Genomic DNA, 55876 nt, shown 5'->3' on the forward strand with positions numbered 1-55876 from the left:
TAGACGATTATAGTGAGACTGATTAAAAAGTCGATAGTATCCACATTCTCCTCCTTCGGGAAGGAGGAGTACCCGTAGGGGGAGGTGGTAGGTAAGCATATAACATATTCATTATTATTAATTTATGTATTCGCCTACCACCTCGGTCTTCGACCACTCCTCCTTCCAGAAGGAGGAGAATATGGATACTACCGACTTTTTAATCTGCCCCTAAGCTTCTATTGTTTTAAATCCAAATTTATTTTAGAGTAATAAAGCGGAGTTACGTCAATATGACCAAAACCTCCCGTGCTCCATGCGCTCCCATGACCAATGCCTGTTCGATGTCCGCCGTCTTTGACGGGCCGGAAATAAAGGTACCGAACTGATATTCCTGTCCGTCCAGTTTGCGATAAGCATCGTACATGGTATCCACAATCTTATTCCGGTCGATCAGAATCACCAGTTTCTCCGAAATAAAATAAATCGCTTTATACTTCACGGTTTGCGGTATCCAGACAGCGCCGTTCTCCGCTACTCCGATCTCTCCCCGAATAACGGAGACCTCAGTACCGTCCAGTTCTTTCGGGTCGTTCACCATATCCGGATTGAAAGTTGCGCAAGATATATCCGGCAATACGGAAGCGATGCGCATCGCATCCGGATACGTCCGGCGAATGACGGCATTCACATCTTCGCCTTCACCCAATACCACTGCCGTACCGCCTACCGCACGGCTGATAGCGCAAAATTGCTCCATTTTGTCCGGATACGTCAAACGTTTCATATCTGCTATATCCGGTTTTTCGTAGCGTGTCTGCGTATGCTTGCGGATGCTCGCCAATATTTCTTCTCTGCTGCTCATTTTGATTCCTCCTTTCCCTGTACCTCGTTTTTCTTCCACATTTCGTTGAATGACTCTTTGGCAAATTCCGGCAGTTCGCGTCCTTTGCCCCAATCGTCAAAGTCATTGTATTTCATAAAGCGTGGCAGGCCGTTTACCATCGGAGCCGCCCATAAAGCCGCATTGAACAATGCAGGACGCTCCATCAGGAACTTCATGCCACCGGACATTATCTTCTTTCCGGTATTCGCCTTTCCCAATCCGTCAAGGTCTTGACGCCACTTGTAAATCTGTTCTGCCAAATCCACTTTTACCGGACAGACATCAGAACAGGACATACACAAGGAGCAGGCGGAAAGATTATCATAATACTTCTCCGGATCATGAGCCATCCCCAGATTGATACCGATAGGGCCGGGTATAAAGTAAGTGTAGGAGTATCCCCCACTCCGGCGATAGACCGGACAGGTATTCATACAGGCACCGCAACGGATACAGTTTAATGTCTTGATATGGTCGGGCTTGGAAAGGATCGTACTCCGGCCGTTATCCACAATAATAATATGATATTCGCCACCTTCACGCGGACGGCGGTAATGAGAAGTATAGGTAGTCACCGGCTGTCCGGTTGCCGAACGTGCCAGCAGACGGGTGAACACACCCAGCGCATCCAGATCCGGCACGATCTTCTCCATGCCGAAAGCGGCTATATTCAACTTCGGATAAGAAGTACCCATATCGGCATTCCCTTCATTGGTGCAGACTACAATGTCTCCGGTAGAGGCTACGGCAAAGTTGGCACCCGTCATGGCGGCTTCCGCATTCAAAAAGAGGTGGCGCAGATTCTTGCGTGCGGCATGAGTAAGGTAGGTCGGGTCGAAGTTTCCTTTTTCCGTCCCCATCTCCTTTTCAAACAGTTCTCCCACTTGCTCCCGTTTGATGTGGATAGCAGGAAGAACGATATGGCTCGGTTCGAGATGCATCAATTGCAGAATACGCTCGCCCAAGTCGGACTCTACCACGTCTATTCCGCGTTCCATCAAGAAGGGATTCAACCCGCACTCTTCGGCAAGCATCGACTTGCTCTTGATGAAATGATGTACATTATGCTCATTCAGTATTTCGTACACAATGGCACAATATTCGTCCGCATCTTTTGCCCAGTGCACAATCGCTCCGTTGGCAGTGGCGTTCTTTTCAAACTCCTGCAAGAGTTCTTCGAGGTGGCTGTTGGAATACAGTTTCAGTTCACAGGCCTTGTTGCGAAGCTCTTCCCATTCGGGAACTTCCTTGCTCATCTTGTCCCTTTTGGCTCGGACCATCCAAAGGGTTTCGTTATGCCATGCTGCCATCTTGCTGTCCTGCAAGAACTTTTCGGCAGCCTTTGAATGTTTGGTACTCATGATTGCGACGCTAAAATTTCGACAATGTGGATAATTTGAATCGGCAGATGCTCCCGTTTGATCACACCTTGCATGTGCATCAGGCAGGAACTGTCCGCTCCGACAATGTATTCGGCTCCGGTAGCCATGTGGTCTTTCACCTTGTCACGCCCCATGCAGACGGACACCGCCTGCTCTTCTACGGCAAACATACCGCCAAACCCGCAACATTCGTCTATATGGCTGGGCTCGAAAACTTCGATGCCTTCGACCATATCGAGCAGATCACGCAATTTGTTGTAATAAGGGATATTTAACTCGCTGGGAGCGGAAATCAAGAGTTCACGCACACCGTGGCAACTGTTGTGGATGCTGACTTTATGCGGGAAGCGTGCGGGTATCTTCGTCGGTTTAAGTACATCATGGATAAACTCGCAGATATCATAAATCTTCCCCGCACTCCGACAGACATGCCCTTCTTTTTCAAGGATACCGGGATGATTCTCTTTCACAAATGCCACACAACTGGCGGAAGGGCCGACAATGTAATCGTACTCCCGGAACAGATCGTCAAAACGGAGCGCCAGCTTCATCGATTCATCTTCAAAACCGGCATTCGCCATCGGTTGTCCGCAACAGGTCTGATCCAACGGATAATCGACATCTACTCCTAAACTTTTCAATAGTTTATACGATGCTACCCCCACATTGGGATAGATAGCATTGATATAACAAGGAATAAATAAACCTACTTTCATAATTATATTACGTAAAATTTAGATGCATCCTCTGCTACTACATCCGTTTTATCAGCTTACCGGATGTCAATTAGTTTGTGCGTTTGCAGGCTTAGTCTCCATTTAGGATGTCGCATTACACAGTCCACTGTCAAAGCAGTGTTATTACAAGAACAAGGCTGGAGGAAAAAATGTTCAGCGGGAAGCAGTTCATAAATACTTATATCTTGCCCTTCGTAGACAACTTTCACTTCATTCATCCGGGTAATCCCTAATTTGACACCCTGCTTGGGCGAACAGGTCACCCAGTCGATGGACTCCGGCAGCGGTCGCGTGCCGTTGGTTTCGATACAAACGTATTTGCCCGCTTCGTGCAGACGGTCGATCAGCGCGTCGTCTATCCAGAGCGAAGGTTCTCCCCCTGTGAGGATGACGGTAACGGCGGGATATTTACTGACTTCGGCTATGATTTCGTCGTCAGTCATCAAGGTGCCTGCTTCGTGTTGTGTGTCGCAAAAACTGCATTTCAGGTTGCATCCGGAAAAGCGGATGAAGACTGCCGGAGTACCTGTGTGGTAGCCTTCACCCTGTAGACTATAAAAGATTTCATTAATCTTTCTCATCATTCGAGCTGTTCTAAAATTTCTATTGTCTATTCTGTCTCTCCTGCTGCCGGAGTTTTCTCGTTTGCCGCAGCATCTTTCTCGTAGATGACGATGTTTCCTTCGGACTCCTGCACTTCTACTTTATAGCATTGCGGAATCTGCTTGCAAACCCATCGGGCAATGTTTTCTGCTGTCGGATTGAATGGAAGTACTTCATTCAGATTCTGATGGTCCAGTTTCTCCGTGACCACTTCTTTGATTCGGGTGAAATCCACCACCATTCCTTCGGAGTTGAGCCGTGAGGAACGGCAATAGACAGTGATAATCCAGTTGTGACCGTGTAGACTGGCGCATTTACTGCGATACGGAAGTACCAGCTTGTGAGAAGCTGATATCTCCATGCGTTTGATTACTGTAAACATGGCTGTATATATTTAATATAGTTACAAGCATCTAATGTCACCTCGATGCAAGGACAAAGGTAATATAAAAAGAGCTTTCATCCAGCAAACCCGATTATTTTTTCCTGTTTTTACACTATCTTTGCCGAATGAAAACTCTTTATATTGTTTTAGGAAGCATATCTCTCGGACTCGGCATTCTCGGCATCTTTCTGCCGTTACTGCCCACTACCCCTTTTCTGTTACTGACCGCCGCACTTTATTTCAAAGGGTCGCCACGATTATATAACTGGTTGCTGAATCACCGGCACTTCGGTCCATACATCCGCAATTTCCGGGAAAACAAGGCAATACCGCTCCGCGCCAAGATTATCTCCCTTGTGCTGATGTGGGGAACGATGCTCTATTGCATCTTCTTCCTGATTCCGTTCCTATGGGTGAAAATTCTTCTGGGACTTATAGCGGCAGGAGTCACCTATCATATTCTTTCTTTCAAGACATTGAAATAGTTCGAAAGCCCCTGACGGGCGTCGGCAAGTTTGTCCTCCCAATGTTTCACGGAGTTTTGTCCGATAATGTCGGTCACGTACTTCACGGAGATAAAAGGAATCTCTTTGGAACGGCAGACGAAGGCTTGCGCATACGCTTCCATGTCGACGACATCTCCGCTTACGTGAGTCAGTTCCGTCAGGAAACCATCTCCCGTATTACAGATTCCCTCTTCCGTCCAATGCTTGCAGAAGCCTTTTGTTTCGAGCAAAGCGGAAGAATCTATTTCGCATTCCATACCTAGTCCGGCAAGTTTCTGCATATCGCGGTCTATAAATTTGCGGCAGACAAAGATATCCCCTACCTGATGATTGACTGTTCCGGCACTTCCGAGATTCAAAACGAGATCGGGCTGCACCTGGCGGATCGCTTCTGCCAGATGAAAGGCGGACTTCACTTTTCCAATCCCCGTACGGATGTAATAAGGCTCTACATCGGGCCACTTTATCTCTACAAATTCGCCTTGAACGGCATACGTTACTAATATTTTCAGCATAAGTTTTCTGTATAAATAGACATTATCAGATGCAAAAATAAGCATTTATACTCGAAATGGTCAGAGATTGTTCTAAAATGATCAGTTTTTAATGATGGTTGCTTTCGGCGTTCGCTAACTTTGTCGAATTCAACAGTTATCAACTGTTAGGACATATTTTTAAAGAAAGCGGTAACGAAAACACACTATTCTTTTCGGCTTTTTAGTGGTTTGTCGAAAGATGATCGTCTTATTAATACTACTATATAAGCTGATGCCTCACAAGGCAAAATATATAATGGGATAAAGAAACTAAAAAAGATATACGATGAAAATTAAAGTTGGTCTTATTGGATTCGGTCGAATGGGACGATTTTATTTGAAAGAGATGCAGAAAAGCGGAAGATGGGATGTCGCATACATTTGCGACATCAATCCCGACTGCCGCGAACTGGCAAAGCAATTGTCGCCCGAATCGAAAATACTCGAAAATGAACAGGAAATGTTCGATGATGAAAGTGTGCAGGTGGTCGGACTCTTTGCATTGGCAGACTCAAGGCTTGACCGGATTGAAAAGGCTATCAAATACGGGAAACATATCATCTCTGAGAAACCGGTATCAGACACCATAGACAAAGAATGGAAAGTAGTGGACATCACCGAGAAAGCCAGTTGTTTTTCTACCGTCAATTTGTATCTCCGCAACGCCTGGTATCATCAGACTATCAAACAGTTTATCGATCAGGGCGAGATCGGCGAACTTGCCATTCTGCGAATCTGCCACATGACTCCGGGTCTCGCACCGGGCGAAGGTCACGAATATGAAGGCCCCGCCTTCCATGACTGCGGAATGCATTATGTAGACATTGCACGCTGGTATGCCGGATGCGAATACAAGACATGGCATGCGCAGGGCGTCAATATGTGGAGTTATAAAGATCCTTGGTGGGTACAGTGTCACGGGACATTCCAGAACGGCGTTGTTTTTGATATCACTCAGGGGTTTGTGTACGGACAATTGTCCAAAGATCAGACTCATAACTCATACGTGGACATCATCGGTACCAAAGGTATCGCCCGAATGACACATGACTTCAAGACAGCTGTAGTCGATCTGCGTGGAGTAACGCAGACACATCATATAGAGAAGCCGTTCGGTGGAAAAAACATCGATGTGCTGTGCGACTTATTCGCCGACTCCATAGAGACCGGAATCAGAAATCCCCAACTGCCGCTCATACGCGATTCAGCCATCGCATCGGAATATGCGTGGACCTTTTTGCACGATGCCTATACACATGATTTGCCTGCTATCGGTGAACTGGAGACACTTGAGCAAATATGGGAAAGAAGAAGAAATATGAAAAATGGATACGGATTACTTCAAAAGCCATGATAAATATTCAATAAAATAAGAAACTGAAATCAATTATTAACTCTTAAAAATAAAACCATGTCAGACTTTTCAAGAAGAAAATTTCTTAAAACGGGGGCTGCTGCTTTAGCAGGAATCACCATTGCTCCCAGCTCTATCTTAGGTATGAGCCACGGACACGTTTCCCCAACCGACAAACTGAACCTCGCAGCCGTAGGTATCGGCGGTATGGGACATGCCAACATCAACAACGTGAAGGGCACCGAAAACATTGTAGCCCTTTGTGACGTAGACTGGAAATATGCCAAAGGCGTATTCGATGAATTCCCGAATGCGAAGAAATACTGGGATTACCGCAAGATGTACGATGAAATGGGCAAATCCATTGACGGCGTAATCATTGCTACTGCCGACCATACTCATGCTATTATCACAGCGGATGCCATGACAATGGGCAAGCACGTGTATTGCCAGAAACCGTTAACCCACTCCGTTTACGAATCCCGTTTGCTGACCAAGCTCGCAGCCTCTACCGGAGTAGTTACTCAAATGGGTAACCAGGGAGCATCGGGCGAAGGTACCGACCTGGTTTGCGAATGGATCTGGAATGGAGAAATCGGTGAAGTAACCAAAGTGGAATGCGCCACCGACCGTCCTATCTGGCCGCAAGGACTGAATGCACCCGAAAAGGCGGACCGCATCCCCAACACACTGAACTGGGATCTTTTCACCGGACCTGCCAAACTGAACCCGTACAACAACGTTTATCATCCCTGGAACTGGCGCGGATGGTGGGATTACGGTACAGGTGCACTGGGTGATATGGCCTGTCATATTCTGCACCAGCCGTTCAGAGCTCTGAAGCTGGGTTATCCTACCAAGGTGGAAGGTTCTTCTACTCTATTACTGAGTGCCTGCGCTCCTCAGGCCCAACACGTGAAGATGATTTTCCCCGCCCGCGACAATATGCCGAAAGTTGCCTTGCCGGAAGTTGAGGTACATTGGTATGACGGCGGCATGATGCCGGAACGTCCGAAAGGTTTCCCGGAAGGAAAACAACTGATGGGCCCCGGTGGTGGTCTGACTATTTTCCACGGAACAAAAGATACATTGATTTGCGGTTGCTACGGAGAACAACCTTTCTTGTTGTCAGGCCGTGTGCCCAATGCACCGAAAGTATGCCGCCGTGTTACTTGTTCTCATGAAATGGACTGGGTACGCGCTTGTAAGGAAGACAAATCCAACCGTATAATGCCGAAAGCGGATTTCTCCGAATCGGGACCGATGAATGAAATGGTGGTAATGGGTGTATTGGCTATCCGTCTGCAAGGCTTGAACAAGACACTGGAATGGGACGGCGCTAATATGTGCTTCACCAATATCGGTGATAACGAAACACTCAGAACCTGCATCAAGGACGGATTTACAATTCATGATGGTCACCCGTCATTCAATAAGACATGGACAGATCCGATCAATGCGAAACAATTCGCAGCCGAACTGGTGAAACATAACTATCGCGAAGGATGGAATTTGCCTGATATGCCACGATAAGAGGAAATTAAAGATCAAAAAAATAAATTGATATTATATGAAAAAAGTATTTTACCCATTAGCTTGTTGTCTTGCAGCGGGAGTTTTAGTTTCCTGCAGCGGTCAGAAGAAATCCGGGAGTGCTCAGGAAGAGCAATCGGCAAACGAAGTAGCAGTATCATATTCAAAATCATTAAAAGCGGCAGAGATGGATAGCTTGCAATTACCGGTAGATGCGGATGGTTACATCACTATCTTTGACGGCAAAACATTTAATGGATGGCGTGGTTATGGCAAGGACAGAGTTCCTTCCAAATGGACTATCGAAGACGGTTGCATCAAGTTCAACGGTTCCGGTGGCGGTGAAGCGCAGGATGGTGATGGCGGAGACCTGATCTTTGCTCACAAATTCAAAAACTTCGAACTGGAAATGGAATGGAAAGTTTCCAAAGGCGGTAACTCCGGTATCTTCTATTTAGCTCAGGAAGTGACTTCTAAAGATAAGGACGGCAACGACGTGCTCGAACCTATTTATATTTCCGCACCTGAATATCAGGTATTGGACAATGACAATCATCCGGATGCTAAATTGGGGAAAGATAATAACCGTCAGTCGGCTTCTTTATATGACATGATTCCGGCAGTTCCTCAGAATGCGAAACCTTTCGGTGAATGGAACAAGGCTAAGATCATGGTTTATAAAGGTACGGTTGTTCACGGACAGAATGACGAGAATGTACTCGAATATCACTTGTGGACCAAACAATGGACTGACCTTTTGCAGGCCAGCAAGTTCAGTCAGGACAAATGGCCGTTGGCTTTCGAACTGCTGAATAATTGCGGTGGTGAAAACCACGAAGGATTTATCGGAATGCAGGATCACGGTGATGACGTATGGTTCCGCAATATCCGCGTGAAGGTTCTTGACTAATACATCATATTATGAAAACGAACTATTTATTAGTGCTGTTCGCATTGCTGCTGGCAATTCCGCAGGCAGCAGATGCGAAAAAGAAGAAAGACATTGCCATACAACTCTATTCGGTCAGAGACATCATAAATAATGGAACCGACCTCAACGTAGTTTTGAAGAATCTGGCGCAAATGGGATACACCAGCATCGAAGCCGCCAATTATGATAATGGCAAGTTCTATGGCAAAACTCCGGAAGAGTTTAAGAATGCTGTCGAAAAGGCCGGTATGAAAGTACTGTCTTCACATTGTTCCAGAGGATTGTCGGACAAGGAAGTGGCTTCCGGAGATTTCTCCGAGTCACTGAAATGGTGGGATCAAAGCATTGCCGCCCATAAAGCAGCAGGCATGAAATACATCGTAAATCCGGGAATCGGTGTTCCTAAAACAATGAAAGAGATGAAGATGTATTGCGACTATTTCAATGAAATAGGCAAAAGATGTCAACAGAACGGTATGAAATTCGGATATCATAATCATGCGCATGAATTTCAGAAAGTAGAAAATCAAGCGGTTATGTTGGACTATATGATTGAGAATACCAATCCTGAGTATGTCTTTTTTCAGATGGATGTATATTGGATAGTCAGAGGGCAGCACAGTCCTGTAGACTATTTCAACAAGTATCCGGGACGTTTCACCGTGCTTCATATCAAAGATGACAAAGAAATCGGAGATAGTGGTATGGTCGGATTCGATGCTATCTTCAGAAATGCAAAGGTTGCCGGCGTAAAGCATATTGTTGCTGAAATAGAAGGGTACAGTTGTCCTGTAGAGGAAAGTGTCAAGAAGAGTCTGGACTATTTGCTGGATGCTCCTTTTGTAAAGGCGTCTTATAGTAAATAGAAGTAAATACAGAAAAAGGAAACAGTAGGTTCACGCTTTATTGCTTGAGTCTACTGTTTTTTCTTGGTATTGCCCGGCTATTATTCTGAAAGATATGCGAAGTATTTATATACCAGATCATCGATGGCACTATAAAAGAAAACTCCTTCTAATCATTAAAATACAAGGCAACTAACTCACAACGAACTAGTTGCCCCTTTTCGATTCTTAAAACAGAGTTACTACATAAAATTCCCTATACATCTAGTTGGGATAGATCTTGTTAAACGTTAGGAAAGCCTATCTTTATTCTACCCTCTTGTAAGTTCCATCTTCAGAACCGTTCTTTATCTTTAATATATCTTTTGAAAATAAACACTCCCATACTTTTTTCTGTCCTTTGAGCTTATTTCCATCATCAGAATAGGTAATTTCAATATTTATATTATCACCTGAGATTTCATACGTAAATAAATAGTTAGTTAAAAAGCTAGCTCCGTTAAGAAGCGCATAATACCCGGTTCCATCATTCTCAAATTTTAAGTATTTGTGAGTTCCTTCCGTACCCGTTGACCATGTTCCTACCAAGTGTTTCGAATCTAAGTCCATCCAATCATCATCATCAGAAGAACATCCCCCCAATACTATTGGACACAATAAAATCATAAAAAAAAGAAGCTTTTTCATTACGTATAGATATTTAATTTGTTTGTTCGGCAAAGGTAGGAATAATATTAATGTCATGCCAATTGTCTTTCAAGCAATAACATATGACATATCAAGTATTAACATCTCACTTCTCAAGTATTAACTCTTGATATATCAGGTATTAATACTCGACAACTCAAGTATTAATACCTGATATATAGTTTCACATAGAAAAGAGCACAAGCTATAATATCCATTTAATACATGAAAATTATCAGAGAATCTTTTGGCATTCAATATATTCTACCTACCTTTGCAGCATTAATTAACATTAATGCTTTGCCTGCAAAGCGGCAAAACAAACATAAGGAAATATTAACGGGAAATATACATTGTGGGACAAATAGATAGTGGGAAATGCTATTTGCCTATATAAACTTAATATAAACATGACTAAAGTAAAAAGAAATTCCGCTTAATTTCTAAGCAATGAGATTATTATACACCTACCTCAATGATCGTTATCTCCATACTTATTAGATCAATTAAACATATTCAAAAAATTCAATCAAAGATTTAAAACCAAATCTTTGGTAATAAACCTGCAAAACAAACTTTTAATAAACATATAAAAATGAAGAAAATCATCTTACAAAGCAATCAGCGTAAACTATGATTATAGAGGAAAAAATGAAAAGAAGGTCTTTCAAACTTCTATGCAAGACCAAGGATTGTATGTATATCAAAACTGGTAATCAGAATTAATATTAACTTTTTTCTTAGAATCTAAGAAAAACAAACAACTATTGTATGAAAAGAATTATTTTGAGTGCTCTAATTGGATTAATGGCAATTAGTGCAAGCGCACAACTTATGCGCAGTGAAGAACTGGAAAAGTACGCTAAAGAAAAATTTGGCGACAAATGGGTAGATGCGGCAGCAAACATAGGTTCGCAACTTGCACTGGACAAAAACAACTCTCTGACATATACCCAGGTTATCGAGTGTGGAGAACAAATCAAAGAAAAATTGTATGTTACTCTTAACCATTGGTTTGTAGAATCTTTTAATGACGCAAACTCTGTCATTCAACTTAATGACAAAGAAGAAGGAGTTATTATCGGCAAAGGTTACCTTTCTGATATTGCAGGACACTTAGGCGGAATGAACGCATATAATGTCAGCGTTCACCCTATTATTAAAGTGGACATCAAAGATAAAAAAATTCGTGTGACCTATACCGTACAATGTTTTGAGGTGGAGAAAGCTGTAGGAGGCGGTGTCATGTCTGCTCTTTCCAACACCAGACCTTCCATATCCACAGAAAAATGGCCGCTTGAAACCTGTTACCCTTTCATTGAGAAGGATGAACATAAAGCGAAAAAGACTTCTTCAAAAGCATTAGTAATGACTCATGCATATTCTAATGTAATTATGGATAAGATTGAGGAGGCTGTAAAAAATGGTCTTGCCGGCAATGAATCTGATAATTGGTAATATTCTTAACCTTCTTTAAAATATACACTTAAATATTTTATAATCAATATGTTATAAGAAAGGTGATTTTAATGAAGAAACAAATAAGGAACAAAAATAGGAATTAAAGTGATTTCTCATTTTTCTATTTGCACTCTGTTTCTTTCTTTTCGTTTGTTTGCTTTCAGAGTGCATTCCGAGCAATTTTATCTGCTCTCATCATTCGAAGAATTTGCTCCTAACTTTAACTAACAAATTATTTGCAGCTCATAAAGAGAATACAAATTATTATCTCTTGAAGTTGTATTGCTTGTAGCAAAGATAATCTTTTTTGTACAGGCAGCCAAAAATGCCTGCCTATATTTAGTTTAATTTAGTTTAGCATATATAAGGCTAACAAACTAAACCAAACTGGATTTTCATGTTACTTTTTGTGATTTTCCCATTGTACCCATACAGCCAAAAGAGAAGATAAGCTCTTGCCTCTTTTCTCTTTTCGCTGCGATACTCTTTTACTTCATAGCTACCTTTTACACACATCCGTACCGAGCAAACTCCCACATGCTCGCATATCAACTTTCGGTCTGCCTGATGGGAATTGTGTCGCAAAGGTATTTGCCATGTCTTTATTGTATGCAAGGTTGTAACCTGAAGTTTCACTACAAAATCTCCACGCTCCGCTTCGCAGAGGTAGTATTTTGTAGTGAAACCCTGCATACATAGCCATGCCACCTGTTGAAGCGACATAATTTCAATCAAGCCCGAAAGTAAGTGAAATGCTACAGGAGGGAAAGTAACAAACTTAAAACTTGGTATTTATGGCAAATTATGCAACCAACATTTTCCACGCAAGAACGGAAAATAAAACAGACCTCGACAAAATAGAGGCTTTCTTGGATGACACTTTCAGCGAATTTACCAATCGATATGGTGATAGTGTAGATGCATAATTTTCCTCTCGTTGGGTGTATCCAGAAGAAGAAATCAAAAAATTGGTAGAATCGTTGGAGGACAAAGATAAAGTCTATATCAAGATTCTAACCTATGAATTTGAAGACGAGTACGTGAGCTTTAGAATATTCTCTCAGGGAGAATGGAAGGTCAAATTAGTAACTGAATGAGTAGAAGAAGATAAAGTAAAATTATGGTCTATCCTACACTTTGCTTATTCTATAAGAGACACACGGATGGAACGATTGTCGGTGATTTCGACAACAAAATCACTGTTCGTTTCATCTGTGGCAAAGAGAGAGTATTAAATACTGTGATGAAGTAATTTTTACAATTTTACAACATAGAAACCATGACACAGATAGCAATGAAATTCGTCCAATGGGATGTGCCCGAATTGGAAAAACTGAAAGATAGCAAGGTTTACAAATTACGGGAACGTCTTGATAATGGCGACAAGTTGAGTCGGGAAGAAAAGAACTGGCTCACCCGCAATGTGAAAGAGTGCTGCCATTTCAAAAGAGGTATCGCTTTAATGGGCTACCGTTTTGACTTCTCCGATGTTCTCAAACGGTATTTCGTGAAACAACACGGACATATTGCTGAATATTATGCCATTGACAAAACCGCACTACGTTCTGTCCTATATGGTCGAATTGAAGATATAATCGAAGTACAATAAAAATCAAAAGAAGCATGAAAGTAACAATTGAACACAGCTTTTGCCCCTATTGTGACGAGGTAACTGAACTTTATTTCCGAATCATTAACACGATTCTTTTTTCTGGCAATGAGGCGGAATTGCGTGAAAGCATGAGACAGTTGGAGAAAAAAACTCCACTTGATGAATATTTCACATACGGTTACGGTGCACGACACCTTTGGGTTTGCCAGCGACGTCCCAGCGACAAAACCAAAATATTCGAGCATCGTATTATGATGGTTGAATTTCAATGACACCTTGGACAAATATCATCGACTGGCTGGAATGGAATCACCCATTTCAGCCTTACTTCCATTTTCCTTTTATAACTTTTTCTTTTGGCTGCGCCACTCCCTTTTGTAGAAACCAGCCATTCGCACAAAGCGAATTGGAAACCACTTTGTGAAAAGTCTGGTTCTTCCTGCCGTTTTTCCTTCCAGTTCCATTTTTTTTCGATGCGGATATCACTATCCTCCAAGGATGGGCTACCTACGCTTCTGTCCACTCTTGGCTGACACATTCCTTATGCAGTGGCCTTTTTCTGATTGGATGGTATTCTGTTTGTTACAGTCTCAATTCAAGCCAGGCATGTCTCGCTTTGGCTTTGCTATTCTTCACTGACTTTCGGACGGATGTCTCGCCTTTGTGCCGACATTTGGATTTGCTCTTTTTCCTTATCATTACCGGTTTACTTGTTTCCCATTTTCCATAATCGCTTTTTATCGAAGCAATCATCATTTTTCCTCTGCAAAGATAGTATGCCGACGGGAACGACATGGTTGTCTTGACCAATGGCGTAGCCGCTTCAATCTTCCTTTATCGAGCCTTCGATTTTACCTGTGGCTAAAAATAAAGCGTATTGACGCGCTATCCTTGGTGCATCCCTTAAACGACATCTACTTTTTAGGCAGTGTAAAAATTGATTTAATAACTTCTAAAAGCAATTCAACATGAAAAAGATTGAAAACAATTTCACAGTAACCGGATTCTTAGGTAAAGACGCTGAAATCCGAGAGTTCACCAACAGCAGTGTCGCACGTTTCCCATTGGCCGTAAGCCGTCAGGAAAGGAATGCCGAGGAAACCAACCGCATTTCAGCCTTTATGAATATTGAGGCTTGGCGTAAAAACGAGAATACTGGGTCATTCAACCAACTGACCAAAGGTACGATGCTCACCATTGAAGGCTACTTTAAGCCTGAAGAGTGGACCGACAAGGTCGGTGTGAAGCACAATCGTGTTGTTATGGTGGCTGTCAAGTTTTATCCTCCTATCGAAAAGGAGGATGTTCCTGAAAAGCCGGTAAAGCCCGTGAAAAAAGGCAAAAAATAATTCTTGCCTTATCATGAACAAAGCGATCTTTTGGTCGCTTTTGTTTTGCTCATGACCGGATTAATACGCATCATACTTTTATAAGTGACTGTTGCGATGCCAAGCTCCAAATGAAATCTTCACCCGGTAATACTGTTATACTTAGCTCCACTTGATGAACAGGCAGATTACGATTTTCAATAGAAAAAAGAAGACTCTCTCAATTCCATACCTCTGAGCAGCTTTCCAGTCCCTCTTATAACCATATTTCTTCCCAAAAGTGAGGTTACGTCCGCCGTCCATTAATTTTACAGTGCGAAGTTAAGTCGGACGTGAACCTGCAAGGCGCGTTTCATTTGCAGTCAATGCCGTTCAAATGAAATCCTTCGGATTCCGCTTCCTCCTTGCATTGTTCCCTTCTTCCGCCTTGTGGTTTGCACGTAAAATCAAATCCCACCGGACGAGGTAAAAGCCTCTGAAGGGAAGGGAAAATAAAAAATTAGAATGTATGAAACAAATAATTTGGTCAAGTGATGCTCTATTGGATGAAACAGCAAGAGAGTATTATCAAAATTTCAAGCGAGAAGAACTGGACGATGATGCCTACAAGGTCAGCGATGAAGAGTGGTCGGACGAAGTGTATAATGAATTGGGGGATGAGCGGCAGAACCTAAACAAGGATGTCAATGGAGTCATTATTGCATTTGGAGATTTAGGATTGTGGAACGGACGCAAACAAGGCTATCAAATTTTGGGTGACAACATTGCCGGGATATTACAATCTACACAGTATGATGCAGAGTGGTACGGTGACGGCTACGATATACGAGGCCGTATGTCGCACCATGATGGCACGAATTATGTTTTGTACCGTGTCGCTGAAAATCGTGACGACGCAGAACGGATTGCCGCAAAAATCTACAACTATGAAATTGACGAGAATGGTTTTCGCCAAGTTACACGTTCCCTCCACCCCTATGTGGCCGCAGTGTATGGCTGGAAAACTCTACAGGACAACCTCGTTCAGGTAAAATAGCCTGTAACCTGTACTTAAACAAATGCCGTAACGCTTTCTCAAGAGGCTGTTACGGCACTTGTGTTTTATGCCGTATATATTCTGCATAAAATGTGGTGGGAAACTATTCCTTTTTACACATTTATGAATGTTCCCGCCCAACTGTTGTAGGTGGCCGCTTGCGCCAGTTTCCTTTTTTAGACTCCGGCCCTCCTTTATAGCCCCATCCAGCTACCCCCTATATTTCTATCCCGCAAGCCTGGTTATTTCCCTGCAAAATTCGATTGCCGGCTGTCCGTCCTGTCAAGGACCGCTGACACTTGCTGCTGTAAAATCTTCCTCTCCGAAATATCGAAGAGTGTATTTTCCGCATCCTCCTTGCCCGTTCTGGCCGCCAATCCCGTGGGCAGAAAAATAATCAACCTTTCGGTACAGGAAGTATCGAAGGGAAATAAATAAAATATTAATCTTAAAATTTGAGGCATTATGACATTCAGAGAATTTATGTTAGAGAACGGTTATGAATTGCAAACAACCTTTTGGAATGATTTTTCCATTGCTGACCGATTTGGTCTTTCGGCGATACAGGACACTTTCAACCGTGCTTTTAAGGAGTGGAAAGAGAACTACAAGTATCTCACGGAACTGGTTTTAGTGCTTAACCATAAGATATGGCAGTATTATGAAACAAGGCCGGAAATTGCGACATTGTATAATACCCTTTGGGCACAAGCCAGTCAATATGCAATGGAGTATCTGAAAGATGACGAGCTAAGCTATTATTATGATGTAACGGATTAAATGTCCCAGCTCCTCCCACAGGAACAAAAGAAAGCCGGCTTTTGTCGGCTGCTCTTTGTGGTCATTCCCTTTTTTATCACTCCGTTTTACCCTTGTATAAAACGAAATTATTTCGTTTCAGGCTGCTACCAGTCAGGACTTGTTTTTTCCTGTGCAAAGGTATTGCCACGGAAAAACATTCAAGTACCGCTACGCTATTTGAACACAATTTTTCAGTAGCTTTCCCGATTTTCAATCGCTCAAATGTCGTATACGCTCCATACCGCAACTGTAAAAATTCTGTCCAAATTCCTTGCCTGCTTTTCCTTAAAGGCAATCTTGAATGCACGTAAAAATCAAATCCCGACTGGAGAAGCCTAAAGGCTTCCGAAAAAAGGGAAAAAAAGAACATGATGTTTAATAGCTAAATTTTAAAAGTATGGAAATTCAATTTGTGATTGTTCGTTCAGAAAATGCAGAGTATTTGTGTCACAATGTAAATGGAACGTATGTGGATGTCAGCGACCCATCAACAGAATTTGTTTCTGGAGAGGATGATTTTCGCTTGGTAGAGCCGGACAGCTCCCTAACGCGGAAAGAATACGAGTTTCGTGGAGAACGCTTTTATCTCATGCCTCAATTTTATGGCAATGGCTGGTTAGCACTTACTTTGCAAAGTGTGGAAGATGAAACAGAGTATATCGTGCTATCCGTCAATTTGGAGAGCATGGATGCACTCGATTTGCCAGACCGTACATTTATTGATGTGAATCATTATCCGGATGCAATGGAGTTTCTGGAGACAAATAATTTAGCGACCTATTCAGGTTACAAGCGTAGAAGCGGATTTGTGGAATATCCAATGGCGGTATTGAATCTTCCTTTGCTTTATCAGCACGCCCCGCAGATTTTCCAAGAGGCGAATATCGAATGTTTTTAAATGGTTTTCTGAAAGTATGGTACTGATGACTACCAAAGAGATACCGTATCGGTTAAATCCTATCGGTATGGTATCTTCTTTTGCCCGAAGACAGGTGGCATCCCCCTTTTTTACAGATTGCTCCGTGCCCACTTTTTTAATTTCCTTGTTTCCCTTTTATAGCAGCGTAACTGCCTGCTTCTCTTTTACAGCCCTTATGTAATGAATGTTGATGTTTCCTGTCGTTATCCAGACTTTCGCCCGGTCTTGTTTTCGTGTGCAAAATTACGGCGAACGAACGCTATCCAAGTATCGCTACGCTATCCGAAATGAAATTTGACGTAATCTTCCTAAATCATAGATTTCGGTATTCATAAAATTTCATTTCCGATTCCTTGCACTGCGTTCCTGCTTCGTCGTTTGGGACGCACATGAAAAACAACCCTTCCGGCAAAGTCGAAAGACTTGAAAAAAGGGAAAATAAAAAACTTAATTAAAAACGAAAACGAGTATGACAATAGAAGAAGTATTACAGCACGATTTAAAATTCAGGTATATGTTATTGGGTCGTTTGCAAGCCGACTGTGAATATTATCTTGGCTTTGGAAACAAAAGTTCTCGTCGTTTGTGGGCTGGTTCTGAAAAGACACAAATTGAATACATGACGAAAATTCACGACAGCTTCCGAGAAAACGAAAAACCCGAATGGCTGACAATGGAGCAAATCAAAGAATACAGCAATGCTATGGGAGTAACACAAGAATAATTCAAAAAAAATACCGTAATGACCTTTAACGGAGGTGTTGCGGTATTACAGTATTACAAATAAGGGTCTGAGTTTGAGAACATACCCTCTTATAATTGAGAGGGTAATAATAATCCCTCTTTTATAATTATATCATTCTATTCCTTTTTTATATTTCTGCAAAAGGAATAGCATTCTTCTTTTATATTAATTATTTTTCATTTTATCTCCCATCTATTCTTCATCCTATCACCGGTTTGGTTTTATCAGATGCAAAGGTCGGCTATCGCGCTTGATCCTGCTACTTGAAGTGTATTTCTTACAAAATTCTTCCTTCCTGCGCAAGAGTAATTTGGCAAGAAAAGTTGCCGTATGAAGCTGTATCGACATCCGTTTACCGCATCCATAAATCCCAAAACGGTTCAATCAGTAAAGAACCGACAATATGGGAAATAAAAGTTAATACTAACCAATTCTTTAAACATTAAAATCATGCCTAATTATGTAACAAACCGTTTAGAAATAAACGCAGACAGAGAAACAGTACAAAATGTGATGGATTTCTTAAAAGGAAAAACTGATGAAGACAGTACGCCTTGCTATATTGACTTCAACAACATTATCCCTATGCCAAAGGACTTACTGATAGAAGCGTCCACTTCTGGGGAATTTGGTATGCAGTATATCATAGCACAGCAACGTAAACCGTTCAATTCACAGGACGACCTGAAAGTCATTCAATGGATGGAAATTCAGAAGGAAAAAGTCAGGGAAGAAGCATTACAACTTGGAATGACATATCTGAGAAACTGGGGAAAATACGGTTATCCTACTTGGTATGAATGGTCTATTGCCAACTGGGGTACAAAATGGAATGCCTTTAATCAGAATTTTGAAGAACCGAACGTGCTTTGGTTTGATACGGCTTGGGAAGGTGTGCCGCTGCTTATCCAAACACTCTCCGAAATATTTCCGGACGTCGAGTTTCAATATGCCTATGCGGATGAAGACCTTGGTTCCAACGTGGGCAAAGGGACTATCCGAAATGGAGAAACCGACATGACATTCCCCGATAACGGAAGTAACGATGCCTTTGAAATTGTCTTTTTCGTAAAACCGGGATTAGAGGAATACTTGGAACTGACAAACGAGGGGTATAGGTGGAAAGCCTAAACATCTCCGGACAGACAATATCCGACATGTATTCAGGGTATATCTCAACCGATATATCCTGGATTCCTGTTGCCGGAAGCTCCGTTTATATTTATTCCATTCCACTTCCTTTTTACAATTTCACGCCTCTTGAACCAGTCTTTTTTGACCGTATTTATCCCATCCCTTGGCTGGCCTATTTATCATCTTTGAAGCTGCTTTTACTGAAACCGCCAAACACGCCCTTCAAGAGCTTGCCGACAACCCAGAATACCAGCAATACAATTATAATATCTCCCATAAATCTTACTTTTATAGCTTTAACAATAATAAAAATACAAAATAATAACCGAAAAACAAATATACGATCCTGATTATCTGAAAATTCCATCAGGAGCCACCTTCATTTGTTCCGTCCTCTTTCGGGTTCTGTTTGACACGCGGACCGCTGGTTTGGCCACGATCAAGTTTTACGCCATATTTATTGAGTATGCGCCAAATAGAACTTTTGCTGCTAAAACCGCTTGCAACCCAAATGTCATCGAAAGAATGCCCGTTGATATACATATCCACGATTGTCTTATCTCGTTCAGCTTTAGGTAATACCTTCGGCACAGCCGGGGCTTTGATATTCTGGCGTAACTTCTCGACATGAGCGGAATATTTTCGTAGTGCGGCAATTTCTTCCGGAAATGCCCCTATTATCCACAACACATCGGCTGCTGTCGTACCGGGGAATAATTCACCGCGAGTATCAACTCTGTCATGAATGGATATGACACGTACAATTTTGATACGGCATAGTTCGATGAACGCGGCCAGTTCTCTTAAGCCGCGTGCAGCATTGCTGAATTTGGATATGACTATTTCATCGCCCCTTTGAAGATTCGCCATAAGCTGTTTCCACATAGGTCTCAATGTTTCATGTTCAACTGTTTCCTCTACGATTTGTACACAACCGTATCGCTGCATCCATTCTCTCTCAGCATCAAAACTGTCATTATTTTCCTTGAATATATAGCCAACTTTTGCCATTTTAATATACACTGTTTTGATAACAAGTGCAAATATAGCACTTTCATTTTAATCTAAAATCATATCGTGGCAAAAATCTCGCTGAATCCTTTTTTTAGCTTTTTTTCTTGCACTTGTTTTCATTGATAATCATATTATTAATATGATACCAAAAATTATACTAAATGCGATATAAAAGAGCTTTTACAATAAAAATAATATATAGATTTGCATCGTTAAATATGAATTGTTAAATATGAAAATTTTAAAATCATACTACAAGACTCCATCATTTTTGACTGGAAGATGTATCGTTTCATTGGCCATATTGGGCCTGATATCATGCAGCGATAGAAATGGCAAATCATTGTCTGAAGCTACGAACGATCCTGCCGGAATATACAGGGAGTACTTATACAATATACGATGTCAGAAAGATTCCTCATTTCAAGTATTGACCAAGCATATCCTACAATGGCAAACTGTAAAAGACTCTGTTTTTAGGTATCTCCGGAATGATACGCTCAGCCACTCCCATTCCAATCAGCGTGAAGAGTGTATCAGACTGCATGATTCTATCCGCACTGAGTTCTCACGCTTAGCCCTCTCAAAGACGCGTACTTATCAGGAACTTTTGGCTCTCAAAGGAGAGTTCTCACCTTATAACAATGATGAGGAACTGCATCATGCCGCTGGAGAAATCCGCCCGTTTTTCAACTCACTGGATAATCTTCCGCTTCATAAGGGTAACAAAGAGGAAATCCTTGCGGCTTACCGTATGTTACTGACTCGAACTATCCGTAACGGCATACATAGCCGCAATGAACTGATTACTTATATCACTAAAGAAGATGCTATATTCCGTGCGTTCCTCTCTCACTTGCACGATTTCGAAGGTGAGAGTATGGCTGACATCACACGTGGTACTGAACAGTGTTGTTCGCAGATATTCTTTGCCGCTGAGAGAAAGGAGATTACCTATCGGGAGGCTATGCTTTATTTGACAATGCGCACCAATCGTCGCCAAATACAAAATATGCAGATTTGTATAGAAGATGTTCGGAACAAAAAAATCAAGACTTCTTCGCAAGCACATGCTTATATATGGATGCTTATCCACCCTTATACTTCACTGGACGGATTCTCTATGACATTGCTTTCCGATAAAGAACGGAAACAACTTGACAGGATGGCGGCACAGACACCTGTGGCGTTCAAAACCTTGAGCCGAATCCTGCAATTGGAAAGTGGTCAACTGACTGAACTGCCAGGAATGCTTATGGATATTTTCATACAGACGCTCTAACAATATAAAAAATGAATATGTTACGACATTTTTTCAATGACTTTATGACATTTGTCCCTCTGCAACTACCGCAACTACTCGATGTGACGACAATGGAGGAAGCACAATTCTACGGTGACTACGCCCTACTGACCTTCCCGCTACGCGACCCTTACGATTTGGAGGAAGTGATGGATCTGTTTGAGGACGATATGGAGCTTATAACTCTCTACCACCACATCCCCACGCACGCTGACAAATTCGGGCATAGCACCTGTGCATACTCCAACCCGGCATTTGGACAGATGTTCAAGATGAATTGCAAGACAGATGCAGACGGTAAGGTAAATAGCATTCTTGTCACCATCTATGATTCTCTTGAGCAGATGTACGGCGAGCTGTGCCTTGATTTGGATCTTCATTCCAAAAGTGGCACATTCAAGTATAAGAAGAACAAAGACGATCTCTTGATGGATTTCCTTTAATGGTCATGTTATGCGGGACACACTATACCGACAAATGGTTTATTGGATTAGGGAATACCGGACATGGATAGAGGTTGTTGATGACAATTTCTATAAGGAGTATGCTTTGTCAAGAAACGGATATATCAATTACATTGTTTCCCGCACATTGGTACTGCGGGCTTACAAAGACAAAGGCTCATACGCCAAAGGCATGACATGGACAATTCCGGAACATAAACTGGATAAGGCATTGGCAGCCTACCGTAAGCAGGAGCATACGTTCAAGCAACGTATTAAGAAAGCAGCGATATACCTTTCACCGAGGGACGCCGAAGTTATCATCCTATTAGCCACCCACAATATTGTCCAATTAGAGTTGATGATATCCCCCATTCAAATACGCGAGAAACCCTATTATTTATGATTTGGAATATACTACAACTTATCTTCTGTATAACGCTTTTCGTATTGCCATTAGCATTGTACAAAAGCCACCGTTCTTTTATGGTAAGGTTCTACGATGCTATGATACACAGTGTAAAGGCTCGTAAACTATATGTACAGGTCGTATTGATTCTGCTATTGCTCTTCCACTATGTTTACATCAGCGGACATGTTGGCGAGTTCGGTGTTTTTCTTTCAACTGCTATCTGTGCCACTATATATTCATTTAGAAGAGCGGACAGATTGTTAAGAGGTTTATGTGACCGATCATGTATGTTTGTCATACTCTCATTGGTGGCTTTGGCCATCAGTTTTGTTCCACACTTGTACACAACGGCGGTAACTGCCGCCTATCTTCTTTTGGCTGCCCTGTTCTATCCCTCTGTTCGGGTTATGACCGAATTTCAGGACATAGGCATAATCTCTGAATGGATGAAATTCCCCAGACTATTAGCCGAAAGTTATTATGACCATCATCACGCGATATTGCCGCAAGATGCGGATAGCGGCAACACTGATATATCCGCACAATAGTAATAATTAAAAAATGAAATAAAAATGAAAACCAAGCAGAAAATAGCTGTCCCTATATTGGCAGACAGAGAAGTATTTGACTACCTCAAGGAGAAAGTCGGTGAACGAAAAACAAAGACAGAAGCCTTCTGTGATTTATTGGATAAATCTTTGGCAGGTTTTGTTTCCCCTTTTTTAAGGAACAAAGGCTACGAACTTCAACCCAACCAGTGCCACGTGACTGTTTCTGACCTTTCATCGGAATGGCATTGGCATAGGGCTACTGTCCGTTCTTTTTTGGATGTAATGGAAGAGTTCGGCTTGTTGAATCGCATCCGGCTTTCCAAAAGCGTCATCATTACCATGACTGTGCAAACCAGCCAATCCACGGAGTCTTGCAATGGACAGAAGAAGTTGAACCTTGCAGAACAGCTACGTGAGGCATTGTCCGATTGGATAATCGGCAAAGTGTCCCTTGACGAGATCGGAATCAAGTGTGAGCAACTTGTTCGTCGGGCAATGGATGAAGCTGGCATATGCGATAGCTGCCCATCTCCGGACAGTATCACTCGCATCAATCCGGCAGCGGATGATGATGAACGAGCTGTCAAGATTCGTATGGTAGCTTTGGAGTGCATTACATTTGCCGCTATACAACGGGCACTGCGTAAGTCGAGATTCGATGACAGTGCAGAGTTTATGGACTACTTCCGATTGGAATTGTATGGGGACTGGACAGGACTTATTGCAACTTCGAAAGGTATTGCCGGGCTTATTCTTGATGTAGATAGGGATGAAAATTCCGATTATGATGAAGATGACAGGGAGTTCCTTAAAACGCTTTTTAAGCCTTTTCTGGCATTTGCGGCAAAGGCACAGGAGGCAACGTATCAGATTGGAGGTTGAAAACAGAATGTATAACCGCAACAATCCACTTTTGTATCCAGTGAAGCCCCCCTGCCAGTTATAGAAGGCATCCGGGCTTGCCCGCCTGCCACGAACAAAGGGAAGGGGGAGCCTAATACCCCACCTGCCTGACGTTGGTGGGAAGGGTGTCCGAACAAGCAGCAAGCTGGGACACGGTAGATTGTCCGAAACAATATGAAAAACGTATGGCAAATCAAAAACAGGTACTCGACGTGCAGGTGTCGAAAGGGATTACCACCGCCCAAAGTAATGAACATCTGCGTGACCGTAGTGAAAAGGCAGAGAAGTACGCTATGAGTAAGGGAAATTATGATCCTACGCGTAAACGGCTGAACTTCGAGATTGCGCCCGGAGGTAAAATACATCCCATCGACACAAGCCGTAGCATTCCCAAACGGATGGCGGACATATTAAGTCACCGTGGAATCAAAGATCCTAATGAGGGGCTGCTCGAACCAAAATACCGCACGGTGGTAAATATCATCTTCGGCGGTTCACGGCAGCGAATGCAGGAACTTGCTTTCGGTACGCAACAGGTGGACTTTGAAAAAGGTGCGGACAATACCCGCATCGAACGGAAGCGTGACATTGAACGCTGGGCCAAGGATGTTTATTCATTCGTTTGTGGCAGATATGGTGAGCAGAACATCGCTGCATTCATTGTACATCTGGATGAATTGAACCCGCATATCCACTGTACGCTTCTGCCAATCAAGGATAGTCGCTTTGCGTACAAGGAAATCTTCGCCGGTAAGGATAAGTTTGAATATAGTGCAAGAATGAAACAACTTCATACGGACTTTTTCGCAGAAGTCAATACAAAGTGGGGAATGTCAAGAGGAACAAGCATATCCGAAACGGGTGCACGGCACAGAACGACTGAGGAATACCGCCGAATGTTGTCTGAAGAGTGTACAACAATCGAGGATAATATCAAACTCCATCAACAGGTATTGGGTGAACTTCAATCAGACATCCGGTTGGCAGAACGCAGAGTCAAAGGGCTTACGACAATGGTTAGCAATCTTGAAAAGCAGAAAACTGAAAAAGAAACCTTGTTATCGGCAGCCGAGTACAATTTAAAAGAAAACAAAGGCAATGCGGCAGAATTGGCAATCCAAATACAAATGTTGGAAAAAGAGCTGCAAGGAATCATCAGACAACTGGCAGACAAGCAGGAAAAGTTGCAGACGGCTGACCGGCAACTCATCGAACTGAAAAAGGATATGGGAGCCATTGAAGAACGTACCGAAGAACTCAAAGAGGAGGCCTATCAATATTCCCGTGATGTACACTCCAAAGTGGATAGCTTGTTTAAAGACGTCCTACTGGAGAGTGTAATCAGCGAGTATCGTAACGCATCGGCACAAATGAATGTTTCAGAACGGCAGCTCTTTGACGGTTCACTGGTACAGTCTATCGCCGAGCGGGGTACGGAAATCATGCACTGTGCGACAATGCTATTTCTCGGAATGGTAGATGATGCCACTACATTTGCCGAATCACATGGTGGTGGAGGCGGAGGGAGTGACCTCAAATGGGGACGCGACGAGGACGAGGACAATCGAGCATGGGCACTTCGCTGTATGAGGATGGCGAGCCGCATGATGCGCTCGACTATCGGCAAGAAATCTAAACGGTAAATGGCATACGCCTTACACCAGATTAAAAGTATAACTAATGAAATCATTGGAATATGACGAAACAAATTATTTTCATCTTCGCTTTGCTCTGCACGTTGCAGGCACAAGCAAGTGTACAACCCGTACAGAAGGACACTGTACGACACACTATTCATTATGAAGTAGCGGAATTGCTTCAACCGATGCAGCCCGTCTATCTCAACGGGGTGCTACTTCCGGCATCTCGAACCGGCAACTGGTTTGTTAGCATATCCGGAGGTGCGACAGTTTTTCTTGGTACACCTCTCGGTTGTGAAGACCTTTTTGGACGAGTGAAACCTTCGTACAGCCTCGCCGTCGGCAAATGGTTTACTCCTTTGGTCGGCGCAAGGGTAAATTATAGTGGCTTGCAGTTTAAGGATGCACAATTATCTACGCAGGACTACCATTATATCCATGCAGATCTCCTGTGGAATCTCCTTGGACGCAGATATGCCCGACAGGAACAGGTACGTTGGAGGCTTGCACCCTTTATGGGTGTCGGTCTGCTACATAACGCCACCAACGGGAACAATCCCTTTGCGCTTTCTTACGGCATACTAACACAATACCGTATTTCCAAACGGGTTAGTGCTATGCTGGAACTCTCTAACACAACTACATTCCAGGATTTCGACGGATATGGCTATCCAAACCGTCTGGGCGATCACATGCTTTCGCTGACTGCCGGATTCACCTTTCATCTCGGTAAGGTCGGCTGGAAGCGCGCGGTGGATACGGCACCATACATCCATCGGAACGAACTGCTTGTCGATTATGGCAACTTCCTTTCGGAGGAGAACAGGCGTTATGTGGGACGTCACAATCAAGATAAGCGAACACTCGTGGAATTAAAGAAAATTCTGGAAATCGAAGGACTACTCGATACATATAGCCATATCTTTGACAACGACGATATAACCGGATGCAGATATCCTATAAATAATTATAGCGGTTTGAACTCGCTTCGTGCAAGATTGAAGCATAGCTATTGGGACGGGTCGTCACCTCTTGACACGACTATTCTTCAGACAGAGAATGGAAAGCCATCATATAATTACACGGCTTCCCGAAATGTGCAGTCCGCCCATCAGGACACCCTCGCTATGGATTCCACGGTTCTTTCATACGCTGATGGAGAGTGCATCGGTACACCCATCTATTTCTTTTTTGCTCTCAATACGACACATCTGACGGATACCTCACAGAGGCTTAATCTTGACGAACTGGCTCGTGTAGCTAAGAAATACAGTTTATCCGTGAGGGTAACTGGTGCTGCTGACAGTTCTACAGGAACATCAAGTATCAATGATTCTTTGAGTATATCGAGAGCAGGTTTTATTACCGCAGAACTGGAACAACGTGGAATACCAGCCAAGCGGATTATCAGAGTTAGCAAAGGTGGAATTGCCGACTATACGCCCGTGGAAGCCAACAGACATACGAAAGTGGAGTTGTTTTTTCCAAAAGCGAAATAGAAATTTCGCATAATTGATGTTTAACTTTGTCATAATCAATGAAGCCTCTCCGCTGTGAAGCGAAGAGGCTTTTTCGATATGGTACACGTGAAGTTCGCCATTTTCCTACTGTCAGAACCAGAATGAAAATTATTTCGATGCTTCGAGTGACTCTTTTCTGAACTGTTTGAGAAGTTTTTCAAGTTCAAGTGATACTTTGCGGGCACGAGTTCCGGCAGCTTTGTTGCCTTTCTCCATCTGGAGGTTGGCATCTTTTGAGAATTGATCGAACAATTCACAGATTTGTGTAAATGTTTTTTTCATTGTTATGTTCTTAATATTATATAATACGCTGGCAAAGATAGCAAAAATATTTTTTTAGGACTTATATTAGCTCTGTTATATATTTCGCCTATAATATGATACCCCTTTTTATGTTTTTCCATTCTGAGTATTCCCTTATCGCACCATCGGCAAATCTGGCCGAAGAGATTTTATATGCAAAGGTACAGTGTCCGGACGATTGTCAAGCACCGCTATGCTAACGGTTCCTGGATATTTTACGGCAGCCTTCCTCAAATCAAAGATTGACTTTCAGTCCCCTTCTCATTGCAAGGTATAAAAGGACAAGCCTGCTTCTGCTCTTACATTCGAAGGTTGGGTATTCCGTTCCATTCCATTTACTGTTTACTTGTCTTATCGCCCTTATTCCACTGTTAATCCTGCATAAAAATCAATCCCCGGCAAGAAGCCGAAAGAGCTTCAAGCAAAGGGAAATAATAAATCAAAGAATATGGGAAAATACGATTTTATCAAGTTGGGTAATCTTCTTTATTGGCATGACCCAGATAGTGGTCTGTCTAATGGGGTTTACCAAGTGGCTTCTATTCCGGAAAACATTGAAGAGGATAGCGTTATTTTGATTGCATCTGATACTTCGGAAGCGGAGGTTTTTCCTTCTGAATTATCACCGATACATACCGGTAGAAGTCATAAAGAAGACTTTTTGCGTTGGAAAACAGAACGTGAAGCTGAAGGTATTGAGTTTTACGACCACCTTTCCAAGGTGATGGATACGGAAAACGACTTGAGTGTGGGAGATATGGTGGCGTTTACAAACGATTATGGAGTGATATTTGGACCTTGTGAGGTCTTAGCTTTTGGGAATCTCTGTAATAGTGGCAGATGTGTATATATTGACAGTGATTCTTATTGGTTTCCTAACCGTCCCGACCAACTCACCATCATGAGAGGTGCGGAATGACAATAACATATCCACCTGTAGCCAAAGCGGGTGGATAGCATTTCCTTGTATTGTATATTCAGCCCGATTACTCTTATAGCCATGCTCCACCGAACTCCCACAACCGGTCCTATTCCTTTTTTACTCGTCGTACTCCGTTTCTAAACAGTATAACACATTTATTGGCCTGACATTCTTGAAATTCACAACGGAAACAGCTTGGTTTCCGTGTGATGAAACACTTGAACTGGTATGTGAGAAATTCCCAACACTATGTTATTTCTATCAATCGGAAGAGTCGGGTCTGGCGGAGTACTGGACAAATGACCAAGAGAGTAAATACTTTCCCGAAAAGTACATTGCAGACCTATGTACTCCAGACGACAAATGGTACAAGGAATATTTTGTCAACCAGACAGAAGTATTCAAGTGGTTTGAGGTGATAAGCGGTCAGTCTGTCGAATCAATAACAGAAATTCTTGCTATTGCCGAACAACGGAAAGATGAAAACGACAATTCTTTCTGTAACATCTATGAATATGCCGCAGGCTAAGACTAATCCGATGCAGAAAACGAAATGACGGTATGCTGACAGCGTGCAGCGAACTATCATTATCCGATAAGCTTCTCTGATTTGCCATGCAGATTGGGGAGACTTTGTCGCCTTCAGTCCTTTTATACAGTCTCAGAGTGCTTCTCCAGTCTTTTATATTCTTCCAATCCGGATATTCTTTATATCGCACATCGGCAGTTCTTATCTGAGAGATTTTGTATGCAAAGATACAGCTTTAGAATGGTCGTCAAGTAACGCTGCGCTAACAGTTCCCGGATACTTGTGGCAGCCTTCCGCATATCGAAGATTTGGGTATTCCACTTCATTCCATCCACTGTTTACTTGCCTTATCCATCCTTTCCTTGCTGTCAATTTCGCATAAAAATCATTCCTGACAAGAAGCCGGAAGAGCTTCAAGTAAAGGGAATAAAGTTTAATCATTTAAATTTCAAAATTATGCACAGCCGAATTTTTCAGATTTCTAAAATGTGGATAGAAAAAGAAAACTATCTGAATGAAGACACTCTCCAGCAGGGAGATGGCAGTTTCTATGACTATTGTGCGGAGATAGATGACGAAAAACGTAAGGAAGATATTCGTTATTTGGTCAATACTGCTCTACCAAAAGGCATGTTCGAACTTGTAGGCGACGACACCATGCGCTACATTGGTGGTGTGGAACAATGGAAAGAGAATTTTGTGACTAACATCCGTAAGAAAGCTGAAGCTATTACAACCGAAAACATGTTGGAGTTTGTAGGTCCTGTTTATCAACTTGAAAAGGCATTGGAAAATCCATTGGATATTGCGTATCATTTCTATTTGGACGGAGATGGATACCAATCATTTGCCGAAAAATCTTTTGCATTTATGGAGTTTGTCTGTACGCTTGAACCGGGAACGATACTTTATATTGGAGGAGTCATCGACTATCACTTCTGATATTCCATATAAAATTTTTACGCAACTATATACTTTATTGTACCAACGATTGTGTATAATGACTGGTTGGACTTTAATGTGCCAATCTGCGACTTAGCAGATTGGCATTGTTAAAGCCACATCAGCTTATTATTCTCATGACAAACAATACAATTGCACGCGTTTTGCCTTTACACTGGTATCACGGAATATTTATAGAAAATCCACAAGCCCTTCTTGCATATATCTTCGAGCTTTTTCTTCCTCTTCAAGGGTTAAATCTCTGGAAATTTCCAGAAAACTCGCCCAGAATAGTGTTGACAATTTACCATATGCTTCATCTGATATTTGTTCGCCTTCTTGGAGTGATTTCATCCACTGTTGGTTCTTTTTTATAAACCCAATTGGATTTGTGAAAGAAGAAATATCCTCCCATCTATCATAGTTTAACCCTTCTGAAAGAGATTTCTTTTTCAATATATCATCACACTTTCCTTTGCAACAATAATATGCTTTTTGATAAACATCTTTTCCATTTGATGATTTTTGATTTGCTAACCATGTAACAAAAATTCCCATAGAATCTTTTTCAAGTAAATTTTTACCGCAGCACTCACATAAAATTTCTACTTTTTGAAATAATTTTCTGTTTTCCATAATGTTTTGTTTTAATGAATTATACAAAGGTAATGAATTTGTTTCAATAAAAATACTATAGATGCATATTTTGAAGTAAAAAAATGGAGTATGCGCTTGTTTTTATTTTGAAGAATGATTCGATTTGCCGATGATTATAACCGAACAGTTTATCAAACACCTATTCTACTTGCTGAAATAGAATCACACGATTAAAAACATTTTTTTACTATTCTGGCTCCGGTGTTCTTCTTGTTGGTAAACGGTAATAGCTTCTTTTTATCAGTTAAGTCTTTCCGGTTTATTATTTTCCTTTTACTCTTTTATTATAATAACAAGACTTATAGGACAAAATTAGGGTATGCCAGTTTCCCAGCATACCCTACTAAAATTTTGCATACATAATTCGATTAAGTATTTTATATTGCACAAACCCCATAAAAAGTGTTAGTAGCATCTAACTGTTCTGGAGATGACCAATTAAGCCCATCATCCGAGGTTGTAATATATCCACCACCGTCATAAGTTCCGCATCCCACTACGATTTTTAAAGCCACCCGCAACTCAAGCGGGTGGTTATCATCTTCCTATATAACAGTCCGGTTACCTTTATAGACCATGTTCTGCCGAACCTCTGTTACCAATTCACAGCCTCTTTTACCGATTCTATATTACCTGTTCTAATTGTATTACATTCTCACAGTCCCGACATGCACCATTGTTTGTTTCGTGCGCAAAGGTACGGTGGCAAACGATGTTCAAGTACCGCTGTTGCTACCTGAAATGAAATTTGACGTAACCTTCCGCAATCACAGATTCCGGTATTCATAAAATTTCATTCCGGTTACTTGCTCATAGTTCTTGCATCCACCGTTGAAAATGCACATGAAACAACCTCTTGGGTAAAGTCGGAAGGCTTCAAGAAGAGGGAAATAAAAAACAACTTAAAAAAATAAATGCAATGAGAACTAAAACACTCTACAGATGCGATGCACAGAAAATAGACATCAGTCGTTTCCCTAACTTTCACATAACAGGAAGTATAACCGGAATGAAGAAACTCTATTATGGCAAGAATGCTCTATTGGTACGTTGCGGAAGTTGGATTTACAACGTGTCAAGTGAACCCGAAGTTTATTATAATATAGCACATTAGTAGTATGAAAAAAGGTTATAAAAAAGATTTTCAGAGTTGGAAAGGTATAGTAACTCTAAAATTACTTTGCTGCAATATAGCAGCAGGTCGTTTTGATTGGAAGAAATATTGTACGCCACAGCCTTATTGTGGTCAGGAGATTTGCGTTATACCGCTACATTGTTCTTATGGACAGATAGGCTACACTGTGTATTTCCCTTATTCTGATATGCCGGAAGTGGAATACGATTGGGAAATGAACAAATTAACTATTGACAAAGAGAATTGGGAGAATTATTTACAGAATTAATATTAAAAATATGGCACAGAATTTTTATACCAAATGGCAGAACGCAATCCTTGCAGATGCAGGAGTCTATGTTTCAAAAAAATACCGCAGTTTCCAAACGGCCTTAGTACGTGAGATTTCCAAGTACGCAACAGCCGTTGGCGCAAAAGTAACATTCAACTTAAAGGGGCATTATAATACCTCTTGTTTCATAGAACGTAACGGTAAATTCGTTTACATCAGTCACTCTTCCGGTTTGTCCCGAATGGGTAGCGGTGTAAAAATAGAACTCGATTCTTTCTTAATCCGGACAGCCCAACACGCGAAAGATTACAGAGGGGGACATAATCAGTATTGCGATATAACAAATTTACAGTCTATGATAGATAATTTGTTAGAGTAATAAAATAAATTCAAGAAAAGGTACGGAGCAAACAGCTCCGCATCTTTTTCCGTTTTATCGGCGCATTCCGCCGCTGTACTCTGCTTCTTGTAGCTCTTCCCGGTATTCCTCCATATTATTCAGCTTTTCGTTCACGGTTTGCAGGTTGGCATCCAACGAAGCATTATGGTCGTATGGGAAACGATGTTGTGCGACAAGTCCCGCATTAGTAACCGGCCCGATATCTATCATGTCGGATTCTTTATTATAGCTGACATACAGCACATCACCATTCGGCATTTCAAATGCAGGAATCTTTTGTTGTGTCATGATAGCGAATTGTTCCGCAGCCATCTCCTTGGCTACCCCTTTTAACGTATCTCCAGCATGTTTGATACCATAACGCCTGATATGGTCGCGTACTTCCTTTTCCGTGAATTTCAGCATCACTTCATAAGTTCCTCCGACACTCCCATTGTACACCACAGCAAAATCCTTGTCCTCAATCAAAAGATTGTCTCCTCGGTTCTGTATGGGAGAAGAATAAGTATATTCTTCGTTAATGCCGTTACCGTCATAATACTCCTTGGCGAGAGTCAGCAGTCCTTCGTAGTCCCCCTTATCCTTGAATGCGTCCAACCGCATCGTGTCATCGGTAAGCTGAAGATAGGCCACGGAAGAATAATACACTTTTTCTTTCGGTGCTACTGTTTGCTCTTCATCAATGTTCTGCTTCAATTCCAGTGCAATCTTATCCACCTTTTGGGTAATCAGAGAAGCCGCTCTTTTCACATCCAACAGAGTTGTCTTGATGAATTGTGGCGATTCCTTCAATTCGTCGAGCCATCCTTTGAGGTAGGCACAACTGTCCTCTTTTATATGTTTCGTCATGCCGTAACGTTGGGCAACCAATGCGCTACCTAACTCGGCTACCAATTCTTCGCGCGCATACTCTGCCGAGCCGAAAGTTGTCGGCTTGATACGGTCGAGAACTCCTTCCGCACCGGTCGAGTGTGTCATCTCATGGAATAGTGTTCCATAGAACGCCTCTCCAGATTTGAACTGTTCCTTTTCCGGCACAACGATTTCATTTCTCGATATAGAGTAGTAAGCGTTATCCTGATGCTGTGGTTTGATCGGACAAATCCACAGATTGTCCTTTATCAGCGCATCGACGGGAGCGAAGCTGAAATACTCTCCGTTCTCAATCTTCGGTAGCGAATACTCCTTTTCGAGTTTTTGCCACAGCTCCGGTCTTGCCTCCTGCAAGTTGGTCTGTAGGCTCGGTATGCAGCGCCTTACCGCCTTACGGCGGCAGGTTTCCGCATACCTGCCCCTAAACCGTACGTACACGTCTCCGTGTATACGGCTTGCCATTAGTAAGCTCACATTATTTCCCATGAAACTGAATTATAGCATTACAAGATTCACACACTACAAGCGTCTTACGATGTCTCGACAACATCAACTTGCCCCATGGAGTTTCTCCCTTTACCCCAACAAGAGTGCGTATATGATGCATTACGACGTTAGTGTCAGTTGCACCACACATTTCACAGGTTTGCTGTTTCAACCTTTCTGCAAGGCTTGGTTTGGGAACATACATAGTGCATGGGGTACGGTCGAGAAAATCGTCCGTTAATGAGCTTTTACGTTTGAATCCCTCTTTATAGAGTGTTCTGAACCGTTCTTTGCCTTTTGCATCCTTATATGGGATGACAAAATTCTTGCCTTTACGGTACTTGTCTCTGATTTGCCCTACATGTCTTCTTAATTTTTGACCAAGAGTCATATAAAGACTATACTCCATAATGTAGCCGAAATCGGCACATGTTGACGAAACATTGTTGGCTATACAGTAATAGTTGTAGAAGCCTTTGATTTCCAAGTTGAATTGTGCAAGGATGTCTTCGGGTTTCATACCGACCATTTTCTCCCGTGATTTTGGCTTCCATACATCTTTGCCGTTTACGTTCGTAAACTTTACAGCATCGTAGCTAAGAAGCTTCTTTTTCACTGTTTCAGAAGAGAGCATAAGCATGACCTTTCCAACAAATTCTCGCTTTTTGATTCCTTTGCTGTTCCTTTTAAACACATCCAATGTCCTAACGGTGATGTCAAAACCGAGGAATTTAGCGTTCTCTTTTGCGTGAGTTATGAGTGTCTTCTCAGCAGAAAGTTCGAGTTTAAGGTTGTTCATCATATATTCTGTGATGTCTGCCTTGATTCGTTCACAATCTGCTTTTGACCCTATAACTCCAATCAGAAAATCGTCTGCGTACCTCACGTATTTCAATCTCCGATAATTCTCATCCATTGGAAGTCTGTATGTCATCTTATTTTTCTCTTCGTGCATGGCTTTTATTTTCATCAACAGTTCTGCTTTTACAGTTTCATCTGTTTCCGCTTTCCATTTCTTCCTTAGGTTTACTGTTTTCGTGTTGAGACAACAGTATTCTTTGTTGTGAGCCCTTTCTTTCCCTTTGTCGAAGTGTGAAATATACTCTTTCATGTACTTGTCGAACCTGTCAAGATAGATGTTTGCCAAAATAGGACTGATTATTCCACCTTGAGGAGTTCCCGAATACGTGTTGTTGTACTTCCAGTCTTCGATGTACCCCGCTTTGAGAAACTTTCTGATAAGACGAAGAAACCTTTCATCTGCAATACGCTCTTGCATAATGCTGACGAGTACATCGTGGTCTATGTTATCGAAGAAGCCTTTTATGTCTCCCTCAATAAACCACTTTGCACCTGTAAAAGTCCTTTGAATGCTTGTCAGAGCTGTGTGGCAGCTCTTATGAGGTCTGAAACCATGAGAGGTGCTTTCAAAGTGCCCCTCATAGATGGCTTCAAGAATCATCCGAACTACCTCTTGCACAAGCTTGTCCTCTACGGATGGTATACCAAGAGGGCGTTTCTTGCCGTTCTTCTTTGGTATATACACCCTTTTAGCAGGATGCGGCTTGTAGGATTCATTCCTAAGTGTTTCGATGAGACGTTCAATTCTTCCAATGCTCATTTGGTCGATAGTCTGACCATCTGTGCCTGGAGTCATATTGCCTGGCTTCGCATATATGCGCTGATAGGCAATGAAGAACATCTCTTTGTTGAACAGAATGCGGTACAGTCGCTCAAACTTATAGTCCGAGACCTTACTGTGCTGGCATAATGTGTTTAATACAATCTCTGGATTTCTCATAACGAATCTCTCGTTTTCTTTTGTTTGTATTAAAGTTACTAACTACTCCCCTTCGCCATGTACAAGGTTTTCCCTTGCTCAGACTACTACGGGAGTTCCGTTACCTTGTCGGATATTCAGAGGCAAATCCTCATAGCCTTACGGCGTTCCGATTTAGGTAATCTCCGTTTAACCACGTAATAACGTCTATCTTTCGATAGGCAACAGATTGTCGGATGCGACTTTCGTTCTTTTCTCCACTTACTGCGGTCGTGTCATGGCTTGTTCTTGCTACTTGCCCTCGCGCAATGGGCTGTAGTACCATGATGTGGCGTATATAACTGCCTTTCGCCACAACTTCAACTTCTGTCACTGAACTATCATTCAACCAATCAGGCTTCATCCTCATATCTGTCTTTCCCCTTGCAATTCAGTCGTAGCATGGCAATTAGCTAACTTATCGCTTTACTGACGTGCTGTGTTCCTCTTTGAGTTTCCTCTCCGAGTAAGTCAGTCGGGGATAGGTCTATTGTTTATTTCTAAACTTTGAACACTAACCTAATCTCTTATTATCGAGATATTTATTACGCGACCATTACGGACGCACGTGCCACGTTAAAGACTCGGAATACCTGCATCTTAGGATAAACATTGTATTCCTTCTTCTCGTTATCAGATAGTTTTTTGTAGTCATCATACTTAATCTTCTCACCAGAATCCTTGTGTATGCAGGTGAATGTAGTCAGCATGATTGGGAATGATTTTTCTCCACGAAGTACAGAAACACGAGGTTTCTCCTGATTGTCCTTATCGGATTTGTTGAGCCGTTGTACACACTCAAAAGTGCAGAAGCGCGGAATCTTGTAACCTTCCTTTTCACAATGTATAAGCAACATAATGGCATTCATGCCATTATACTCGCGTCCGGAAAGATTGCAGGGCCATTGTAACGCTTCTTCCGTGAACCATGGCTTTCTCCAATCCTTACGGATACTCTCGATTTTCTCAATCATCATTTCAGCGAAGAGGTCTAATGCTTTATCTTCGCTGTTCGGCCCGTCCGTGTGCTGTTTTTTATATCCGGCCATATCCTTTACTGATTGGAATTAGACGAATCTGCTACATACTGTACAAGTTCTTCCACCTTGCATGAAACATTCAGCTTTCCGTTATATGCCGAAAGGGATATTTCACCTTTGGCATCCACTCGCACGCCCGGCTGTAACCATGCTTCGCGTTCTTTGCCAAAACAGAAAAAACGTACCCATTGGTATTCAAAGCCATCCTCTACTTTCTCCGTACTGAATGCCGAAAACATTGTGTAAGGCTGGTCTTTCTTATCCCTTTTTTCCTCGATATGCTGCCCGACCTTACCTCGAAATACTAATTCGCCCTTGACCGTATCTTTCGCATCTGCCGTAGCTGTACGAATTTCGTTAATAAAAAGATTGAAATAAAGTTTGTCACCACGGTGTTTGAGATACATTGTCCCCGAAACCTCGATGCGGGAACCATTTCGATATTTGGAAACCTCCTTTCCGGCAGTATCTTTGCTGACATCCACCTCAATAGGCATAGTCTTCCCGTCAGTGTCAGGGATCATTACTCGAAGAGGAAAAACCAGGAACGTTTTCCCTTCCTTATTGGTGCGTATCGACGCATCACGTCCGATAACGCCACATACCGTAACATTACATTTTATCATTTCTATTGTCTTTTAATGTGATACATAATCACCCGACAACTGTGTTGCCATGATTTGTTGTTGAACTGCTAAATCATTGCTCTTAATCGGGTGCTCGTATCATTGCCCAGATCAGCCATCCGGCAAGGAACAGTTGAACGCTCACGATAATGAGCGTTGCTACCCAGCCGAAGAGTTGGTAGCAGAGCAGGACATACAAGGCAAGGTAGGATAGTCCGAACAGACATCTGCATAGCTGTATCATCACGCATTTTACCATATCGCCACGCTTCTATCTTTTTAGGTTCTCTGTCTGTCCCTGCTGTTGGGACATCCCTTGTTCAAAATTCTGTGAAGCCGCTTCCGAGAGGATAACCGTATTCAGCATACCGGTTACACGTATCCTTTTGGCTTCTTCTGTGAGAGTATTGTTATTCAGTGTTGCCGACAGACGGCTTAACTCCGCAGTAGTCAACTCACGTGACATGCGCAGTTCTCCATTGTTCACTCGCAGAATAGCCTTTCCATTTTCACTGATTGCCAGTTCGCAGTTTTTCATGCCCGGTAATAATGATTTCAGATTGATGCGTCCACTATCCATTTGTTTGGATATGGCAGTCTTTTGCTCCTCCTCGTTCTTGTTGTCGATTTGTACGGCCAATAGCATAAGGGAACTAAAGGCTGTCATCGCCATCTCTACTATAGGGTCATTGCATCCTGACATTCCCACACCGCTATCCTCTGACGAAAGCAACTTCTTCATCCATCCGTCGGGCGAAAGGTTTTTGCCGGCGGCATTCTCTTCTGTTCCTTTATATCGGGTGAGCAGGCTGTTCCCGTTGTGCAACACTTCCAATTTGATATTACCTTTCTGTGCGATTTCAGTCAGATAAGCCGCAGGGTCGATGTCACGCTTTGTTCCGTCTGCATAGAAGTTTGTCACGCCGAAATGTAGATGTTCGCCCGTTGTACGTGTACCTGTGTTGCCCGATGTGCCGAGCTTCCCACCGGCTTGTACTACATCACCGACCTTTACAGTAACCTCCTTAAGGTGCATATAAGTACATTGTACCTTGCTGCCATCCGTTCTGGTATATTCCACAGTCAGCGATTTTCCACCGGGCGTGTTCTTATTCTGATTCACAGCCACCACCTTCCCGTTGTTCTCAGTAGCCAGTACCGCATCGCCATTGCAACGGATATCAATTCCCTTGTGCATCTGTTGTTTCGTGTTGTCCATCGGATCTTGCCGCATACCGAAAGGCGAGGTAACAAAAAGAAACTCTTCACGCTCTACCGGGAATGAGTACTTCGCACCATACTCTGAATTTTCAGACGTTCGGAGAGGATTATGTTCCGTACCGAACCGCTTACCCTGTGTCTCCATTTCCTGCATCACCAGTTTGTCATACTGCTGTAAGCCATTTTGCTCTATAATCCGTTGCAGACTCTCGGCATATTCTCCGCCTGTGGCATAACCGGCCTGTTCGATATTTTGTGTCCAACCCTTGTAATCGTCGGGCGAAAGTGCAAAACATTGGGCATAGCGGCTGTTTTCTTTTAAAAAACGGGAGTGGTGTTCGTATGAATCACCCACACTGTCATAACTGCAAAACTTCTCATTCGGCTTATCGTCAGTATATATACCATACCTTCCTCCTTCGGCAATCCATGCAGGCGTAGCCTTGATGCCAAAATGATTGTTCTCGTTCTGCGCCAAACGGCTTTGCCCGTTGGAACTTTCCAGTATGCCTTGTGCCAACGTCACGGATGCGGGGATTCCGTACCGGCGCATCTGCTCCATAGCATACTCTGCATATTTCATTGCGTATAGTTGGTTCTTGCTCATTTCTTTACTCCTTATCTATGAAAACCTCTGTGTGTTTCTTGTTCCTCCATGTCACTTATAGCAACCCGTGCCCCGGCACGGACGAGCTTAGACAGATAGCTGTCGAGCTGCTCCGTTGAAAATTCCGTTGAAGCCGTAATGTCCCCTTCTGGATACTCTTTTAGGGTTATGCCCAATATCTTTGCACCCTGTACCGCATCTTCGTTATAGAGCCGATAACCATCTTTCGTGCGAAGCAGTTGCAAGGCATCGGGATGATTCGCTTTAAGTTTGTCCCACAACTGCCGTTCCGGTGAAATACCCTTGTTGTCTGATTCCGTCCGTTCCTGCGCTACCGTTTCTATCGGCCACAACTCTGCTTCTTTCTGTTGTTTCTCTCCGGTGTGTGCCTCCTGCGATTGTCCTTTTTGTAGTACGTCTGCGAATAAGGTAGCTGCCAAATGACGTTTGTAGCTGTCACGCTCTTCCGCTATCCACATCCGCTGCCACTGTTGCGGAGTGACACTTCGGGCAGGCTGTTTCTGCCCATCAATAGTTGCGACGCATTGTATGCCGTCTTGTTTGGTTTTGAAAACCGAAACACGCTGGATACGGTTCAAGTCTATTTCCGGCATTTCGCTGCTGAACAAATCCACCTTCAGGTCAGGTTTGACCTCGGCCAGCGCATAATACTTGTGCGCCAGTTCCATCCGAACCTTACCGATGTTATCCATCGCTTGCTTGAGTGTTGAAAAGAAGCGGTTTATATCTTCTTTATCAGGATAGATGCTATATCCGCTCTTATTTTCGGGTTTGATATAAAGTGCCCATCGTTTCTTATCATCTTGAATCATCTCTACGTGGTCAAATCCGATCTCATTCGCCTGTTTGACCGCTGACGCCACGTCCAGTGTGGAGAGCTTCTCCATTGCCCAATTCTTCAGCCGGGCCAGCATAATCATCTTCTCGGCAAAATAACTGTCATCGGGTCGATAACCTAATGCACCATCCGTATTGTAGAAGCGTACCTGCTCGATTCCATCTTTCTGCAACGCTCGCATGATACGTCCCTTGTTCATTCCCGGTATCTCGTTATCTACCTCTGTAGAAGCCCCTGCTGGAAGAATTACATCTGCGGTTTTTGCCTGTGGATCAATAACAAGCACAATTTTTTTCGTTTCTTTATCCGGATGCTGCCGAATCTCGTTCGACACAAAATAATGTTTGGGCATTTGCTCCTGCATGGTTGAAGTGTCTCGCCGGTTGCGCATGGTGGCGTATTCGATTTTCTCGCCCCGTTCCGCTTTATTGATTACTTCGATGGCATTGTTCACGTCACTTTCGAGAGCGTCCATCAAGTTCGGGTTCTCTTTCAGTTCCCGGCACCAGTATTCCACTGTCTTCAGACTTTCTTCAGACAACCGTGCTGGCAACCCCAGTTCCAACATTTTAATCCCTGAAGCCAGTTCCACTACCAACCGTTCCTGTCTGACAGCATCCTCCGAAGGAGCCACACCGTTCTTCATCACCATACCTTCACGCGCTAACCGTTGTTGGTGTCCGGTAGCACTCACGATTTGCCGCAAGGCTTCCTGTATATAGTCGTGATAATGTCTGAACTCTCTTTGTCGCGGCATATAGACCGCATCCTTATCTGTTTCGTAGTGGGGTACACCGCTTCCATCCAAACGAACAGGCACAAGGTTGTCTCGCATCCTCAGTAGGAAGTCGTTGAATTGAATATGCAACCGTCGGTTGTCAGCTTCCGTATATCCTCTTTCCACTGCACTTCCATACCGCCGCAACGTCGTTTCGTATCGCTCCTTATCCACGTAGGGTAGTGTCGTCTGGTCAATGTTGAACAAAGTGCGAATTTCACGGTTATGTACACCTTTATATAATTTTTGTTCCTCTTCATACAGTTTCATGTAGTCATCACGACTGATAACCTGTTCTGGATTATTGCGGTGAACGTACTTGTTCCAATTATAAAACAAAAATGGAACGCCTTGCTCATTCTCACGCACCGAGGCTCCTTGTGCCTTGGCATCGCTGAATAGCGTGAACTGGTTGGTTTTGCATCCATTTTTATCAGAATGCAGCGTCATGAATAGTGCATTGAATGCGCTGACAGAAACACCCTTTGGATAGAGGCGCGGGTATCCCTTTCCTGATGCGTTGAGCCAGTGTCCACCGGCATTCGAGGCTTCACTCAAAGCCGTAGAAAGCAAGGTGATTTGTTTTTCCTCGGCTTTCTTTTCGATTTGCGATTTTTCTTTCATATCGTTTATTTGATTATAGGATTATTGAATACCCCGTGGGCGCACGATGGTTTCCAGTTTTCCGTCCTCATAATTCCGTGCGGCAGCCTGGCGAAGCTGGTCGTTCTTGGCAAGGACAGCATTTGCCAGCGTGTTCAAAGGCAATGCCCCGGTACGGTAGGCTTCTGCTACAATCGGTGACAACTGGATGGTACACGGTACTCGGTCTATCGTGGCAATCAACGTACTATCTTGCAATACAGGGTTTACTATACGTGGGTTCAGAGTTTCATTTGTATAGCGTCGGTACTGCACATTGTTCTCATTTGTTACGTTCAGTTTTCCCTCTGTTCGTTCTTTCAAGGCTTCGTGTCCTGCCTTATTCAACAAGTTCATACCTCCCAGGCCTATCAGGAGCATTTTCAGCAACGGGTTACGCACAAACATACCCGCCACAATGCTCGCTATCGGTAACATATTGTCTTCCAAATGCAATGATTCTGTCTTGCCTGTGAATATTCCCAGTAGAACATCAGGGAGCATGGCCATTACATAACCGAGATTGCCTGTGATATTACCTATGCCATCCAGTCCCAGCATACCAAGCAGTCCGCCCCAACCGTTTCCGTTTCCCTGTGCTACTTGCGCACTTTGTATCGTTTGTACATGTTGTTCCGCATCATTGGCAGGAACAACAGTTTCATGCTTCTCTTCTTTCATAATTTCATCCTGTTCTGTCCTGACCATTTTCGCTTTGTCACGTTGTTCCAAAGACTGCAAGTAGGCTTCTTCCTGTCCGGGAGCAACAACAATCGGCACATCCTTGTACCGTTCCTCATGTTTCTGTTCTTCCTTGCTCTGTACATTCGGCCACAATAAACCGCTATTCTGGTTTTGTGTCCATTCCATGAAGCCAAAGTCCATGACAGGGATTTTCTTTTTCAGTTGCTTGTTGTCTGTACCAATCGCCGTGTTCTCTTTGATTTGTATTTGGGCTGCCTCTTTGCGAAAATCGTCGAATACGTTTCTGTCTCTGCCGAACACTCCTTTACTGATGCACTGTTCTACTGAAAGGGTATCAGGCTTCTTGCCTTCAAAATGATTGGTGATGGCTGCAATAGCCACATCTGCACCGGTAAACTTTGCCAGTGCCGTCCATGAGCCAGTACCACCCATCATCAGGGTATCTGCGGCTGTGCCCAACATCCATCCCGTACCTTTTTCCCATCTGTTCGGGCGGTAAGCTGCTTCGCCTCGTGCCTCTATTTCATCGGTCAGCGGTGAACGGCTTAACGTCTGCGATAATCCCAGCAGACTCGATTCGGCAGCCTTTCGGATGATGTAGTCAGCGGAAGACTTGGGCATACGTTCTTTCACCAACCGGTCAATCATCAGTTCCTCTATCCGGTGGTCCATATAGGCATAGGCGAGGTCACAACCGAGCAGTTCTGACAACTCATTGTAACGTGCCCTTCCGATTTCCTGCACGACGGTATCCCGCCACTGCCCGGCCATATACGCAAGGTCTTGCTGCATTTCCTCGGAACCGGTAATCTCCGTCTTGCACATCTCGATATAGTCCTCTGTTGTTTTGGAGTTCCATTCGCCTGTGACCTTGAGTGCTTGATAGGGGTCGCTCATTGGTTGTGCCGAAGATGCCATCATACTGAGAATACCACCTAAAGAGGTGGAATATTCTTTCATTTCCTCTCCCTGATTCCGTATGAGGTCAGTCCGCGTTTTTGACATGATGGGTGCGATATGGCAGTTGAAATAGTCGTTCACGAGGCGTTCCATTTCTGCAAACCGTCCGCTATGCTTGATTCCGTCCATAGTGTATTATATGTTTATCCTATTCTATTCATTAATAATTGCTCTTTTGTCTGCTCGATGGCGTTGTGGTAAATTTCCATCTGTTTGGGATAAAACTCTTCCAGCCATACATCCTTCTCGATGTTGTCGTGAATGAAGCGTATCGCTTGTTCTCGCTCAATCTCCACCGATGCTTCGCCCTCTTCCCGGTTATTGAACCATGCTTTCGTCCACCAGCGCACACCGGCCCGGTCAGGATATACCGTGACTGCTCTCGGTATGTCAAAGCTCTGGATGTCTATGTCTAATTCTGCCAGTGGGTCAATGATACCACTATGGGTCAGGGCTTCGTCGTAGAGTTTTTTTTTACATCATCGCCCATCGTCGATAAGTACACGCCATGCCGTAGGGCAAGGTAATGCAGGAAGTCCGCAATGAGTAGGTTCTGCACCTTACAAGCAAGCGGCATTGCTTTATGTCCCAGTCCGAGTGGGTTGGATATACTTGGCATATTTTCATAGAAATATTCTTTGACTGCTCCCATTGTAAAGACATGGCGGAGTGACTGCTCCGTATGTGGAGGAAGTCGGTATGCACCACGCTGTAAGTCTTCCATGTAGTAGGGCAGGAAACGTAGCATCAATTCCTCTATTTCCTGTCTGTCCTGCTCGTAATCGGTGGTCAGTGCCATCTCCATGTTGGGAGATGTTGCCGCTTCGCCTCCATCAGCATGACACAATGCTTGGATATTCCCATACAGCATGGTTAGAAATTCCAGCGGATTCAGTTCCTCACCCTTGAAGCGTATCCCGATATGCAGCTTGTCACCGCTTAAAGCTACAGTCTGTCCGGCCTTGACACGCTGTCCGAACTGGGCGAAGACATTTGACAAATGCCCATAGGTCACTTCATACTCCCCATAGCGTATAGTTTGGCAGATGCCGAGTATAGGGTCATTGCCTATACCTGACACGATACCGCTGGCGACAGCCGCCAGCGTGTAGCACCGTACATCGAAGTCGATGCCATGATGAAAATATGTTTTTCCCGTTGTCGGATCGGTTTGTTCGCCGTAGCCGAGCGATAGTTTCACATCCTTGCCCTTCCGTTCTTCAAAAGGCATACAGTATCCACTTTCGGATTGCAGGATCATTTCTTCTGTATATTTCATTATGTGATTATATTTGATTCGTATTCTTATTCTTATCTTTTCATCCCTCCGCTATTCGTCTGTTCTTCAACGGGAAGAGCGGGTGTCTGTATTCGTTGTATGCTTCTCGTATCAGGTGTGCGGAAAATACCGGCATTGTTGCCGATAAGCATCATGCCGAGAAATGCACCGGCAATCTTGCCCAGCCAGCCGAAGCGTCCGAATATAAGAAATGCTGCTGCGACCAGTCCCGCTATACTCAATCCCGACACGTTACCCTGTCCGAGATTACGGAAAAAGTTACCGAACATATCGGAAACTCCGCCATTGGAGACTTGCCGTAGAAAATTCGATACTCCACCCAGTTTTGAGTCTATGCCGGCTACCGTACCGCTGACGGAACCGACTGCTTCTCCGGCTTTGCTTGTCAGTTCTCGCACACCGTCCGCTGCATCTGCAAGGGTATCCGTAGCCGATTTCCCTATGACCGCATCGCTTACGATATGTACCACGCTCTTATCTGTGGTTAGTTTCTCCCAACCCACATAACCGACTGCACCGCCGATGGCTGCGGTCTTGACGGCTTGTCCTGTGCCCCGTAAGGTTTGTGAAGGATGCAGTGCAGCATGTCCCATACTTCTTCCGGTAGCTTTTGCTGCTTTGCCGCCATATTTTAATATTGAATCCCAAATTCCCATATCATTACATTTTTAAGGTCTTACATTCTTTCCAATCTGTCGCCAACGTCGCTTGGCTGCGTCCACGATACTACGTTTATCGGCTTCGGGATGTGCACCCTCGTCGATTTCCCGCCAAATGTCGCCCATTGTCGTGTACTTTACCGCTTTGGTCAGTCGTTGCAGCTTTGTGTTCATTGTTTTGAGCTTTGGACGGATGCCAAAGACAATTTCCATACGCTCTTTTTCCGTCATCTTGTTCTCCGAAAGGCACGCTGTGCGTATATCGTTCACAATTTCCACGCTGTTCATCATCAGTTCCCTATAAATCTTGTTGCGCTGTGTGGATAGGGCTACGGCAAGCGTATTGGCTGGACTTCGCTTCAATTGTTTGGTGAAGTCGCCCATATTGTCTGTCAGCCTCGATACCTCATAATAGAACCCATAAGTTTGCGCCGCATAGCAGACTATTGACCGGAAAGAGTTTAGATAATTATTAAACTCTCGTTGCAGGTCTGTTGTCGCCTGCACTTCTTCTTTTGTCCAAATATGTCCGGTGGTCTGCATCAGCATGACCTTTTCCTGATTCTTCAGCTCCTTCTCTGCCTTTTCGGTATATACTGCAATCATTCCGGCCAGTACAGGGTCATTCTGCGCTTGTACCTCACCGATACCGGTAAGACACAGCAGTAATATACTTATCCAAATTGTCCATTTCATAACTGATATATTTTATCGGACGAGAGCTGCCGCCCTGTGCCAATGGGACAGAGCCATACGAGCTGCCTCACCGTTGTCACGGTCAAGCATTCCTGCCGTTACGTTGTTCCACACATCATTGAAAGTATAGTACCGTATGCTCAAATAGAGCAGATGCAACTTCCGGCTAAAATCCGATAGTTGGTCGTTCAACGCCCATAGCGTCTTGCTGCGTTCTGCCCCCGTAAGCATGTTTTCGTTGCTACCTTTGGCCACAGCGTCATTCAGCAATGTAAAAACAGAGACAAGTTCCGTTGCTGTTTCTATATAGAGGTTGTTCATGTTCATACTGGCCACAATGCCCTGCGGATTGTTTTGGATGGCCCTGCCTAATTTTCCCAGCGTGAGGAAAATCCGCACACCGTCATTGTAGAGATGCGTACAGGCTTTCAGTGATGAAGCGTAACCGCTTGCTGTCTTGAGGTAACTGTTGTACTGCTTCTCCCACTTGTGGATTTGGTTGAACTCGGTAGCGATGCTGTTTTGGAGCAAGGCTGTTTGTGTCTGTCCCTTTATTTGTTTTTCAATCTGCCCGTTTATCAGTTCGTTACCTTCGGCCAATGCAGTCCATTCCAACGGATTGGAAGCCGCAATTTGGGCTTCTGCCACCTGTGGAAGCAGGCATACCAGCGAGGCAACCAGCCCCAGACTAATGATTCGTGATTTCATATATTCCCTTTTTTCGTTTGTTAGTTTCTACCCGTTCACGGATAATTGACACGAGGTCGTCCCTATGGAAGATACCGATCAGGTCAAGACGGGGCGTGTTTCTGTCCATTGAAAGGATACGTACGGTTTTCAGCCCACAAAATTGTTGCAGCAGGCTTTGGTGCTCTTGAAAATCCACGATACGATATAGCTCCATATAATCCACTTTGCGACGGATAATACCGTATTCACTGACAAGTTGTTCCGTGCCGATGCAATAACGGATTCGCCGCAGGTAGAGATAACGGTAGAGTAACAGTAACGAGAGTATCAAGGCAATTACTGTGGCAATAGCTGTCAATGGCAGCCCTTCCATGCCTCCGTACACCCATACAGTGCCGCACAGCACGAGAGTGGGCAGCTCGTTGATGACAAATTGCCCGGTATGTGGATGGATGACAATGGTTTTGTGACAAGTTCTCTGCATAGGTTTTATGGATTATCGGTGAAAACGGGAATGAAAGTCTTCTCTCATTCCGGAAAGAGAATTGGTTATATCCACTTCCAACCGGGCAAGTTCTTCCCGTATCTTGTACATTTCCTGAAAACCCTTATCTGACATTCCCTGGTCATTGGTTTCAAAGGAGAATATTACTCTGTCCGCACGTTCAAGACGCTTTCGCACAGCCTCATGGTCTGCTTCGTCGTATAATCCGTTTCGGATATGTTCCGGATTGACTTCGGGCAAATCGGACAAGGCATGATTCAGCGTGGCTTTACCGCTGATTTCCCAATCGTCAAGGTTGTCCTTCTCTGGTTTTATCCGTTTGCCGAGTAGCTGGTCGTTCCAATCCTTATAACCCTCTGCGGCAGATTCATACAAGATGCATCCTGTAGCTTCCGGACCGGAAATGGAAGCATCAATCGCTTTTTCGATGGCTTCCAGATTGCTTCTCATTTTCTCTAATTCTTCCTCACTGGCAGAACCTTCGTCACGAGCCATTTCGTACTCATCCATACAAACCATTCTCATTTCCTGTAGATAGCCGTCACCAATTCCCATGTCGTCACGCTCCCCATTCTTCAAATTTTGTTTTGCATCATTTATACCCAGTATGGCTGTAATCTTTTCAAAATTGAATGGTTCAAGTTCTATTTCATACTGTGAATAGTCTTCGCTGTTGTTCTGTACAATCAGTCTGCCGGTTTGTGACAGACAGGTGGAGAAGTTCCAGCCTGCATGAGTGAGAGCAAAGTGGATAGCATAGACTTGTCCGGCACGGTCATGATCGAAGCAAAGATGATGTGAGGCATGGGGAGTTGCTTTTATCGCTCCTTTGAATTGCTGCTGGCTCGGTGCCCCTCCGGTAGAGATGAATACCGCCTTTCGCAGATCCTTGTTCTGTGCCTGATGAAGTTGGTAATATGCCATCGCATCATAAGCACTTTCGAACCAATAGATATGTTTGGCGGAGGTGAGAGAAGTGCGGGCAGGGCTGGCAATCCACAGTCCCTCGCTTGAATTGCTCCCTGCGGCTTTGCCTTTGTAGCTGCCGCTCCCGTCCATACGGGCACGTCCTCGTTCTTCAAGTCCCACAATCGCTCCGTCGCCTTTGGGCAGGGTTAGTGGAAAGGACAGGTTCGTGTAGGTCGCACCGTCCTCCCGATGTTTCGTAGCCAGATAAAAATGCCGATGGAAGGCATATTGTGTATAAAGGTCGATACCTCGGCTTTTAAAATAAGGATAAAATTTTTTCTGCGTTTCCCGATTCTGCGGATTGAACTTATGAATGTCGTAATCCGCTATGTCAAATGGCTTTACATCTCGTTTAGGGTTCACTATTCGGGTTTTCCGTTCAGTGACAGGAATGTTCAGTAATCTGTTACAGACAAGATTCACCAGTCTGTCTGGAGACATACCCGCATGGTACTCCGTGAAAAAGTGCGGATGCTCCTTGATGAAGGAAATGATGTTATAAACTTTCTGTTGTTGTGCGTGGAAACAGCATTTTCCTTGTTGTGTCACAATAAATTTGTCACCACGGATACGTCTGCCGTCGCTGTCCAAACGAACATACGAGGGATAGCGCAGACCGTCACGACGGTTCAGGTGATACCCTGCGTCAATCAATACGTCCTGGATGTTTAGTCGTTGCAGAAAGTCATCGTATGTAAGGTCTCCGTCTCTCATAGGTTTACCTCCCTCTTCTCATTTCATTAATATCTTGATTCATCTGTGCCTCGAAATTACGGATGGCCACATCTCTCGGTGTATCTACGCCGGGCTTGAAGTATGGATGTGGCGGTCCGCTGAAACGTTCGCCATAGAACTCCGGAGAGTGGTGGTGATGGAAGCCATGTGCGACTTCCGATGCCACCACAGCACCGGCGGTAAGGGCAGCGAATATCTTCACGCCAAGCCCCTTGTTCGCTTCAGGACGTGTCTTCATATCCACCTCGTTGAAAATCTTCGAAAAAAGTTTCATCCGGTGGTAATCATCCACAGCAAGAAACTTGTCGTAGTCTTTCTGGCTGATTTCGTGGCTGATGACCTGTCCGTCAATAACAGCGGACATCTTGTATTTACCCTCCGTCTGTGCCGGTTGCACGGCAATGTCACTGACCTCTACTTCCCGGCCATGTTTCTCCTCACGATACCAGCCTTTGCTTTCGTTGAGTAGTTGCAGGTCACGACCGTCCACGGCTGCACCGATACTGCCCTGTATGTATTCCTGCCGCATCGGAGTTTCTTGCTGCATGAATAATTCTTGTTCCTGCCGCTGCCGTTCTTCCAGTTCATGCCGCACTTCGGGATGCAGGCCGATACTGATGCGTTGTTCGCTGTTGAGCTGTTCCATCGTTACTTTATCGGCAAAGTCCGCTCCGATAATGCCGTTCAGCAGATCCAGCCGTTTCTCTACAGGTTGTTCCTCGATGGATGCGGTAGCCAGTTTTTTCACTTCTTCTTCCGTCAGGTCATAGACCATATCGACATTGACACTTTCCGATTGTACGGTCAGTGTCCTCCGTTCCATATCCACGATAAGACCGTGCGAAGTAAGGCACTCCGACCATTTCTCGTTGGAAAAATAGACTGGTGAAGCAATCAACTCCTTGTATGCTTGTGCCGGTTCCTTGCTGCGCGGACGGCTGACAAGCGGTGTAATGACCTCCTGCAAGTTCTTCAATACATCTTGCTGTACAATGGGTTGCTCCTGTTGACCGCCTTTGTAGTAAAAGCCGTAGCCACCCGATTGCAGTTCGCCGGGCTTCATGCGCCCGTCTGGGCGTTCGGGTACGATGGATGGCCCCGGAAAGAAAAGCTGCCCACCAACTCTGCGTAGGTGGAAACCCCACTGTTCGCGTGGTGTCCAACCAAGGAATGGAGGGGGCATACCCAGTCGCCCCATGTGTCCGTACTCACCAATACCGATGCGGTAGCCATGTAGCCCCATCGCCACGCGACCGTTGGCATTACGGGCATGGACGAAATTTTTCGGCATATAGAAATCTTTTCCTATGATACTCGTGAGTATGTTGTAGGCTTTCTTGTTGGCCGTATTCGTTCCCCAGTCCGTCAGAGCCAACATCTGTCGTTCTGTTATAGGATAGACCAATAACGGTGAATCATGCCCTTGCACAATCAGCCGGTAGCCGCCTCCGTCAAATGCGACATGGGCTTGAAGTCCGTTACGCATCAGTAGATTGCGCATTTCGGGTTGCAAGTCCATCTGCCGAGGATTAGTGTTTGTTCGTATCGTCATAGTCTGATGTTATGATGGTTACTTGTTATGCGTTGCCGTATTTCATAGCCGCTTCCAATTGTTCGTCTTTGAAACGGACAAACCCGGCGGCAGAATCTTCGCAGACCGTGAGTCCTTTTTCCTCACAGTAATGGGCGTACTCCTCCTGCCACTCGGCAGAAAAATGATTGATGTAATCGAGCCAGCCGTATTCGCTGCTCTGCATCTTCTCGACGAGAATCTCTTCGGGATAATATTTCTGTTGTGCCATACGCTTATATTAAATAGGTTTTATTTGTGAATACCTGCCATTCGGTTACGCTCACCGCTTTTCTTCTGTTCGTTCCACAGTTCTTCGGTGTATTCCTCCTCTGGAACGTAGTCGAGATTGCCGTCATCATCCATCACCCAGCAACCGTAGCAACCGAAGGTGTACTTATCCCATTCACGCTTGGGTTGTTCTTTCCATTTCTGCGCGTCACCTGCGCAGAAACGGATGCCCGTCTTGTTGTGAAGGTCGATGCCTACCGTGACAGGTTCACCATCCACTGCCACCGTCAGAGGCTCACCATGCTGCATTCCGTTTACTTCTACTGTACCTAAGTGCATTACCTCTGCCAGCACTTTCAGGTTACGGGCGATGATGGGTGTCGGAACATACATCACCTGTTTTGTTTCCTCGTCGATTTGCACGAAAGCTTTACTGCGTCGTCCGTCCGCCATAGCCACGTCTGCAATGATGGATTTGCCGTCAAGCAACTGTTTTTGCTGCTCCTCGTTGTAGCATTCCAGTGGTGACGACTTTAGTGTGGGATAAAAGACCACATCCACCTCGCCGCTATCCATACGGATAAAGGCAAACCGACTGCGACTCTCGATTACTTCGCCATTCTCGTTAGTGACACGCATGGGCAGTACCGGCGAGTAGCCGCCTTTCCCGATTTCTTTCAGGATACACAGGGGCAAATCTTCAATCATTTCTTGGGTAAGCCCAAAGCGGGCCAATGTCGGATAAGGCAGTTCGTTGAACTCAAATTGTTCTTTTTTCATATTCTGAACGATGTTATAAAATTATACTCAGCAAATATAGAGCGATTTCTTATCTGATGACTAAAACATTTCTTTATAAGTGATTATAAAGTGGTATTTTTAATGTTTTGAATATGATTTTTCGCAAATAATCATATTCAAAATTGATTAAATAGTTATATTTGGAGAAAAAACAGTCGGCAATGGACAGACCATAAGAAGAGCGTGCTAACTTTGCTGCCATGAGAAAGATTTTATTATTGATGATGACGGGTGTCTCATTATGTATCACGCCAGCCAAAGTACAATTCAATACCGTTGCCGTTACCCCAACACGCTACAAGATGGAGGTATTGGATATGGGGTTAGACCAAGCGGAACCGGCATCCGAAAGCGAGATTTCCGTACAGGAAGTTTCAACAGGTATCCCGGTATCCGCAGATATGGATAAGAAAAAGTGGATGGATCGTTACTTGAGTGTAAGTTACCCGTTACGTTATATCAAGGTCACTTCGCCTTATGGCTACCGTAAGGACCCGTTTACGGGAAAGAGTAAATTTCATGGCGGACTGGACTTGCGCGCACGTGGCGACAAGGTGATGGCCATGATGGAGGGTGTGGTCGTGAAGGTCGGACAGGACAAGACTTCCGGCAAGTATGTAACCTTGCGGCATGGTAGGTACACCGTCAGTTATTGTCATCTCTCTAAAATTCTTATCGTCAAAGGGGCAATAGTTCATCCTCGTGATGTGGTTGGCATTACCGGCTCCACAGGACGCAGCACTGGCGAACACCTGCATATCACCTGCAAACTCAATGGCAGGAGTATCAGCCCCTCGCTTATATTCGATTATATCCAATCCATCCGGCAGGAGTGTATATCAGCATTGGCAGGTTTGTAAAAGAGAAGTGAAAAGGGCTGAAAACGTTCCGGTTACTTTGTCATCCGTTCAATAATATGGGCAATATGGTTGCCCCAGACGTGTATTTGTACAAGGAGCATCGAAGGCATGGAGAGCGTCTTGCCATAGAAGATAGCCGCCACTACTTTGCCACCGCACCGTTCTATCTCTTCCTTGTAATCCACCACGCTTTGCCCGGTTGTCAGCACATCATCTATGATGATAATCTCTTTCCCTTTGATTTTTCCGGTAATGAGGTAGTTTCGTTCGAGGATACGCTTCTCTCCACCTTTGGCCTCATGCAGGCTTTCTCGTGCATCGCAAATATCAACGTCGTACAGTCCTGAAGTTAAATCCTGTCGGTGCTTTCCGATGTACCAGTCGAGCCGTTTGAACCGTTGACCGTATTTTATCCAGTTGCTACACGGCATGAACATTATATGGTAAGGTCTCTTTTTCAGTTGCAAGGCATTCATACACGTTTTAAAGAACTCGATTCCGTGTATATCTTCTTGTTTGAACTGGTAGATGGAATGGCAGAAAGCCTTCTGTTCATCATTGAGCAGCGCATTGTATCGTGACGGATAATAATATCCGTAAAAGGAGATTCGGATGCCTCGTAACTTGAACGGCTTATGGGGAGAATGGCCATCAAACCGTTCGGGATGCAAGAGACAGAACATACGGCAGGCTTTCCGATGACCGGCCATTACCGCCAGACGGCAGTAACGTTCACGTTCCTCGCTCTTTTCGGTCAACCGTGCGGCGGCGAATGCCGCTTCTCCTGCTTTTCGTCGCCAGTAGCCGATAATATACCACAATGCCCCAATTGTGAAAAGCAGGAGTATGAACAATAGTCTTGCATTCATCGTATTTTTATTTGAATGAAGCAGCCCGTTTCAATCTGGTTATTTACAACATTACGGTGTATTTCGACATAATCGGATATGGGGGTTGTGGCTTCATTATTTATATCAAATTCGTTTTCACTCACTTGCAAAGTTAGCAAAATCGTGGCACTAATCTAAAATAGCACCGATAATTTATAAGCCATATCACTTTTATATCATAAAGTCTTACCCATACAATTTCCTCTTTTAATTGTACATGCTCAACTTTTATAGAAGATGTTCGCCCTGACCGGTACACGGCAAATGGCATACAAGTCTGCTATATGCTGTGTACCCGTCTTTGGGGCAAAGCAAGGACGATGGCACATTTGCCACAAGTGTCAATCAAGCCAATCTGTTGTCCTTGCAGCGACCTCTGCTATCTGTTCTTTTGTAACCGGCAATGCCGTCTGTTTGTTTTTATAGCTTCGCCCCACACCATCAGCGGAGCGTCACAGGACTTGTCCGCAAGAGACATTCACTCACCTTATGGCAGCAGAGCTGCTATGGGGTGAGTGAAAGACTCTTTACGGAAGCCAAACATGAAAAGACCGTACACCTCGGTCACAAACTGCCAAGGCTTACGCTTCGCCAGATTTGAGACTAAGTTGTACGGTCACTTCATCGGGAAGTTTGGACCGGCAAGCCACAGACGCTCCACTGCCCACCCATTCCTTTTATAAATCTTGCACCTATTCTACATGTCTATATGACAACCGCCTGTAGTAAGAAAGCATATTCTGTTTGTCGGTTAGCTCTGCTGTAGTCATATTTTCCGCAAAGTAAGCCGCCTTTTACCAAACATCAAATCGCCACTATCGCTGGAACGAAAAATCTTCCTCTGACACGTCAGAGCGTATTTCTTGTCCCCGTTTTGTCTTATCGGTATTCTTGGGCGGCAGTTGATGGCAGAAAATATCCCTCAGCAGGCTGAACAGCCTTCAAAAAGAGGGAAAAAGAAAAATTATCAGAGTTATGGCAAAGACGATAGACATAGAACTTCAAAAACAGTTGGACAAGCCACAGGCATGGTTCTGTAAGTATTTTCCTGCACGCATACGCAATGTGAGTGAGCGTGAGATAGCAGACCGCAAGTTAGTCTTTGATTTCAAGGATGGACGGGCATACGAAGAGGTTGCTCAACGCACGGCAGCCAACATGACCGAACGTTATGGAACATCATGTACTAACATTGTATTTTCTCCCGTACCGGCATCCACCGATAAGAAGAACGAGATACGTTACAAAGCATTCTGCCAAAGAGTATGCGAACTGACGGGAGCTATCAATGGTTATGACTATGTATCAGTGAGTGGTGAGAGGCTAACCATTCACGAAAACCGTAAGGCAGAGAAAGAAGTCCGTAAGGTAAACGTCATTGAGTTTGATTCGGCTTTTTTCAACGGCAGGTCTGTGGTAGTCTTTGATGATGTGATAACCAAAGGGCTGAGTTATGCTACCTATGCCAATCAGCTTGAAAGCCTTGGTGCTAATGTACTCGGAGGTATATTCCTCGCAAGAACCCATTACAAAGTGAAATAATATGACCCAGACAAAGTATGATAAGGCAGTGTCCGTTTGCTTCAGTGGACACCGCAATATTCCATTCCTATACAGGAAGCAACTGAAGCTGCAATTAAAGGCAGCGATAACCAAGGCATACGCTGGAGGTTATCGTCATTTTTACTGTGGTTGTGCCATGGGGTTTGATATGCTGGCGGCAGAAGTTGCTCTTGCGTTGCAGTCCGAATTGTCAGGTCTGCAAGTTATTGCCGTAGTACCGTATCGCGGACAATCCGAGCGGTGGAACGATGCGATGAAAGCCCGGTATGATACTATTCTCTGTAACTCGGATGATGTTATCATCCTGAGCGAACACTACTACCATGGCTGTTTGCTTCGACGCAACGACTATATGGTTTTTCACAGTTCGTCTCTTATTGCCTGGTATGACGGCAACCCCAAGGGTGGTACGTTTTATACTTATCGTAAGGCTACAGCGAATGGACTAAAAGTTCTAAATCTCTATGGCAGCTCAATCGTATAACAGCCATCTTGTTTTCGCATATTCCGAGCCGTAGCGTTAACTCCTTTGCCATTCATGTAAAGGCTGTTTTGTCAGCCATAGCGTGATATGGCAAAGTACGCTATTAGTTCTGATGTATTGCCCGGCTTTACCTATGTGCCGATTTAGTTGGTGTTGCTGTATTTTTATATCTTCGGAGGCTCCATCCTCCTTATATCTTTCTCTACCTTTTTTAGTATTCGGCTTAAAAAGTAATATACTTGCCTTACTTTTCGCCTATTTAGCATGTTTAGGGCACGTCTTTTATAATAAAAGTGCAGCAATTGGTTGCTGCACTTTTGCTATAATATCTATTTGTCATATTAGACCTTCCCGTACACCGTCCTCATTTTTCCGTCCACCAGCACCTTATTTGACCGCACAATCCAAGCTCTGCCGTCATTCAATCCGCATTCCAATGCCTTTTCGCCGCCGCCGATTAGTACCGGAACGGTTGTCACTGTGATTTCGTCCGCCAGCCCGTTATCCAAGAGTAAAGCCCCGATTTCCTCACCGTAAGCCACCACCATACCGTCGCCGTCTTCCTTCATCTGTCTCAGTTCTGCCACTGCATCTCCTTGGATAAACTTCACTCGTTCATTCTCCGTCAGGTCGATGCCGCCGTTCGTCACAACCAAAGTCTCTTTCGCCGTAATCGGCCAACCCAAATGGTTCATATAAATACGCAGGTAAGTTTCTTCGTCAATCAGCACACAACTGGAGGCATCCACAGCCGCATCAAAATGCTTGTCCGAAGGAGCCGGACAACCGTCGATGGACTGGTACACGTGCAAGGAAATCTGTTTCATATTCAATGTGTTTTTAAGAATTATGTCCACCTTGCACCCTAAAGGACAGCATGAACCCACGCTATTCCGGAATAGAGGTACTGCCATACCTAAAAGGCAGATAAGCAAACCCTTGCTGTATAAACATACAGTATG

General features: G+C 43.9%; 64 protein-coding genes and 2 pseudogenes. 33 read left to right on the forward strand and 33 right to left on the reverse strand.

The window, feature by feature from the left end:
- Nucleotides 1-262 precede the first annotated feature (262 nt).
- Genes NBH01_RS14180 through NBH01_RS14200 form a run of 5 tightly spaced genes read right to left on the reverse strand, consistent with a single transcriptional unit; the run spans nt 263 to nt 3969 of the window.
- Nucleotides 263-844 (reverse strand): LutC/YkgG family protein, encoded by a 582-nt coding sequence (locus NBH01_RS14180; protein WP_130041360.1) that lies wholly within the window; start codon nt 842-844, stop codon nt 263-265.
- On the reverse strand, nt 841-2226 hold the full coding sequence (locus NBH01_RS14185) for a lactate utilization protein B (RefSeq protein WP_008764614.1): 1386 nt from the start codon (nt 2224-2226) through the stop codon (nt 841-843). The genes NBH01_RS14180 and NBH01_RS14185 overlap by 4 nt, the downstream gene beginning before the upstream one ends.
- Nucleotides 2223-2963, reverse strand: a complete 741-nt coding sequence (locus tag NBH01_RS14190; RefSeq protein WP_016268288.1) for a (Fe-S)-binding protein — start codon at nt 2961-2963, stop codon at nt 2223-2225. The genes NBH01_RS14185 and NBH01_RS14190 overlap by 4 nt, the downstream gene beginning before the upstream one ends.
- Before the next feature lie 56 nt (nt 2964-3019).
- On the reverse strand, nt 3020-3565 hold the full coding sequence (locus NBH01_RS14195; protein WP_130041359.1) for a 7-carboxy-7-deazaguanine synthase QueE: 546 nt from the start codon (nt 3563-3565) through the stop codon (nt 3020-3022).
- Between the two features lie 29 nt (nt 3566-3594).
- The gene (locus NBH01_RS14200) at nt 3595-3969 is read right to left on the reverse strand and encodes a 6-pyruvoyl trahydropterin synthase family protein (protein WP_008760111.1); all 375 of its coding nucleotides are present in this window, start codon (nt 3967-3969) and stop codon (nt 3595-3597) included.
- A 128-nt stretch (nt 3970-4097) separates the two neighbouring features.
- Between NBH01_RS14200 and NBH01_RS14205 the strand changes: the two genes are divergently transcribed.
- Complete coding sequence (locus NBH01_RS14205) at nt 4098-4457, forward strand: YbaN family protein (RefSeq protein WP_008764611.1); 360 nt, start codon at nt 4098-4100, stop codon at nt 4455-4457.
- Here the strand turns inward: NBH01_RS14205 and NBH01_RS14210 are convergent.
- Nucleotides 4427-4993 carry a 5'-methylthioadenosine/S-adenosylhomocysteine nucleosidase family protein gene (locus tag NBH01_RS14210; RefSeq protein WP_008764610.1) on the reverse strand — a complete coding sequence of 189 codons (567 nt, stop codon included), beginning with the start codon at nt 4991-4993 and terminating at the stop codon, nt 4427-4429. The two genes, NBH01_RS14205 and NBH01_RS14210, sit on opposite strands and share 31 nt — an antisense overlap.
- 307 nt (nt 4994-5300) lie before the next feature.
- Between NBH01_RS14210 and NBH01_RS14215 the strand changes: the two genes are divergently transcribed.
- The 4 genes from NBH01_RS14215 to NBH01_RS14230 are packed head-to-tail and all read left to right on the forward strand — an operon-like array spanning nt 5301 to nt 9698.
- Nucleotides 5301-6368, forward strand: a complete 1068-nt coding sequence (locus tag NBH01_RS14215) for a disaccharide 3-dehydrogenase (protein WP_008764608.1) — start codon at nt 5301-5303, stop codon at nt 6366-6368.
- Nucleotides 6369-6425: 57 nt separating this feature from the next.
- Complete coding sequence (locus NBH01_RS14220) at nt 6426-7901, forward strand: glycoside 3-dehydrogenase (protein ID WP_234150555.1); 1476 nt, start codon at nt 6426-6428, stop codon at nt 7899-7901.
- 37 nt (nt 7902-7938) lie between these two features.
- Entirely contained in the window at nt 7939-8811 is an 873-nt protein-coding gene (locus NBH01_RS14225) for a 3-keto-disaccharide hydrolase (protein ID WP_250700163.1), read from the forward strand.
- Nucleotides 8812-8822: 11 nt separating this feature from the next.
- Nucleotides 8823-9698 carry a sugar phosphate isomerase/epimerase family protein gene (locus NBH01_RS14230; RefSeq protein WP_008764604.1) on the forward strand — a complete coding sequence of 292 codons (876 nt, stop codon included), beginning with the start codon at nt 8823-8825 and terminating at the stop codon, nt 9696-9698.
- Between the two features lie 285 nt (nt 9699-9983).
- Here the strand turns inward: NBH01_RS14230 and NBH01_RS14235 are convergent, their stop codons facing one another.
- Nucleotides 9984-10364 (reverse strand): DUF5640 domain-containing protein, encoded by a 381-nt coding sequence (locus NBH01_RS14235; RefSeq protein ID WP_130041607.1) that lies wholly within the window; start codon nt 10362-10364, stop codon nt 9984-9986.
- A gap of 771 nt (nt 10365-11135) precedes the next feature.
- Here NBH01_RS14235 and NBH01_RS14240 point away from each other — a divergent pair.
- Nucleotides 11136-11822, forward strand: coding sequence for a DUF4468 domain-containing protein (locus tag NBH01_RS14240; protein ID WP_130041608.1), 687 nt, complete (start codon nt 11136-11138; stop codon nt 11820-11822).
- 372 nt (nt 11823-12194) lie between these two features.
- Here NBH01_RS14240 and NBH01_RS14245 read toward each other — a convergent pair whose 3' ends face one another.
- Nucleotides 12195-12548: a hypothetical protein gene (locus tag NBH01_RS14245; protein ID WP_050775572.1), complete on the reverse strand. Its 354-nt coding sequence runs from the start codon at nt 12546-12548 to the stop codon at nt 12195-12197.
- Nucleotides 12549-12619: 71 nt separating this feature from the next.
- On the opposite strand from NBH01_RS14245, the pseudogene NBH01_RS14250 reads away from it, so the two are divergent.
- The 4 genes and pseudogenes from NBH01_RS14250 to NBH01_RS14260 all read left to right on the forward strand — a co-directional run bounded on the left by NBH01_RS14250 (nt 12620) and on the right by NBH01_RS14260 (nt 13709).
- A pseudogene (locus NBH01_RS14250) lies at nt 12620-12922 on the forward strand (hypothetical protein).
- Between the two features lie 23 nt (nt 12923-12945).
- Nucleotides 12946-13077, forward strand: coding sequence for a hypothetical protein (locus NBH01_RS26580; RefSeq protein ID WP_004323451.1), 132 nt, complete (start codon nt 12946-12948; stop codon nt 13075-13077).
- A 27-nt stretch (nt 13078-13104) separates the two neighbouring features.
- Nucleotides 13105-13434, forward strand: coding sequence for a hypothetical protein (locus NBH01_RS14255; RefSeq protein WP_004323450.1), 330 nt, complete (start codon nt 13105-13107; stop codon nt 13432-13434).
- A 14-nt stretch (nt 13435-13448) separates the two neighbouring features.
- Nucleotides 13449-13709, forward strand: a complete 261-nt coding sequence (locus NBH01_RS14260) for a DUF8466 domain-containing protein (RefSeq protein ID WP_004308737.1) — start codon at nt 13449-13451, stop codon at nt 13707-13709.
- On the opposite strand, the gene NBH01_RS14265 is transcribed toward NBH01_RS14260, so the two are convergent.
- The gene (locus NBH01_RS14265; RefSeq protein ID WP_004323449.1) at nt 13703-13975 is read right to left on the reverse strand and encodes a hypothetical protein; all 273 of its coding nucleotides are present in this window, start codon (nt 13973-13975) and stop codon (nt 13703-13705) included. The two genes, NBH01_RS14260 and NBH01_RS14265, sit on opposite strands and share 7 nt — an antisense overlap.
- 430 nt (nt 13976-14405) lie before the next feature.
- Between NBH01_RS14265 and NBH01_RS14270 the strand changes: the two genes are divergently transcribed.
- The 6 genes from NBH01_RS14270 (at nt 14406) to NBH01_RS14295 (ending at nt 19397) form a co-directional block, all read left to right on the forward strand.
- Nucleotides 14406-14786, forward strand: a complete 381-nt coding sequence (locus tag NBH01_RS14270) for a single-stranded DNA-binding protein (RefSeq protein WP_009017557.1) — start codon at nt 14406-14408, stop codon at nt 14784-14786.
- A gap of 487 nt (nt 14787-15273) precedes the next feature.
- Nucleotides 15274-15801, forward strand: a complete 528-nt coding sequence (locus tag NBH01_RS14275) for a hypothetical protein (protein WP_004308734.1) — start codon at nt 15274-15276, stop codon at nt 15799-15801.
- Between the two features lie 465 nt (nt 15802-16266).
- Entirely contained in the window at nt 16267-16581 is a 315-nt protein-coding gene (locus NBH01_RS14280) for a hypothetical protein (protein WP_004308733.1), read from the forward strand.
- Between the two features lie 418 nt (nt 16582-16999).
- Nucleotides 17000-17500 carry a DUF4313 domain-containing protein gene (locus tag NBH01_RS14285; RefSeq protein ID WP_007218096.1) on the forward strand — a complete coding sequence of 167 codons (501 nt, stop codon included), beginning with the start codon at nt 17000-17002 and terminating at the stop codon, nt 17498-17500.
- A gap of 490 nt (nt 17501-17990) precedes the next feature.
- A complete protein-coding gene (locus NBH01_RS14290; protein WP_004323443.1) occupies nt 17991-18245 on the forward strand; it encodes an LPD11 domain-containing protein in 255 nt (84 codons plus the stop codon).
- A gap of 471 nt (nt 18246-18716) precedes the next feature.
- Nucleotides 18717-19397 (forward strand): DUF1281 family ferredoxin-like fold protein, encoded by a 681-nt coding sequence (locus NBH01_RS14295; protein ID WP_009017559.1) that lies wholly within the window; start codon nt 18717-18719, stop codon nt 19395-19397.
- A 369-nt stretch (nt 19398-19766) separates the two neighbouring features.
- Here NBH01_RS14295 and NBH01_RS14300 read toward each other — a convergent pair whose 3' ends face one another.
- Nucleotides 19767-20411, reverse strand: coding sequence for a recombinase family protein (locus NBH01_RS14300; RefSeq protein WP_039848662.1), 645 nt, complete (start codon nt 20409-20411; stop codon nt 19767-19769).
- 235 nt (nt 20412-20646) lie between these two features.
- Here NBH01_RS14300 and NBH01_RS14305 point away from each other — a divergent pair, with 235 nt between their 5' ends.
- From NBH01_RS14305 to NBH01_RS14335, 7 genes are all read left to right on the forward strand, one after another.
- The gene (locus NBH01_RS14305; RefSeq protein ID WP_009017561.1) at nt 20647-21696 is read left to right on the forward strand and encodes a hypothetical protein; all 1050 of its coding nucleotides are present in this window, start codon (nt 20647-20649) and stop codon (nt 21694-21696) included.
- 17 nt (nt 21697-21713) lie between these two features.
- Entirely contained in the window at nt 21714-22160 is a 447-nt protein-coding gene (locus NBH01_RS14310) for a hypothetical protein (RefSeq protein WP_004308726.1), read from the forward strand.
- Nucleotides 22161-22170: 10 nt separating this feature from the next.
- A complete protein-coding gene (locus NBH01_RS14315) occupies nt 22171-22566 on the forward strand; it encodes a hypothetical protein (protein WP_008640424.1) in 396 nt (131 codons plus the stop codon).
- A complete protein-coding gene (locus NBH01_RS14320; RefSeq protein WP_004308724.1) occupies nt 22563-23120 on the forward strand; it encodes a hypothetical protein in 558 nt (185 codons plus the stop codon). The genes NBH01_RS14315 and NBH01_RS14320 overlap by 4 nt, the downstream gene beginning before the upstream one ends.
- Nucleotides 23121-23144: 24 nt before the next feature.
- A complete protein-coding gene (locus tag NBH01_RS14325) occupies nt 23145-24005 on the forward strand; it encodes a hypothetical protein (protein WP_008640423.1) in 861 nt (286 codons plus the stop codon).
- A gap of 206 nt (nt 24006-24211) precedes the next feature.
- Nucleotides 24212-25669 carry a MobV family relaxase gene (gene mobV / locus NBH01_RS14330; protein WP_004323434.1) on the forward strand — a complete coding sequence of 486 codons (1458 nt, stop codon included), beginning with the start codon at nt 24212-24214 and terminating at the stop codon, nt 25667-25669.
- Nucleotides 25670-25722: 53 nt separating this feature from the next.
- Nucleotides 25723-27165: an OmpA family protein gene (locus tag NBH01_RS14335; RefSeq protein ID WP_004308721.1), complete on the forward strand. Its 1443-nt coding sequence runs from the start codon at nt 25723-25725 to the stop codon at nt 27163-27165.
- 129 nt (nt 27166-27294) lie between these two features.
- Here NBH01_RS14335 and NBH01_RS14340 read toward each other — a convergent pair whose 3' ends face one another.
- A complete protein-coding gene (locus NBH01_RS14340; RefSeq protein WP_007898898.1) occupies nt 27295-27468 on the reverse strand; it encodes a BF3379 family histone-like protein in 174 nt (57 codons plus the stop codon).
- Between the two features lie 469 nt (nt 27469-27937).
- Between NBH01_RS14340 and NBH01_RS14345 the strand changes: the two genes are divergently transcribed.
- Complete coding sequence (locus NBH01_RS14345) at nt 27938-28408, forward strand: hypothetical protein (protein ID WP_004308716.1); 471 nt, start codon at nt 27938-27940, stop codon at nt 28406-28408.
- Nucleotides 28409-28583: 175 nt separating this feature from the next.
- The gene (locus NBH01_RS14350) at nt 28584-28940 is read left to right on the forward strand and encodes a hypothetical protein (protein WP_004308712.1); all 357 of its coding nucleotides are present in this window, start codon (nt 28584-28586) and stop codon (nt 28938-28940) included.
- Nucleotides 28941-29141: 201 nt separating this feature from the next.
- Here the strand turns inward: NBH01_RS14350 and NBH01_RS26675 are convergent, their stop codons facing one another.
- Nucleotides 29142-29381, reverse strand: coding sequence for a hypothetical protein (locus NBH01_RS26675; protein ID WP_004323430.1), 240 nt, complete (start codon nt 29379-29381; stop codon nt 29142-29144).
- Nucleotides 29382-29396: 15 nt separating this feature from the next.
- On the opposite strand from NBH01_RS26675, the gene NBH01_RS14355 reads away from it, so the two are divergent.
- Complete coding sequence (locus NBH01_RS14355; protein WP_005777225.1) at nt 29397-29882, forward strand: hypothetical protein; 486 nt, start codon at nt 29397-29399, stop codon at nt 29880-29882.
- A 192-nt stretch (nt 29883-30074) separates the two neighbouring features.
- Here NBH01_RS14355 and NBH01_RS14360 read toward each other — a convergent pair whose 3' ends face one another.
- Nucleotides 30075-30518: a hypothetical protein gene (locus NBH01_RS14360; protein WP_005777227.1), complete on the reverse strand. Its 444-nt coding sequence runs from the start codon at nt 30516-30518 to the stop codon at nt 30075-30077.
- Nucleotides 30519-31458: 940 nt separating this feature from the next.
- Here NBH01_RS14360 and NBH01_RS14365 point away from each other — a divergent pair.
- Genes NBH01_RS14365 through NBH01_RS14375 form a run of 3 tightly spaced genes read left to right on the forward strand, consistent with a single transcriptional unit; the run spans nt 31459 to nt 32324 of the window.
- On the forward strand, nt 31459-31653 hold the full coding sequence (locus tag NBH01_RS14365; protein ID WP_004313635.1) for a hypothetical protein: 195 nt from the start codon (nt 31459-31461) through the stop codon (nt 31651-31653).
- Between the two features lie 4 nt (nt 31654-31657).
- Nucleotides 31658-31942, forward strand: a complete 285-nt coding sequence (locus NBH01_RS14370) for a hypothetical protein (RefSeq protein ID WP_004308705.1) — start codon at nt 31658-31660, stop codon at nt 31940-31942.
- 10 nt (nt 31943-31952) lie between these two features.
- Nucleotides 31953-32324 carry a hypothetical protein gene (locus NBH01_RS14375; protein ID WP_004308703.1) on the forward strand — a complete coding sequence of 124 codons (372 nt, stop codon included), beginning with the start codon at nt 31953-31955 and terminating at the stop codon, nt 32322-32324.
- A 54-nt stretch (nt 32325-32378) separates the two neighbouring features.
- On the opposite strand, the gene NBH01_RS14380 is transcribed toward NBH01_RS14375, so the two are convergent.
- From NBH01_RS14380 to NBH01_RS14465, 18 genes and pseudogenes are all read right to left on the reverse strand, one after another.
- Nucleotides 32379-33704 (reverse strand): zincin-like metallopeptidase domain-containing protein, encoded by a 1326-nt coding sequence (locus tag NBH01_RS14380; protein ID WP_172956636.1) that lies wholly within the window; start codon nt 33702-33704, stop codon nt 32379-32381.
- Nucleotides 33694-35505 (reverse strand): reverse transcriptase/maturase family protein, encoded by a 1812-nt coding sequence (locus tag NBH01_RS14385; RefSeq protein ID WP_009017563.1) that lies wholly within the window; start codon nt 35503-35505, stop codon nt 33694-33696. The genes NBH01_RS14380 and NBH01_RS14385 overlap by 11 nt, the downstream gene beginning before the upstream one ends.
- Nucleotides 35506-36071: 566 nt before the next feature.
- Nucleotides 36072-36572 (reverse strand): annotated as a pseudogene (locus NBH01_RS14390) (ArdC family protein); the annotation flags it as partial.
- A 5-nt stretch (nt 36573-36577) separates the two neighbouring features.
- Nucleotides 36578-37189, reverse strand: coding sequence for a hypothetical protein (locus NBH01_RS14395; RefSeq protein WP_004308698.1), 612 nt, complete (start codon nt 37187-37189; stop codon nt 36578-36580).
- Between the two features lie 82 nt (nt 37190-37271).
- On the reverse strand, nt 37272-37448 hold the full coding sequence (locus tag NBH01_RS14400) for a hypothetical protein (protein WP_004313634.1): 177 nt from the start codon (nt 37446-37448) through the stop codon (nt 37272-37274).
- Nucleotides 37449-37460: 12 nt separating this feature from the next.
- Nucleotides 37461-39017: a glucosaminidase domain-containing protein gene (locus NBH01_RS14405; RefSeq protein ID WP_009017565.1), complete on the reverse strand. Its 1557-nt coding sequence runs from the start codon at nt 39015-39017 to the stop codon at nt 37461-37463.
- An 11-nt stretch (nt 39018-39028) separates the two neighbouring features.
- Nucleotides 39029-41278 carry a MutS N-terminal domain-containing protein gene (locus NBH01_RS14410; RefSeq protein ID WP_009017566.1) on the reverse strand — a complete coding sequence of 750 codons (2250 nt, stop codon included), beginning with the start codon at nt 41276-41278 and terminating at the stop codon, nt 39029-39031.
- A 21-nt stretch (nt 41279-41299) separates the two neighbouring features.
- Nucleotides 41300-43090, reverse strand: a complete 1791-nt coding sequence (locus NBH01_RS14415; RefSeq protein ID WP_009017567.1) for a hypothetical protein — start codon at nt 43088-43090, stop codon at nt 41300-41302.
- 14 nt (nt 43091-43104) lie between these two features.
- Nucleotides 43105-43386 carry a hypothetical protein gene (locus NBH01_RS14420; protein WP_009017568.1) on the reverse strand — a complete coding sequence of 94 codons (282 nt, stop codon included), beginning with the start codon at nt 43384-43386 and terminating at the stop codon, nt 43105-43107.
- 23 nt (nt 43387-43409) lie between these two features.
- Nucleotides 43410-44240: a M23 family metallopeptidase gene (locus NBH01_RS14425; protein WP_004313633.1), complete on the reverse strand. Its 831-nt coding sequence runs from the start codon at nt 44238-44240 to the stop codon at nt 43410-43412.
- Between the two features lie 32 nt (nt 44241-44272).
- The gene (locus NBH01_RS14430; RefSeq protein WP_004308686.1) at nt 44273-44917 is read right to left on the reverse strand and encodes a hypothetical protein; all 645 of its coding nucleotides are present in this window, start codon (nt 44915-44917) and stop codon (nt 44273-44275) included.
- A gap of 12 nt (nt 44918-44929) precedes the next feature.
- On the reverse strand, nt 44930-45616 hold the full coding sequence (locus tag NBH01_RS14435; protein WP_004323423.1) for a hypothetical protein: 687 nt from the start codon (nt 45614-45616) through the stop codon (nt 44930-44932).
- Between the two features lie 12 nt (nt 45617-45628).
- A complete protein-coding gene (locus NBH01_RS14440; RefSeq protein WP_009017569.1) occupies nt 45629-46324 on the reverse strand; it encodes a hypothetical protein in 696 nt (231 codons plus the stop codon).
- Nucleotides 46305-46790 (reverse strand): PH domain-containing protein, encoded by a 486-nt coding sequence (locus NBH01_RS14445; protein WP_004313632.1) that lies wholly within the window; start codon nt 46788-46790, stop codon nt 46305-46307. Before NBH01_RS14445 ends, NBH01_RS14440 begins: the two co-directional genes overlap by 20 nt.
- 12 nt (nt 46791-46802) lie before the next feature.
- Nucleotides 46803-48494, reverse strand: coding sequence for a toprim domain-containing protein (locus tag NBH01_RS14450; protein ID WP_005777245.1), 1692 nt, complete (start codon nt 48492-48494; stop codon nt 46803-46805).
- A 4-nt stretch (nt 48495-48498) separates the two neighbouring features.
- The gene (locus NBH01_RS14455) at nt 48499-50067 is read right to left on the reverse strand and encodes a hypothetical protein (protein ID WP_009017570.1); all 1569 of its coding nucleotides are present in this window, start codon (nt 50065-50067) and stop codon (nt 48499-48501) included.
- A gap of 25 nt (nt 50068-50092) precedes the next feature.
- Nucleotides 50093-50317, reverse strand: coding sequence for a hypothetical protein (locus NBH01_RS14460; RefSeq protein WP_009017571.1), 225 nt, complete (start codon nt 50315-50317; stop codon nt 50093-50095).
- A 20-nt stretch (nt 50318-50337) separates the two neighbouring features.
- Nucleotides 50338-51096, reverse strand: coding sequence for a DUF4099 domain-containing protein (locus NBH01_RS14465; RefSeq protein WP_007218117.1), 759 nt, complete (start codon nt 51094-51096; stop codon nt 50338-50340).
- 221 nt (nt 51097-51317) lie between these two features.
- Here NBH01_RS14465 and NBH01_RS14470 point away from each other — a divergent pair, with 221 nt between their 5' ends.
- A complete protein-coding gene (locus NBH01_RS14470) occupies nt 51318-51977 on the forward strand; it encodes a M23 family metallopeptidase (RefSeq protein WP_250700164.1) in 660 nt (219 codons plus the stop codon).
- A gap of 32 nt (nt 51978-52009) precedes the next feature.
- Here the strand turns inward: NBH01_RS14470 and NBH01_RS14475 are convergent, their stop codons facing one another.
- Entirely contained in the window at nt 52010-52846 is an 837-nt protein-coding gene (locus tag NBH01_RS14475) for a phosphoribosyltransferase family protein (protein WP_250700165.1), read from the reverse strand.
- 305 nt (nt 52847-53151) lie between these two features.
- Here NBH01_RS14475 and NBH01_RS14480 point away from each other — a divergent pair, with 305 nt between their 5' ends.
- From NBH01_RS14480 to NBH01_RS14490, 3 genes are all read left to right on the forward strand, one after another.
- On the forward strand, nt 53152-53382 hold the full coding sequence (locus NBH01_RS14480) for a hypothetical protein (RefSeq protein WP_009017574.1): 231 nt from the start codon (nt 53152-53154) through the stop codon (nt 53380-53382).
- A 460-nt stretch (nt 53383-53842) separates the two neighbouring features.
- Nucleotides 53843-54409, forward strand: a complete 567-nt coding sequence (locus NBH01_RS14485; protein ID WP_009017575.1) for a type I phosphoribosyltransferase — start codon at nt 53843-53845, stop codon at nt 54407-54409.
- A 1-nt stretch (nt 54410) separates the two neighbouring features.
- On the forward strand, nt 54411-54914 hold the full coding sequence (locus NBH01_RS14490; RefSeq protein WP_004313628.1) for an SLOG family protein: 504 nt from the start codon (nt 54411-54413) through the stop codon (nt 54912-54914).
- Nucleotides 54915-55255: 341 nt separating this feature from the next.
- Here NBH01_RS14490 and NBH01_RS14495 read toward each other — a convergent pair whose 3' ends face one another.
- Nucleotides 55256-55741 carry a dihydrofolate reductase family protein gene (locus NBH01_RS14495; protein ID WP_004308674.1) on the reverse strand — a complete coding sequence of 162 codons (486 nt, stop codon included), beginning with the start codon at nt 55739-55741 and terminating at the stop codon, nt 55256-55258.
- Nucleotides 55742-55876: the final 135 nt, after the last annotated feature.

The sequence above is a fragment of the Bacteroides sp. B1-V-101 genome (genome assembly GCF_023656585.1).
GTDB lineage: Bacteria > Bacteroidota > Bacteroidia > Bacteroidales > Bacteroidaceae > Bacteroides > Bacteroides thetaiotaomicron.

Bases quoted from the DNA above. Each gene is read 5' to 3' on its own strand.
- NBH01_RS14230 (WP_008764604.1), top strand. From the start codon at position 8,823: ATGAAAACGAACTATTTATTAGTGCTGTTCGCATTGCTGCTGGCAATT.
- NBH01_RS14325 (WP_008640423.1), top strand. From the start codon at position 23,145: ATGAAAACCAAGCAGAAAATAGCTGTCCCTATATTGGCAGACAGAGAA.
- NBH01_RS14410 (WP_009017566.1), bottom strand. From the start codon at position 41,278: ATGAAAGAAAAATCGCAAATCGAAAAGAAAGCCGAGGAAAAACAAATC.
- NBH01_RS14335 (WP_004308721.1), top strand. From the start codon at position 25,723: ATGACGAAACAAATTATTTTCATCTTCGCTTTGCTCTGCACGTTGCAG.
- NBH01_RS14430 (WP_004308686.1), bottom strand. From the start codon at position 44,917: ATGGGAATTTGGGATTCAATATTAAAATATGGCGGCAAAGCAGCAAAA.
- NBH01_RS14425 (WP_004313633.1), bottom strand. From the start codon at position 44,240: ATGAAATATACAGAAGAAATGATCCTGCAATCCGAAAGTGGATACTGT.
- NBH01_RS14480 (WP_009017574.1), top strand. From the start codon at position 53,152: ATGCTGTGTACCCGTCTTTGGGGCAAAGCAAGGACGATGGCACATTTG.
- NBH01_RS14215 (WP_008764608.1), top strand. From the start codon at position 5,301: ATGAAAATTAAAGTTGGTCTTATTGGATTCGGTCGAATGGGACGATTT.
- NBH01_RS14345 (WP_004308716.1), top strand. From the start codon at position 27,938: ATGGGAAAATACGATTTTATCAAGTTGGGTAATCTTCTTTATTGGCAT.
- NBH01_RS14465 (WP_007218117.1), bottom strand. From the start codon at position 51,096: ATGAAAAAAGAACAATTTGAGTTCAACGAACTGCCTTATCCGACATTG.
- NBH01_RS14290 (WP_004323443.1), top strand. From the start codon at position 17,991: ATGACAATAGAAGAAGTATTACAGCACGATTTAAAATTCAGGTATATG.
- NBH01_RS14490 (WP_004313628.1), top strand. From the start codon at position 54,411: ATGACCCAGACAAAGTATGATAAGGCAGTGTCCGTTTGCTTCAGTGGA.
- NBH01_RS14255 (WP_004323450.1), top strand. From the start codon at position 13,105: ATGACACAGATAGCAATGAAATTCGTCCAATGGGATGTGCCCGAATTG.
- NBH01_RS14240 (WP_130041608.1), top strand. From the start codon at position 11,136: ATGAAAAGAATTATTTTGAGTGCTCTAATTGGATTAATGGCAATTAGT.
- NBH01_RS14285 (WP_007218096.1), top strand. From the start codon at position 17,000: ATGGAAATTCAATTTGTGATTGTTCGTTCAGAAAATGCAGAGTATTTG.
- NBH01_RS14300 (WP_039848662.1), bottom strand. From the start codon at position 20,411: ATGGCAAAAGTTGGCTATATATTCAAGGAAAATAATGACAGTTTTGAT.
- NBH01_RS14340 (WP_007898898.1), bottom strand. From the start codon at position 27,468: ATGAAAAAAACATTTACACAAATCTGTGAATTGTTCGATCAATTCTCA.
- NBH01_RS14415 (WP_009017567.1), bottom strand. From the start codon at position 43,090: ATGGACGGAATCAAGCATAGCGGACGGTTTGCAGAAATGGAACGCCTC.
- NBH01_RS14495 (WP_004308674.1), bottom strand. From the start codon at position 55,741: ATGAAACAGATTTCCTTGCACGTGTACCAGTCCATCGACGGTTGTCCG.
- NBH01_RS14270 (WP_009017557.1), top strand. From the start codon at position 14,406: ATGAAAAAGATTGAAAACAATTTCACAGTAACCGGATTCTTAGGTAAA.
- NBH01_RS14370 (WP_004308705.1), top strand. From the start codon at position 31,658: ATGAAAAAAGGTTATAAAAAAGATTTTCAGAGTTGGAAAGGTATAGTA.
- NBH01_RS14305 (WP_009017561.1), top strand. From the start codon at position 20,647: ATGAAAATTTTAAAATCATACTACAAGACTCCATCATTTTTGACTGGA.
- NBH01_RS14475 (WP_250700165.1), bottom strand. From the start codon at position 52,846: ATGAATGCAAGACTATTGTTCATACTCCTGCTTTTCACAATTGGGGCA.
- NBH01_RS14315 (WP_008640424.1), top strand. From the start codon at position 22,171: ATGCGGGACACACTATACCGACAAATGGTTTATTGGATTAGGGAATAC.
- NBH01_RS14435 (WP_004323423.1), bottom strand. From the start codon at position 45,616: ATGAAATGGACAATTTGGATAAGTATATTACTGCTGTGTCTTACCGGT.
- NBH01_RS14400 (WP_004313634.1), bottom strand. From the start codon at position 37,448: ATGGTAAAATGCGTGATGATACAGCTATGCAGATGTCTGTTCGGACTA.
- NBH01_RS14470 (WP_250700164.1), top strand. From the start codon at position 51,318: ATGAGAAAGATTTTATTATTGATGATGACGGGTGTCTCATTATGTATC.
- NBH01_RS14235 (WP_130041607.1), bottom strand. From the start codon at position 10,364: ATGAAAAAGCTTCTTTTTTTTATGATTTTATTGTGTCCAATAGTATTG.
- NBH01_RS14190 (WP_016268288.1), bottom strand. From the start codon at position 2,963: ATGAAAGTAGGTTTATTTATTCCTTGTTATATCAATGCTATCTATCCC.
- NBH01_RS14310 (WP_004308726.1), top strand. From the start codon at position 21,714: ATGTTACGACATTTTTTCAATGACTTTATGACATTTGTCCCTCTGCAA.
- NBH01_RS14395 (WP_004308698.1), bottom strand. From the start codon at position 37,189: ATGATAAAATGTAATGTTACGGTATGTGGCGTTATCGGACGTGATGCG.
- NBH01_RS14375 (WP_004308703.1), top strand. From the start codon at position 31,953: ATGGCACAGAATTTTTATACCAAATGGCAGAACGCAATCCTTGCAGAT.
- NBH01_RS14385 (WP_009017563.1), bottom strand. From the start codon at position 35,505: ATGAGAAATCCAGAGATTGTATTAAACACATTATGCCAGCACAGTAAG.
- NBH01_RS14260 (WP_004308737.1), top strand. From the start codon at position 13,449: ATGAAAGTAACAATTGAACACAGCTTTTGCCCCTATTGTGACGAGGTA.
- NBH01_RS14280 (WP_004308733.1), top strand. From the start codon at position 16,267: ATGACATTCAGAGAATTTATGTTAGAGAACGGTTATGAATTGCAAACA.
- NBH01_RS14205 (WP_008764611.1), top strand. From the start codon at position 4,098: ATGAAAACTCTTTATATTGTTTTAGGAAGCATATCTCTCGGACTCGGC.
- NBH01_RS14185 (WP_008764614.1), bottom strand. From the start codon at position 2,226: ATGAGTACCAAACATTCAAAGGCTGCCGAAAAGTTCTTGCAGGACAGC.
- NBH01_RS14195 (WP_130041359.1), bottom strand. From the start codon at position 3,565: ATGAGAAAGATTAATGAAATCTTTTATAGTCTACAGGGTGAAGGCTAC.
- NBH01_RS14265 (WP_004323449.1), bottom strand. From the start codon at position 13,975: ATGTGTCAGCCAAGAGTGGACAGAAGCGTAGGTAGCCCATCCTTGGAG.
- NBH01_RS14365 (WP_004313635.1), top strand. From the start codon at position 31,459: ATGAGAACTAAAACACTCTACAGATGCGATGCACAGAAAATAGACATC.
- NBH01_RS14210 (WP_008764610.1), bottom strand. From the start codon at position 4,993: ATGCTGAAAATATTAGTAACGTATGCCGTTCAAGGCGAATTTGTAGAG.
- mobV (WP_004323434.1), top strand. From the start codon at position 24,212: ATGGCAAATCAAAAACAGGTACTCGACGTGCAGGTGTCGAAAGGGATT.
- NBH01_RS14220 (WP_234150555.1), top strand. From the start codon at position 6,426: ATGTCAGACTTTTCAAGAAGAAAATTTCTTAAAACGGGGGCTGCTGCT.
- NBH01_RS14275 (WP_004308734.1), top strand. From the start codon at position 15,274: ATGAAACAAATAATTTGGTCAAGTGATGCTCTATTGGATGAAACAGCA.
- NBH01_RS14180 (WP_130041360.1), bottom strand. From the start codon at position 844: ATGAGCAGCAGAGAAGAAATATTGGCGAGCATCCGCAAGCATACGCAG.
- NBH01_RS14355 (WP_005777225.1), top strand. From the start codon at position 29,397: ATGCACAGCCGAATTTTTCAGATTTCTAAAATGTGGATAGAAAAAGAA.
- NBH01_RS14440 (WP_009017569.1), bottom strand. From the start codon at position 46,324: ATGAAATCACGAATCATTAGTCTGGGGCTGGTTGCCTCGCTGGTATGC.
- NBH01_RS14295 (WP_009017559.1), top strand. From the start codon at position 18,717: ATGCCTAATTATGTAACAAACCGTTTAGAAATAAACGCAGACAGAGAA.
- NBH01_RS14200 (WP_008760111.1), bottom strand. From the start codon at position 3,969: ATGTTTACAGTAATCAAACGCATGGAGATATCAGCTTCTCACAAGCTG.
- NBH01_RS14405 (WP_009017565.1), bottom strand. From the start codon at position 39,017: ATGAGCAAGAACCAACTATACGCAATGAAATATGCAGAGTATGCTATG.
- NBH01_RS14455 (WP_009017570.1), bottom strand. From the start codon at position 50,067: ATGACGATACGAACAAACACTAATCCTCGGCAGATGGACTTGCAACCC.
- NBH01_RS26675 (WP_004323430.1), bottom strand. From the start codon at position 29,381: ATGATTAAACTTTATTCCCTTTACTTGAAGCTCTTCCGGCTTCTTGTC.
- NBH01_RS14245 (WP_050775572.1), bottom strand. From the start codon at position 12,548: ATGTCGCTTCAACAGGTGGCATGGCTATGTATGCAGGGTTTCACTACA.
- NBH01_RS14445 (WP_004313632.1), bottom strand. From the start codon at position 46,790: ATGCAGAGAACTTGTCACAAAACCATTGTCATCCATCCACATACCGGG.
- NBH01_RS14450 (WP_005777245.1), bottom strand. From the start codon at position 48,494: ATGAGAGACGGAGACCTTACATACGATGACTTTCTGCAACGACTAAAC.
- NBH01_RS14320 (WP_004308724.1), top strand. From the start codon at position 22,563: ATGATTTGGAATATACTACAACTTATCTTCTGTATAACGCTTTTCGTA.
- NBH01_RS14360 (WP_005777227.1), bottom strand. From the start codon at position 30,518: ATGGAAAACAGAAAATTATTTCAAAAAGTAGAAATTTTATGTGAGTGC.
- NBH01_RS26580 (WP_004323451.1), top strand. From the start codon at position 12,946: ATGGTCTATCCTACACTTTGCTTATTCTATAAGAGACACACGGATGGA.
- NBH01_RS14380 (WP_172956636.1), bottom strand. From the start codon at position 33,704: ATGGGAAATAATGTGAGCTTACTAATGGCAAGCCGTATACACGGAGAC.
- NBH01_RS14460 (WP_009017571.1), bottom strand. From the start codon at position 50,317: ATGGCACAACAGAAATATTATCCCGAAGAGATTCTCGTCGAGAAGATG.
- NBH01_RS14225 (WP_250700163.1), top strand. From the start codon at position 7,939: ATGAAAAAAGTATTTTACCCATTAGCTTGTTGTCTTGCAGCGGGAGTT.
- NBH01_RS14485 (WP_009017575.1), top strand. From the start codon at position 53,843: ATGGCAAAGACGATAGACATAGAACTTCAAAAACAGTTGGACAAGCCA.